Raw genomic sequence first — 57,671 nt, forward strand, 5'->3', positions numbered from 1 at the left:
GTAAGTGATCCTGGAACACCAACATTGGTAACGGCAGGCACTCAAAACTTCTGTTTGGTAAATGCTCCAACGTTTGCAAGTGTTCAGTTCAATCAAAGTAATATTGTTTGGTATACAGCTTTAACAGGAGGGACTGCAATTCCATCAACAACAGCGTTAACCACAGGACAATACTTTGCTGCAATTTCAGATCCAACAACAGGTTGTGAAAGTGCATCAAGATTAACAGTAGATGTTATTGTAACAAATCCGGCAACGCCAACTACTAATCAGGCGACACAGACTTTCTGTTCTGGAGTAAATCCTACCGTTGCTAGCATTCAAGTGAATGAAAGTAATGTAGTTTGGTACACAACACAAACTGGAGGAACGGCTTTAGCTTCTACTGCAGCTTTAACAACGACGACATATTTTGGAGTGATAAAAGATCCTGCAACAGGCTGTGAAAGCAGTGTTAGATTGCAAGTAGCAGTTACAGTTGGAAATACAACTAATCCAACAACTAATAATACAGCACAGACGTTCTGTTCTACTTCTGCTCCTACAATAGCTAACATTCAGGTGAATGAAAGTAATGTAACCTGGTATACAACGGCAACAGGTGGAACAGCAATTCCAGCGGGAACTGCACTTACTTCTGGAGTTTATTTTGGAAATATAGTAGATGCAGCAACAGGTTGTGAAAGTACAACTCGTTTGCAAGTTACTGTTACAATTGTTAATCCAAGTGCAACACCAACAACTAATAATGTGACTCAAAACTTTTGTACTATAAATAGACCGACAGTTGCCAATATTCAAGTTAATGAAGCAAATGTAGTTTGGTATACGACGGCAACAGGAGGAACGGCACTTGCAACAACAACAGCACTTACAACAGGTATTTATTATGGTGCAGTTTCAAGCGCAATTGGTTGTGAGAATCCAAATAGACTTGCGGTTACGGTAAATGTAAACGCACCAGGTGTCATTACAACGACTAATACAGCTCAGAAATTCTGTTTATCTGCGGCACCAACATTGGCTAATATTTCAGTAAATGAAGCCAATGTAGTTTGGTACGCAGCTGCAACAGGCGGAACGCCATTACCAGCCAATACACCGCTTACAGCGACAACTTATTATGCAGGAGCTTTAGCAAATACAACAAATGGTTGTGATAGTGCGTCAAGATTAGCAATAACAGTTTCATTTGAAAATGATGCAGCTTATCAAATTGCCACTACAGATGATACTCCTTGTGTATTCAAAGGTGTGACATACTCTATTGCAAATGGAAAATCTGATTACGTATGGACAATTAATGGAGGAACAATTATTACCGGTGGAGGTGCAGCAGACGGATCTGTTACAGTTTCCTGGTCAGATGTTGGTCCTGGAACAGTGTCGGTAACTTATACGAACACTTGTAACGAGAGAACAACGAAAGTATTAAATGTTAGTGTAACAAGCTGTTCAGATTTAACGATTACACATACAGTAGATAATCCGACTCCAAATTTTGGTGATCAGGTAACGTTTACAATTACGGTGAACAATGTTGGAGAAGGAGATTTTATAAACACTATTGTTAGTGATTTACTCCCAAGTGGTTTAGAATTAGTAAGCTCATCTGCAACTTCCGGAACATATGATCCGAATACCCAACTTTGGACAATACCAAGATTAAATGCTGGTCAAAGTGTAGTGTTGACAATTGTTGCAGAAGTATTACCTAGCGGAAATTACACAGTTGTTGCAACGGTAGAAACTTCAACTCCTTTAGATGTTGATACATCAAATAATTCAGCTTCAGTAACATTAGAGCCAATTTGTTTGACAGTTTACAATGAGTTTACGCCAAATAATGATGGTAAGAATGATCTGTTCAGAATTGATTGTATTGAATCTTATCCAAACAACGAGTTGAAAGTATTTAACAGATACGGAGCATTAGTGTACAGTAAAACACACTATGAAAATGATTGGAACGGAACAGCAAATGTTTCCGGAGTTGTTAATAGAGGAGATATGTTGCCAACAGGTACTTATTTTTATGTGATAACCATTGGAGATGGAACGGTTAAAAAGGGCTGGTTGTCTATTATGAGATAAGCCAATTCTATTAATCATCTAATTAAATTAACTAAATAAGTATCGTTATGAAACTATATATAAAATCATTAGAAACGTATTTCATCTTAATATGTTCTTTTATCACGGTTTGTGCTACAGCACAACAAGATCCTCAGTATACACAGTACATGTATAATACTATGGCGGTAAATCCAGCTTATGCTGGATCTACCGGAACCATAGAAGCAGCACTTTTATATCGTTCACAATGGATTGGAATTGACGGGGCTCCTGAAACGCAGTCCTTCTCAATTCATTCTCCTCTTCGAAATGAAAAAATAGGTTTAGGGTTGAGCATTGTAAATGATAAAATCGGCCCTTCTAATGAACTATATTTTGATGGAAACTTCTCCTATTCATTGCCTTTAGGTTACGAAAAAAGACTGGCCTTTGGTTTAAAAGCAGGAGCAAGAATGTTAAATATTGACTGGTCAAAAGGAAGGTATTATGATAAAGATGATGTTTTGTTAAATCAAAATATCAATAATCAAATGAAATTAGCAGTTGGAGCCGGAATTTATTACTATACTGATAAATGGTATGTAGGGCTATCAGTTCCAAGTTTTATTAGAAATGATTACTATGACGATGTTCAGGAATCTATAGATTATGATCGTCTGCATTACTTTTTAATGGGAGGTTATGTTTTTGATTTGAATCCAAATTTGAAATTTAAACCCGCATTTTTAGTAAAAGCAGTAAGCGGTGCGCCACTTACAGCAGATATATCAGCAAATTTTATGATTCAGGAAAAATTTGTGATAGGAGGAGCGTATCGAACAGATGATTCTGTGAGTATACTGGCAGGTTTTCAGATTGCACCAAGTTTTTATCTTGGATATGCATTTGATTACACTGTGAGTCAATTGAATAAATACAATGATGGTTCTCATGAGATCATCTTGCGTTATCAATTTGTGAAAAATCAAAGCAAAATCAAATCTCCTCGATTCTTCTAAAAATAAAACCTATGAGAAACCTATATATCCTGAGTTTAATTTTGAGCGTTACGTTTAGTTTCGCTCAAAAAACTAATTTGAAGCAGGCTGATGCCTTGTTTAAAAATTTTGCCTACCTGGACGCTTCAAAAGCTTATGAGGAATGTTTGCAAAACATAAAAAATCCATCAGCTCAGACTTTGAAAAATGCGGCAGATTCCTATTATTTCATTTCCGATTCCAGAAATGCATTAAAATGGTATCGAAAACTTTATGAAGTACAAGGAAATAACTTAACTGATATTTACTATCTGCGTTACATTCAATCCATGAAAGCAGTTATGGATTATGATGAAGCAGATAGAGTTACTAAAGAATATCTGGATAAAAAAGGAGATAAAAAAGAGATCAACCGCTATGTTGCCCAAAAGCAATATATGGACAGTGTAGCGAAAGCGAAACCTCTTTATACTTCTAAAAATCTGGATATTAACACTAGTAAATCAGATTTTGGAGCTACTTTTTTCAAAGATCAGGTCGTATTTTCTTCGGCTCGTGATACTACCAAGTTTAGCGAAAAATTGTATAGTTGGAACAATCAGCCTTTTTTGAGCTTGTATATAGCTGAAAGAAACCCTGCAGATGGAAGTCTATTTAACGAAACTGTTTTTATGCCAAATGTAATGACTAAATATCATGAAGCAACTGCTAGTTTCGATAGCCAGGGGAAAACCATTTATTATTCAACAAACATTGTAAAGAAAAATAAACTGGTTGTAGACGATGCCAAAGTCAATAATTTTCAGATCATCAAAGGATCAATCGTCGACAATAAACTAGAGAATCCACAGAAAGTCTTTTTTGACAGTGATGATTATTCCGTTGGGCATCCTTCATTAAGTGAAGACGGACAATGGCTTTTCTTTGCCTCAGATATGCCTGGAGGATTTGGAGAAACAGACTTGTATGTGGTTAAAATTGCTGGTGATGGTACGATGAGTTCTCCGTTAAATTTAGGCCCAACGATTAATACAATTGGTAACGAAGTTTTTCCATTTTATCAGAATGGAGTTTTATATTTCTCTTCTGACGGACATTATGGAATGGGGGATTTAGATGTATACGAAAGTAAATTTTTGGCAGACGGAACTTTTACAACACCAAAGAACCTTGGAGCACCAGTTAACAGTAACAAAGATGATTTTTCTTTTATAATTAACAAAGCAGAAACTTATGGTTATTTTTCTTCCAATCGTGCAGGAGGAAAGGGAGATGACGATATTTATTCTTTTGTAAAAGGAAAACCGGTGTGTAATCAAAGTATTTCCGGGATAGCAGTAGATCGAAAAACTAAAAAACCGCTAACAGATGTTACAATCTTAGCTTATAATTCTTTCAGCGAAGTTTTGGGGGAAACCAAAACAAACTTTGACGGAAAATATGCTATAGAAGTTCCTTGTAATAAAGTGGTTAAGATGATCGCTGCAAAACCAAATTACAGTAGTGATGATAAAACCGTCGAAACAACTGGTGAAAATGGCGGAGAAATCAAAGATGTAAACTTTGAATTAAGTAATTATGATGATTTAGTTGTCAAAAAACAAGGTGTAGAAAAAGTAGATGTGAATCCAATTTATTTTGATTACGATAAATATGATATTACACCAAAAGCAATTGAAGAATTGACTAAAGTAGTTTTTATCATGCAGAAGTTTCCAAACATTAGAATCAAAATTGAATCGCACACAGATTCTCGCGGAAAAGATTCTTATAACTTGAAATTATCAGACAACAGAGCAAAATCGACTAGAGATTACATTTTGTCACAAGGTATTGATCCTTCCAGAATTGAAAGTGCAATTGGTTATGGCGAAAGTCGATTAATTAATAAATGTAAAAATGGCGTAAAATGTACAGAGGAAGAGCATTTGTTAAATAGACGTTCCGATTTTATCATTATTCAAAAATAGTTTTATATTTACGCTGTAATTATTTGATTATCAGTAAAAAGTATAAACGTCGAAACCATTTGGAAGTTGGTTTTTTTAATTCTTTTTTAAGAATAATGGACAAGGAGAAAATCAGGCTGCATGAATTTGCAGTCTGATTTTTGATTTTTTAAAACTTTCACTTTTTATGCTTTTGAACAAAAAATGTTCTAATTTTGATAATCAATATATCACCATTATAATTAGCAGAATTTTATGAGCATTCAGGAAACCATTCAAACATTACGAAATGAACTTAACCAGCACAATTACAACTATTATGTGCTAGATAATGCGACAATTTCTGATTATGATTTTGATATAAAACTGAAAGAACTTCAGGATCTGGAAAACAAACATCCAGAGTTTTTTGATGAAAATTCTCCAACGCAAAGAGTAGGTGGAGCCATTACCAAGAATTTTAAAACAATTGCGCATCAATTCAGAATGTATTCTTTAGACAACTCTTATTCTAAAGACGATCTTTTGGATTGGGAAAACCGTATTCAAAGAGTTCTTGGAAATGTCAATTTACAATATACCTGTGAATTAAAATACGATGGTGCCTCAATAAGCATTACTTATGAAAACGGAAAATTAGTTCAGGCATTAACGCGTGGCGACGGTTTTCAGGGAGATGAGGTTACTAATAATATTAAAACCATAAAATCAATTCCGCTTCATTTAAAAGGAAATTATCCTGATAAATTTGATATTCGAGGAGAAATTATTCTGCCTTTTAAAGGTTTCGAAAAAATGAATCAGGAATTAATCGAAATTGGCGAAACTCCTTATTCAAATCCAAGAAATACAGCTTCAGGAAGCTTAAAATTACAAGACAGTGCTGAGGTTGCAAAACGTCCATTAGAATGTTTGTTGTATTTTGTTACAGGAAATAATCTTCCGTTTAAATCTCAGTTCGAGGGTTTGGAATCAGCTAGAAGCTGGGGATTCAAAGTTCCGAATGAAGCGAAATTAGTCAATAATATGAATGAAGTTTTTGACTTTATTGACTACTGGGATGTTCATCGTCATAATCTTCCTTATGAAACAGATGGTGTTGTTATAAAAGTAAACAGTATTCAGCATCAGGAAGAATTAGGATATACAGCAAAATCGCCACGTTGGGCAATTGCTTATAAATTCAAATCAGAGCAGGTTTCAACTAAATTAAAATCAATTTCATACCAGGTTGGAAGAACTGGGGCGATTACGCCGGTTGCCAATTTGGAGCCTGTACAACTTGCAGGAACTATTGTAAAAAGAGCTTCTCTTCACAATGCAGATCAGATCGAAAAATTGGATATCCGAATCAATGACACTGTTTTTGTAGAAAAAGGAGGGGAAATTATTCCAAAAATCATTGCAGTAGATTTAGAAAAACGTCCTGAAAATTCAGAACCAACGCATTATATCTCTTATTGTCCGGAATGTCATACCGAATTGGTTAGAAATGTTGGAGAAGCGAATCATTATTGTCCGAATTTCTATGGATGTCCTCCGCAGATTATCGGAAGAATTCAGCATTATATTTCCAGAAAAGCCATGGATATTGAAGGGCTTGGCGGAGAAACCGTTGCCTTATTATTCAAGAATGGTTTAGTTCATAATTATGCAGATTTGTACCAATTGAAAGTAGAAGATATTCTGCATTTAGAAAGAATGGCTCAGAAATCAGCTGAAAATCTGGTGAATGGCGTTCAGAAATCAAAAGAAATTCCTTTTGAAAGTGTATTGTTTGCATTAGGAATTCGATTTGTTGGAGAAACAGTGGCTAAAAAATTAGCCAAACATTATAAAAATATAGATTCTCTAAGTCAGGCTTCTCTAATGGATTTAATTTTGGTTGATGAAATTGGAGAAAGAATTGCCAAAAGTGTCATCGAATTCTTTGAAAACGAAGAAAATAAAGTCATCATAGAACGCTTAAAAAAATACGGAATACAATTTGAAATTGTAGAAAAAGTCAACCCAAATGCTACCGAGAAATTTATTGGTAAAACTTTTGTAGTTTCAGGAGTTTTTAGCCAATTTTCAAGAGATGAATTAAAGAAAGCGATCGAAGATAACGGAGGTAAAGTAGGAAGTTCTATTTCTGCAAAAACCGACTTCGTCGTGGCGGGAGATAATATGGGGCCGGCTAAATTAGAAAAAGCAACCAAATTAAATATTACCATATTGTCGGAAGAAGATTTTATAACCAAATTAAATGAAGCCGAATAAACCGTCGCTAATTTTATTTTTTTTCGCCTTGTTGTGTACCATCATTTTTGATTGGACACAACAGGATTTTCTTGCGACTTATGCTAAAGCCATTGTACTTCCTGCTATTTTTATCTACTTTTTAATAAGTAGTGAATTCCAAATTGGAAAAACAGAAGGCGTAATTTTCTTCTTTTGTTTTGTGGGACAAGTATATGATTTAATGGATATCGAAAGTTCTGAATTAGGAGGTGTCATTAGTTTTTTGATTGTTTATCTTCTAATTGTAACAATATTTATTCGGGAACATGAAAGAATAAAATTGACAAAACGAGACATTTTGCCAATTTCTATAGTGGTCGTTTTTATTGTTTATCTGTTAATTTCTGTTCTGAGTTTACAACTTGACAATATGAAGAAATTTATTTTACTTTATACTTTCTATGGTATCGTTTTGAGTATAATGAGTTATTTCTGTTTTGTAAGTTATATTACAAAAGGTACACATATTACTTTACTGATGTCTTTAATGGCTGTAAGCTATATTTTCTCAGATATTTTCTATATTTTCAATGAATATTTCTCGTATTCAATTGTTTTGGTTCTAATACGGGATGTAACTCAAATTCTGGCTTATTACTTTATGGTAGAATACTTTTTAGAAAAAGCCAGAATTCAAAAGAAACCTATACAACAATAGTTGTTCCTTGATTTGTATGGGCTTTATCTTTGTCAAAATAAAAGTCAATTCGGCCTAAATTGATTCCGTAACATCCCACCTGATTTACCAGAACATCTTTACCTGCTTTATTTTTTACAACAGTTGGCTTGTCTAAGAAAGTATGAGTATGTCCGCCAATAATTAAATCAATATCCTGAGTTTGTTCAGCAAACTTCAAATCACTGATTTTTTCAGGATCATCTTTGTATTTATAACCTAAATGAGAAAGACAAATTACCAAATCACATTTTTGTTCCTGTTTTAAAAGTCTGGTCATATCCTGAGCGATTTCAACAGGATTATTGTAAACTGTTTCTAAGTACAATTTTTTATCAACCAAACCTTGTAATTCAATTCCAACACCGAAAACACCTACTTTAATTCCGTTTTTATTGAAAATTTTATAAGGCTTTACATGTCCGTCCATAACGGTGTTTTTGAAATCATAGTTTGAATTGATGAAATCAAAAGTAGCGTGCGGAAGCTGTGCATACAATCCGTCAAGGCCATTATCGAAATCGTGATTTCCAATAGTCGAAGCATCGTATTTCATCATACTCATCAATTTGAATTCCAGTTCGCCTCCATAATAATTAAAATAAGGAGTTCCCTGAAAAATATCACCAGCGTCTAATAAAAGAACATTCGGATTTTCTTTTCGGATAGATTCAATCAATGTAGCACGACGAGAAACCCCTCCTTTATTAGGATTACGCGGATCATCAGCGGGGAAAGGATCAATATGGCTGTGCACATCGTTAGTGTGCAGAATAGTTAAATGTTTAATATCGTTAGTTCCAAAACTGCTCAAAGACAATCCTAAACTTAGTAGGGCAGTACTTGCAGCTGTTTTTTCGATAAACTCTCTTCTTTTCATTTTTTATATTTTTTGCAGTAATGCTAATATTCTTTTTTTTGATTTATTCTTCTGTAATTCTGATGTTTTTTGGAGCTACAACGGTGTCAACTTCCTTAAAATAATCAATCAGAACATTTCTAAGTTTATAGTTTAAATCGAATTTCTCAGTGCCTTTTGCGAAAAAAGTCATGCTGTCGCCACCATTTGCCAAATAATCATTTGTAGCAACATAATACGTTTTACTAAGATCAAGAGGTTTTCCTTGTACCATAATATTCTTTGCAGTATTGTCTTTTGTAATTGTAAAAGTCATTCCAGACAATGGCTGCGGTTTTTTCTCCTTTATAATATAAGCTGCGATGTCTAAAATTTGCTCACCTTTTAAGGCAATAACAACCAAATTGTTTTCAAAAGGCATAATTTCAAAAGCCGTTCTTGTGGTTACATTTCCTTTTGGAAGAATAGCACGAATACCACCGTGATTTAAAAGACATAAATCAATTTCTTTTTTCTCACGAGCTTTAAAAACAAGATTACCTCTTTGCAGGCATACATCGGCCAATAAACTTCCAATGCTTGTCTGCCATTTCCCTGTACTCTTATCAAGCGTTTCAGGACAGTAAGCTAAAACATTGTCTAAGTCTTGGTTGATATGATCACGATAAGGCTTTATAAAGGCTTCAATTGTTTGAGTTTCACCAGCGTTTTCAGTAACCGGCAGCTGTTTCCCCTCTATTTTGTTTAGGTTGTAGCTTTTCGGACTACAGGAAGATATTAAAAAAAGTGTTAAGAATATAACAAAAAGTTTCAAAAATCCGTTATACTTTTTTAGTTTTACCATTTTAAATGCAACTTAAATAATTAATTTTGTAATCTGGTAAAAGTACTATGTTTTTGAATTATATAAAGGGATTTTTTGTAAAAAAATCATTAAAAAATAACTTAGGTAATCAAAAAAACATTGACTTTTCAAAGAACGTTCAAACAATTGGTTTATTGGTAGATGAAAGTAGTTTTAATCATTCTGAAACGCTGATAAAAGAATTAACGCTTCAGGGAATTGCTTTAGAAAACATAAAAATTGTTGCGTACAGCAGTAAATTCAGAAAAAAAGAAATGTATTTACGACCTACTTTTGGCAAAAGCCATATTAGTTGGAATGGAGAAATTACAGAAGACTTTTTGTACGAATTTGTAAATTCAAAATTTGATCTTTTGTTGAGTTATTATAATGAAGAAAATATATTCTTGATGATGCTCACTGATCGATCAAAAGCTAAATTTAAAGTTGGTTTTGCCTCTGTTGACAATAATTTGAATCGTTTGATGATTAATACGGAATTAGAAAATTATAAACTATTCGTTTCAGAATTGTTTAGGTATTTAAAAAATATAAAATAAATTATTATTATAATATGCAATCATTAATAGGAACTGGAGTTGCACTGGTAACGCCATTTAAAAAAGATTTTTCAGTTGATATCGAGGCTTTACACCGAATCGTAAACTTCTCTATAGATGGAGGAGTTGAGTATCTTGTGGTTATGGGGACAACAGCAGAAAATGCTACCCTTACAGCAGAAGAGAAAGAATTGGTTATAAAGACAGTAATCGATGTAAATAAAGGAAGATTACCTCTGGTTTTAGGAGTTGGAGGAAATAATACTATGCAGATTGTTGAAGAATTAAAAACAAGAGATTTTTCTGCTTTTGAAGCGATATTATCTGTTTCACCATATTACAATAAACCTACTCAGGAAGGGATTTACCAGCATTTTAAAGCAATTGCCGAGGCTTCTCCGGTTCCTGTGATCTTATATAATGTTCCGGGAAGAACGTCAAGCAATATGCTTCCGTCAACTGTGGTACGTTTGGCAAATGATTTTGAAAATGTAGTAGCGATTAAAGAAGCTGCCGGAGATATGGCTCAAGCGATGCAGATTATTAAAAATGCACCAAAAGATTTTTTGGTGATTTCCGGAGATGATATGCTGGCATTACCAATTGTTTTAGCAGGTGGAGCAGGCGTAATTTCGGTTATTGGTCAAGGTTTTCCGAAAGAATTTTCAGAAATGATCCGTTTAGGATTGAATAAAAAAGCAGCTGATGCTTTCAAAACACATTACTTTTTATCAGACAGTATCGATATGATTTTTGAGCAGGGAAATCCGGCAGGAATCAAACAAATCTTCCAAGCCCTTGGAATTGCTGAGAATACTGTTCGTCTTCCATTGGTTTCCGTTGATGATTCTTTAGCAGAGAGACTCAATGAGTTTGTAAAAAACAGCATTAAATAATTGTTAAAGTGTTAGTATTTTAAGATACTAAAAAATTATTTTGCAGTCGCTAAATTAATAACTAAATTTGCCACCGAAACTTCGGTGTGATTTTGTTTTGGCAAAAATTGTCTGAGAGATCATAATAAAAGTAAATAAATGAAAAAAATAGTATCACTATTAATTGTTGTTGCCCTTTTTGCTTCTTGTGGAGAATATCAAAAAGCTTTAAAAAATGAAGATGTTGCAGCTAAATTTGAGGTAGCGACAAAAATGTATGATGCTGGTAAATACAATAAGGCTATTCGTCTTTTTGAACAGTTAGCACCTTCTTACAGGGGAAAACCTCAGGCAGAGAAGTTATTTTACATGTTTTCTCAATCGTATTACAAAACAAAACAGTATTATTTAGCTGGTTACCAGTTTGAAAGTTTTGTTTCAGGATATCCACGAAGTGAAAAAGTACAGGAAGCAGCCTTTTTAGGAGCTTACAGTTATTCAAAATTAGCACCTGTTTACAGTTTGGATCAGGCAGATACAGTAAAAGCATTAGAGAAATTACAGGCCTTTATCGACAATTATCCAAACTCAGAATACCTTGCGCAGGCTAATGAGACTGTGCAATTACTGAATGGTAAATTGGAGAAAAAAGCATACGAAAATGCAAAAGGATACAATACAATTTCAGATTATAAATCAGCTTTAGTTGCTTTTGATAATTTTATTGCTGATTTCCCTGGAACTCCTTTTAAAGAAGATGCGTTGTTTTATAAATACGATTCAGCATACCAATTGGCAATTAACAGTGTGCCTTCTAAAATGGAAGAGCGTCTTAATGTTGCCAAAGTAGCTTACAGTAACTTAATTAAGTTTAAAAGCGATACTAAATACAAAGTTAAAGCGGACGAAATGAACGCCAGAGTTGAAACAGATTTACAAAAATTTACTAAATAAATAAAAGTCATGGATTTAAAAAAGACGAATGCTCCTGTTAATACAATAACTTACAATAAAACAGTTATTGAAGAGCCAACAGGAAATGTGTATGAGGCAATTACCATTATGGCTAAAAGAGCAAATCAAATTAATTCAGAGATTAAAAAAGAATTGACTGAAAAATTAGAAGAATTTGCTACTTACAATGATAGTCTGGAGGAAGTTTTTGAAAATAAAGAGCAAATTGAAGTTTCTAAATTTTACGAGAAATTACCAAAACCGCACGCTTTAGCTGTTCAGGAATGGTTAGACGGTAAAACTTACCACAGAAGTTCAAACAAATAATAGTACAATGTCAGTTTTAAACGGTAAAAAGGTTTTACTGGGAGTTTCCGGTGGAATCGCAGCGTATAAAACGGCTTCATTAGTACGACTTTTTATAAAAGCAGGTGCACATGTCCAAGTGATCATGACACCTGCTTCTAAGGATTTTGTAACCCCGCTTACATTATCTACCTTATCAAAAAATCCGGTACATTCAAGTTTCTTTAATCAGGATGATGAAGAAGCAGTTTGGAACAATCACGTAGAATTGGCTCTTTGGGCTGATATTATGCTGATTGCGCCAGCGACTGCCAATACGTTATCTAAAATGACAACAGGAAACTGCGATAATCTTTTAATCGCGGCCTATTTATCTGCTAAATGTCCAGTCTATTTTGCTCCGGCAATGGATTTGGATATGTACAAACATCCTTCAACTTTATCTAGTTTTAGTTCTTTAAAACAGTTCGGAAATATTATGATTCCTGCTGAAACCGGAGAATTGGCGAGTGGTTTGTCCGGGGAAGGCCGAATGGCTGAACCTGAAAATATCATTGCTTTTCTTGAGGCTGATTTGGAAAGTAAATTACCTTTAAAAGGGAAAAAAATACTAGTTACTGCGGGACCAACATACGAAGCGATAGATCCTGTACGTTTTATTGGAAATCATTCTTCAGGCAAAATGGGATTTGATATTGCTAATGAAGCGGCAAATTTAGGTGCAGAAGTATTTTTAATTGCTGGTCCTACACACTATAAAGCTAAAAATGCTTTGATAAAAGTGGTCGATGTAGTCTCAGCTCAGGAAATGTATGATGCCTGTCATTTATATTTTAACGAAGTGGATGCGGCTATTGCAGCGGCTGCTGTTGCAGATTACCGCCCAAAAGTTGTTGCAGATCAAAAAATTAAGAAAACAGATGCAGAATTTTCGATAGAACTTGAAAAGACAAAAGATATCTTGTCTTCATTAGGAGCTATCAAAAAAAATCAGTTTTTAATTGGATTTGCATTAGAAACTGAAAATGAAATTGAAAATGCTAAGTTGAAAATTCAGAAAAAAAACTTAGATTTGATTGTTTTAAATTCCTTACAAGATAAAGGAGCAGGTTTTAAAAAAGAAACGAATAAAGTAACTTTTATCGATAAAAATTTTGAAATCGAACCAATGGAATTAAAATCAAAAGAATCTGTAGCGGCTGATATTTTGGATAAAGTAATTCTGCATTTCTCAAAAGACTAAATTTAGAATATACGCCGAAAATACAAACTGGAAACAATTTGTGTTTATATAATTAAATATTTTAGAAGAGTATGAATAAGATAGTTACACTATTAGTATTTTTAAGCTTTGGTTTTGTACAAGGGCAACAGCTAAATTGTACAGTAACTATCAACACAGAACGACTTACAAATCCTAATAATCAGGTTTTTAAAACGCTTCAGACTTCTTTGTCTGAGTTTGTTAACAAAACAGATTGGACGGGAGCTCCTTTAAAACAAAACGAAAGAATTAACTGTTCGATGTATATTACCTTATCATCAAATAGTTCAGATCAATTCACAGGAACTATTCAGGTTCAGTCATCGAGATTGATTTTTAATTCAACTTATTCCTCTCCGATTTTAAATTACAACGATAAAGATTTTAATTTCAGATATACAGAATACGAACCGTTATTGTTCAATCCAACGACTTATGATTCGAATTTAGTTTCTGTAATTTCTTTTTATTGCTATGTAATTTTAGGTATGGATGCAGATAGTTTTCAAATGGGAGCGGGCAATCAATACCTTCAAACAGCACAAAATATTGCTAATGTTGCACAGCAAGGCGGATTTAAAGGTTGGAATCAGTCCGATGGGCTTCAGAATCGTTATTATTTAATAAATGACATGATTGCGCCAACTTATAGCGATTTACGTCAGACAATGTATGCTTATCATACAGGTTTGGATGGTATGAGTCTGGATTTAAAAGCATCTAAAGAAAAAATAAAATCTGCATTAATGCTTATTGGAAAATTAAACTCAGTTAAACCAAATGCGTTTATAACCCGGGTTTTCTTTGATGCAAAATCAGATGAAATTGTATCTATTTTTTCTGGTGGTCCAAGTATTACAATTACTGATTTAACGGATGTTTTAAATAAAGTTTCTCCGTTAAACTCCACTAAATGGTCACAGATAAAATATTAATCTGTATTTCATAAAAAAAAATCTTCTTTAACTTTTATTTTTACAAAATTGCCCTATGATTACGTCACTGTCAATTAAAAATTATGCGCTTATCGAAAAACTGACTATAGATTTTTCTAAAGGTTTTTCTATAATAACAGGTGAGACAGGAGCTGGAAAATCAATTATTTTGGGAGCAATTGGTCTTGTTCTTGGAAAAAGAGCTGATCTTACTTCATTAAAAAATAAAGAAGAAAAATGTGTAATTGAAGCACAGTTTGAAATTTCAAAATACAATCTTAAAGATTTTTTTGAAGCCAATGATCTGGACTATGAAGAGGAAACAATCATTAGACGCGAAATACTTCCGTCCGGAAAATCTCGTGCCTTTGTAAATGATAGTCCGGTAAATCTTCAGGAATTACAGGATTTAAGTTTGTATTTAATTGATATTCATTCGCAACAGCAAACTCAGGAATTGTCTGATGAAAGTGTTCAGTTTAAGATTATTGATGCTATTGCTAATAATTCAGATATCATTTCGGATTATCAAAAGCTTTTAAAATCATATAAATCAGATAAGTCAAAATGGAATGCTTTACTGAAGAAGCAAAGCGATTCTGGAAAAGAACAGGAATACAATACATTTTTATTGAATGAATTGGTTGCTGCGCAATTGAAATCTGGTGAACAGGAAGAATTAGAAGTAGATTATGAGAAACTGAATAATGTTGAAATAATCAAAGAATCGCTTGATAAATCACTTGCAATTGCAAACGAAGAACAATTTGGTGTTTTTCATAATTTGAATGAAATAAAAAATGCACTGCAAAAAGTAGCGCTATTTTCACCGGAATATCAGAATTTGTTTGAAAGGATAAGCAGTTTAGCAATTGAGTTTGATGATGTTTCTAAAGAATTAGAGAGTTGCTCTGAGAAATTATTAAATGATCCGGTACAATTAGAATTAGTAAATCAGAAATTACAATTGATTTATAATCTTCAGAAAAAACATCAGGTAGATTCAGTTGCTGATTTATTGCAAATTCAGACAGATTTAGGAAATACTTTACTGGAGTTGGATAATATGGATGAAGAAATAGCTTCTTTGTCTAAAATTATAGAGCAAAAAGCATTAGAATTGGATAATTACGCTGATAAGATTCATAAAAACAGAATAAGTGCGATTCCAAAACTTTCAGAGCAGTTAATTTCTATTTTAGAAACTTTAGGAATGCCGAATGTTCGTTTTAAAATGGAATTAATACCTTCAGAGACTTATTTTCAAAATGGAAAAGATGAATTGCAGTTTTTATTTTCTGCTAATAAAGGAACCGATTTTGGTTTGCTGAAAAAAGTAGCTTCCGGTGGGGAAATGTCTCGAATTATGCTGGCAGTTAAAGCAATTCTGGCGAAATATTCCAAACTTCCGACTTTGATTTTTGACGAAATTGACACAGGAGTTTCAGGAGAAATTGCAATCAGAATGGGAGAAATCATGAAAGAAATGAGTAACACGATGCAGATTTTTGCAATTACGCATTTACCACAAATTGCTGCTAAAGGAGATTCTCATTTCAAAGTTTCTAAATCGACAGTTGGGGATGATACATTGTCTGAATTGAAACTTTTATCACAAGAAGATCGAATTATAGAAATTGCCCAAATGTTGTCGGGAGCTAATATATCCGATTCAGCATTGAATCATGCAAAACAATTATTGAATTAAAATACCACAATGGAAAGTTTAAGTTTTTACGAAAATCAGTTTATAAAAGCAGATTCATTAATTTCTGAAGGAAATTCAGCTGATGCTAAGGAACTTTTGGAAGAAATTTTATCACAGTATCCTGATTTCGGAAAAGCACATAATCATTTGGGGTGGATTTATTACAATAAAATGAGTGATTATGAAAAAGGTATATATCATTATAAACTAGCGATAAAATTTGATCCTAAATACGCTGCTCCTTATTTAAATTATACTTATTTATTAATAGATATTGGCAGATATACAGAAGCAAAAGAGCATATTAAATTTACCTTGTCTAATTTGGAAAATGCTGATAACTCTTCTTATAACAGTGAATTAGGTAGAATGGCGGAATATGAAGGACAATTTACTGAGGCATATAATTATTATAAAGACGCTAATAAAAATGCCTTAAACCCAAATTTTATTGACAATATGAAGGCTAATATGAAAAGGGTTAAGGATAAAATGTCTATTTTTGAAAAATTAAAACTGAAATTGAAATAATACAAAAAAAATAATTGCAAGATGATTATAGAACCTAGAATGAGAGGATTTATTTGTTTGACTGCCCATCCAACGGGAGCTGAACAAAATGTAAAAAATCAAATCGAATACGTAAAATCAAAAGGAGAAATTGCCGGGCCTAAAAAAGTTTTGGTAATTGGTGCTTCTACAGGTTTTGGGTTGGCTTCAAGAATTACTAGTGCTTTTGGTTCTGATGCTGCTACAATTGGAGTGTTTTTTGAAAAACCACCAGTTGAGGGAAAAACAGCTTCTCCGGGATGGTACAATTCTGCAGCATTTGAAAAAGAAGCTCACAAAGCGGGTTTATATGCAAAAAGTATTAACGGAGATGCGTTTTCAAACGAAATAAAAAGAGAGACTCTTGATTTAATCAAAGCGGATTTAGGACAAGTGGATCTTGTAATTTATAGTTTAGCTTCACCAGTTCGTACAAATCCTAATACAGGAGTTACGCATCGTTCAGTTTTAAAACCAATTGGACAAACTTTTACAAACAAGACAGTTGATTTTCATACAGGAAAGGTTTCTGAAGTTTCTATTGCTCCGGCTAATGAAGAGGATATCGAGAACACTGTAGCTGTTATGGGAGGTGAAGACTGGGCAATGTGGATTGATGCCTTAAAAAATGAGAATTTATTGGCAGAAGGTGCTACAACAGTTGCTTATTCTTATATCGGGCCATCTTTAACAGAGGCGGTTTACCGTAAAGGAACTATCGGTCGTGCAAAAGATCATTTAGAAGCTACTGCATTTACTATTGCAGATTCTTTAAAATCCATTGGAGGAAAAGCTTATGTTTCTGTAAACAAGGCTTTGGTTACTCAGGCAAGTTCTGCAATTCCGGTAATTCCATTGTATATTTCTCTTTTATACAAAATTATGAAAGAAGAAGGAATTCATGAAGGTTGTATTGAGCAAATTCAGCGTTTGTTCCAGGACAGATTATACAATGGTTCTGAAGTACCTGTAGATGAAAAAGGAAGAATCAGAATTGATGACTGGGAAATGCGTGAAGATGTTCAGGATAAAGTGGCTAAACTTTGGTTAGAGGCTACTACTGAAACTCTGCCAGAAATTGGAGATTTAGCAGGATACAGAAGTGATTTCTTAAACTTATTCGGTTTCGAATTTGCTGGTGTTGACTACAATGCAGAAGCAAACGAAGTTGTTGAAATCGAAAGTATCAAATAACATATTTTACTTACCGTAAAACCGAAAACCATCAACCAAAAGTTGATGGTTTTTTTGTTAATATACCCTATCTTTGTTAAAATTTTAAACAATAAAAAATTACCCTTTAATAACCGCACATTCTGCTATGATTTTTTCTTTAATTATACCCGTGTATAATCGTCCCGATGAAGTTGATGAGCTTTTGGAAAGTCTCTCAAAATCTGATTATAATGAAGCTTTTGAAATTGTTCTTGTCGAAGATGGATCTTCCATTCCATGTAGAGATGTTGTGATGAATTATCAAGGAAAATTAAATATATCGTATTATTTTAAAGAAAACTCCGGTCCGGGAGATTCCAGAAATTATGGAATGCAAAGGGCAAGAGGAGATTATTTTATCATTTTTGATTCAGATTGTATTATTCCTTCCAATTACTTGACGGAAGTTCGTAAAGAATTGGATAGAGAATATGTAGATTGTTTTGGAGGGCCTGATAAAGCCTTAGATAGCTTTTCTAACATTCAGAAGGCAATCAATTTTGCCATGACTTCTTTTCTTACTACGGGGGGAATTAGAGGTGGATCTGAGAAAATAACTAAATTCCAGCCGCGAAGCTTTAATATGGGGATTTCTAAAAAAGCTTTTGAAGCTTCAAAAGGTTTTGGGAACATTCATCCAGGAGAAGATCCGGACTTATCGATCCGTTTATGGAACTTAGGTTTTGAAACCAGACTGTTTTCAGAGGCTTATGTATATCATAAAAGAAGAATTGATTGGGAAAAATTCTCCATTCAGGTAAAGAAATTTGGTATTGCACGACCTATTTTAAATAGTTGGTATCCAGAGCATAATAAACTGACTTTCTTCTTTCCAACAATGTTTATACTTGGTTTATTATTAGCTTTTTTATTGTTAATTTTCAATATAGATATTTTATTACAATTATATTTCGTATATTTCGTTATAGTTTTTCTTACATCAAGCGTTCAAAACAAAAGTATCAAGATTGGATATCTTTCAGTAATAGCGGTCTGGAAACAGTTCTATGGTTATGGAACTGGTTTTTTAGAATCTTATGTAAAAATAATTTTATTGAAAAAGAAACCTCAGGAAGCTTTTCCACGTATGTTTTTTAAATTGTAAGAATGACAAAAGTTATTGGCCTTACGGGAGGAATTGGCAGTGGGAAAACAACCATTGCAAACTATTTTGAAGAAATGGGGGTTCCTGTTTATATAGCAGATAATGGAGCCAAAAATGTAATGCAGTCCGAAGAGATTATTGAAGAGGTAAAAAATGCATTTGGCCAAGATATTTTTGATGGAGAAGTTTTAAATAGAGCAAAGCTAGCTCAGATAGTTTTTAATGATAAAGAACAATTAGCAAAGTTAAATTCAATAGTACATCCAGCTGTAAAAAAAGATTTCGAATCTTGGATGCAGGAATATAAGAATTTTGATTATGTTGTTTATGAGGCAGCTATTTTATTTGAAAGCGGTCGTTATAAAGAATGCGATGTTATTATAACCGTTACTGCTCCGGAAGAAGTTAGAATCGAAAGAGTTGTAAAACGCGATAAAACTACAAGAGAACAAGTTTTAAGCAGAATGAAAATGCAGTGGAATGACGAAAAACGAATTTCTAAGAGCAATTTCGTGATTAATAACAATAATCTTAAAATTGCTAAGGAAGAAGTTGTTAAAATTCTTAAAATTTTAAATATAAAACAAAATCAGTCTTAAATGTTAATATTTGGTTAATGTATTATTTAGTATATTGTTAAAATATTAATTTTGTTTCGATGAATAAATTATTTTTTAGAATACTTGTTTTATTGATGAGTTTGTCCTTAATCGGGATAATTCTGGTTCAAGTATTTTGGTTCAATTCTTCGTTCAAGAATAATGAAGAACAATTTAAATACCACGTTACTCAAGTAATTGGAAATGTTGCAGATAAACTGGAACAGCAAGAGGAGTACAGTTTCTACGACAAATACAACCGTATTAAAGACAGCACGGGTAAAATTCCAAAAAAAGAAGATTTACTAGAAGTACTTTATGTACAAAGAAACCCAAAAACGAATAAAACAATTGTTTATTCGAGTACTTTGACATCTGAAGATTACGATATAAACGGATCTCTTTTTAACAAAAAGTTCAGTAGTGAGCGTTTTAAAAATTTTAGTTCAAAAAGAGTAACCGAAGTTTATAATAATAACGGTGGAATTGATAATAACGGCTTAGGACAGAGTATCATTCCTGATCTGAAAATTGAAAAATCAGGAAGTTTAGATATTCTAAATAAAGTACAGCAACAGATTCAATATAAAGATATTGCTTCTTTAACCCCAATAGAGGGAAGGGTTACAAAAGATAAGCTTTATAAATTATTGAAAAAAGAGCTGGAAGAATATGAAGTTAAAACCAAGTTTGAATTCGCAATATACAGTAATGGAATTCCAACTAAAATTAAATCTGATGGATTTCATTCTTTAGATAAAGAAGCAACTTACAGTATTCCGGTTTTTACTGATAATGAAGGGAATAGTAAATATGAATTATCAGTTACTTTTCCGCACAAAAAGAAGTTCTTATTATCTGAATTATTAAGTATAACTATTCTATCGATAGTTTTTACTTTGATTATAATTGTGGCTTACACGAGTGCATTAAATCAATTACTGCGTCAGAAACATATTTCTGAAATCAAAACAGATTTTATAAATAATATGACGCATGAATTTAAAACACCAATTGCGACAATAAATTTAGCACTAGATGCTATTAGAAGTCCTAAGGTAATTGAAGATAAGGAAAAGGTTTATCGTTATCTTCAAATGATTAGAGATGAAAATAAAAGAATGCATGCTCAGGTAGAAAATGTACTGCGTATCTCTAAACTGGAAAAAAGAGAGCTTGATATTACAAAAGAACCTACTGTAGTTACTGATATAATTGATGATGCAATAGAACATGTAAATCTAATATTAGAAGACAGGCAAGGTACAGTAGAAAGACATTATGATGCTGCTAGAACAACAGTTTTGATAAACGAGGTTCATTTTACCAATGTATTGGTTAATATTTTAGAAAATGCGATAAAATATTCTCCGGATGTTCCTAAGATCGAAGTCTTTACAGAGAATGTAAAAGACATGATTTTGATAAAAGTTAGAGATCACGGATTAGGAATGAGTAAGATAGCTCAAAAGCGAGTTTTCGAAAAGTTCTACAGAGAACACACTGGAGATTTGCACAACGTAAAAGGCCACGGTTTAGGTTTGGCCTATGTAAAAAGAATTGTAGAAGACCATAATGGTCAAGTATATGTAGAAAGCGAAAAAGGAAAAGGTAGCACCTTTATAATAAAAATACCATTAATAAATTAAAATATGGAAAATACTAACAAAAGAATACTTTTAGTAGAAGATGACCTAAATTTTGGGGCGGTTCTTAAAGATTATCTAATGTTAAATGACTTTGAAGTTACTTTAGCTAAAAACGGTATGGAAGGTTTCGAGAAATTCAAGAAAGATGTATACGATCTGTGTATTCTTGATGTAATGATGCCTTATAAAGATGGTTACACTTTGGCCAAAGAAATTAGAGAAAAGAACAGTGAAGTGCCAATTATCTTTTTAACAGCAAAATCTATGAAAGAAGATGTGTTAAAAGGTTACAAAGCTGGTGCTGATGATTATTTAAATAAACCTTTTGATTCGGAAGTTCTTTTAATGAAGATTAAAGCAATCATTCAAAGAAAATCTGCTGATACAAAAGCGGAACAAGTACAATTCGAATTTAATATTGGTAAATTCCATTTAAATTCAAAACTTAGATTCTTGACTTACCAAGATGAAGAGCCAATTAAATTGTCTCCAAAAGAAAATGAATTGCTTAAAATGCTTATTCTTCATGAAAATGACTTAATGCCAAGAGAATTAGCTTTAACAAAAATCTGGAGAGATGACAACTACTTTACTTCAAGAAGTATGGATGTTTACATCGCTAAGTTGAGAAAATACCTAAAATCTGATGAAGATGTTGAAATCCTGAACATTCACGGGGAAGGTTTCAGATTAGTGGTAAAAAGCAAAGTTGCTGAATAATAAATTCACAAAAAATAATATAAAAGCTCTGAGAAATCAGGGCTTTTTTTGTAGGTAATCTTGTCATTTCTCCTTCGTCGAAATGAAAGATCAAGTGAAAAAGATTAATATTTGAAATTTTTTTATTGAAAAATCTTGAATAGGAACACGAAAAAAGTATACCGCTTCTATATGTTCTAAGGCTTTAGTTTTCAAATAGATATTCTTTTTTTTGAAATTTTAAAAACATTCTAATTTATTTTTTTGAAGAATTTTCTTTAAAATAAATTTGGAAAATCAAAAAACAATTCACAATATTTGCACACAAAAAAAATAATAACCCTTTAAAAACGAAGAAAAAATGTTTGTACTTACATTGACATCACAAAGCTTCACACCAAACGGATTTGGTGCAGCACTTCTTCGTGGCTTATTTCAATCTTAGAAATTCTTTTTAGATATATAAAAAAGCCCGAAGACATTTAGTTTCGGGCTTTTTTTATTCTAGACACTTCAAATTTTCCCGAAAACCGATTTTATTTATTTATCCGTCAAGGATAAAATGTTTAAGCCTGTGTGGCTGTTAACTTAATGCATTATAATTTTTTAATGGAAAATTATACGGTAGACGAGTATGCTTTATGTACTCGTTTTAAAAGCAATAGAAGAAAAAAAAGATTAGTTAAAAAGGATTTTGATAAACAATTAATTCAATTAAGAAACCTTGAAGTTGAGCTTTGGAACAAACGAAGAAATTTACCATTAGTTCCTTTAGAAGTTCCTTATCAAAAAGGCTGGCAGCGTAATTTCAAGTTAAGAGATGATGTTGCACGATCTGCGGAAGCTGAATTTTACAAAGAATTACTGATAAAAATTAATACATGGCAGTTTTCTCCTGAAAAATCTTTTAAAAGAAAGAAAAAAAGAAAAAGCAGACATGTTTATGTTGAAAAGATTCAGACTGTAAAAGAATTTTCAGAATGGGAGTGGAAAAGTCCAAAATTAGAATTGACTGAAAAAGAAAAAGTACATTTTTATAAACGCGAACGTTGGTGTAGCAACTTTAAAAGATATAAAGTGCACTATGTATTTAACGAGCCTTGGCGATATGTACTTCGCGTTAGTCCTTATATGATAACACATACAAGGATGGTCGATTCAGATTTAGAAAGTGAAATTCAAGTTGTTGAAAATTATATTGTTAATCAGAATCTAAGAAATAAAATAAACAAATTAGTAGACGGTTTCTCTCGAAGCTGGAGTTATTATGATTATGAAAATCCAAAAGAGAAAAACCCCATTAAAAATATGAGTCTGCATGCTTTGTATCAGCAATATGCAGACGAAATGATAGAAAATCATGGGAAATAAATTATCTGGAAAAGACCTGATTAAATTGGGTTTTCCAAAGAACAATTCAATAAATATAGCCTTAGGGCAGATAAACAGATATAGAAAAAGAGAAAAAAAAGAATCTATTCTAACAGAAGCAAAAGACGTTCTATTACATCCTGAAAAATATGAAGGAAACGGAACTTGGGGAAAGGTAGCTGAAGGTTTGATTAAACCTGTACAGGTAAGAATGCATCAGCTTAAAAATACTAGAGCACCTTTTAAAATTTTCGGAGAAAATGAAATCGATGATCAGGCAAAATTTCAATTGTATGATTCATTAAAACTGCCAATTTCAGTTGCTGGAGCTTTAATGCCAGATGCACATTCAGGTTACGGATTGCCGATTGGCGGCGTTTTGGCAACAGATAATGCTGTAATTCCGTATGGAGTTGGAGTGGATATTGGATGCCGAATGAGCCTTTCGATTTTTGATTTGCCAGCTTCTCATTTTAAAGGAAAAGAGCATCAGCTGGAAGCAATTTTGAAAGACAATACAAAATTTGGAATGTATGAAACGCACACTTCTCGTGTAGATCATGAGGTGTTTTACAATAGCGGATTTCAGGATATTCCGCTATTGAAAAATCTTCTTCCAAAAGCTTATAAACAATTAGGAACATCTGGCGGAGGAAACCATTTTGTAGAATTTGGAATTGCTAAAATTGATAATCCTGAGAACGAATGGAGATTGGAAAAAGGTGAATATTTTGCTGTTCTTTCACATAGTGGTTCACGTGGATTGGGCGCAAACATTGCGAAGCATTACACGTATTTGGCAACAAAGCAGTGTCCGTTACCAAAAAATGTACAGCATTTAGCCTGGTTGGATTTGAATACGCACGATGGTCAGGAATATTGGCTGGCGATGAATTTAGCAGGAGAATATGCTAAAGCTTGTCACGACGATATTCACAGAAGAATTGCCAAAGCAATTGGAAAAAGGGTAGTGGTAACAATTGAAAACCATCACAATTTTGCCTGGAAAGAAATGGTAAACGGTCAGGAATGTATTGTGCACAGAAAAGGCGCAACGCCAGCAGGAAAAGGGCAATTAGGAATTATTCCGGGTTCGATGACTGCTCCAGGTTTTATTGTAAAAGGTAAAGGAAATGCTGAAAGTTTGAATTCTGCTTCGCACGGCGCGGGACGTTTGTTTTCGAGAGCGAAATGCAAAAGTACTTTCACACAAAGCGAAATCAAGAAAGTTTTGAAAGCCAACGACGTAACCTTGATAGGAGGAAATATTGACGAAGCGCCAATGGCCTACAAAGACATTACAAAAGTGATGGCAAACCAGACAGATTTAGTGGAGGTTTTAGGAACGTTTACGCCTAAAATTGTTAGAATGGATCGCTAAAAAGTAAAAAATTATGGAAAGGTTTCAAGATGAAAATAAATGGCTGGGACATTTTTATAACGAGATTTTCGTGAAATGTCCCAAATGTGAATCTAAAGGAGTTTTGAAAGAAGTTCCTAAAAATTGTGAATGTGGAAAATGCATAACAATGACTTTTGAATGTAAATCCTGTTTTTATAAAGTTGATGAACCAGTTTATCAATACAAAGCACTTGGAAAGCATTACTGTGGTAATTGTTATGAAAAATTTGAGTATGAGTCTCCTATTTTCAAAGAAAGACCAGAAATGTATCAGGTTAAATGTCCGCATTGCAGTTTTAGCGGGGAAATAAAACCTACGATTTTAAGAACTAGAAAAGAACCGCAAAAAGATGGTTTGGTAAGAGAACCTTGGTACAATTTACAGCTTTGGTTTCAAAAAGAAGTCAGAGGAAATGTTTTTTGGGTTTATAATCAGGAACATTTAGTGTACTTGGAAAAATACATTAAAGCTGATTTAAGAGAGAGAAATAATAATGGAAGCGGTAATAGAACAATGGTTTCACGACTTCCAAAATTTATTAAAGAAGCAAAAAACAGAGAAAAGCTTCTTAAAATATTAGAAAAATGGAAAGAATAATTCAGATAACAGCGGGTCGCGGGCCTGCAGAATGCACTTGGGTTGTCGCCCAAGTGCTTAAAAAAGTTTTGGAAGAGGCCCAAGATCAGAATTTAGATGTGGTTTTGTTGCAAAGAGAAAAAGGAGAAGAGAACGGAACCATAGAAACCGCATCGATTGCTGTAAAAGGAAAAAATGCTGATCAGTTTGTGAAGTCTTGGGTTGGAACGATTCAATGGATTGGACAGAGTCAGTTTAGGAAAATGCACAAACGTAAAAACTGGTTTATTGGAATTTTTGAAATAGAATCGCAGAAAAACGTTTCAGTTTCAGAAAATGATATTCAGTATCAAGCCATGAGAAGTTCAGGAGCAGGTGGCCAGCATGTGAATAAAGTCAGTTCGGCAATTCGGGCGACACATATTCCAACAGGAATTGCAGTTGTAGCAATGGATAGCCGTTCGCAGCATCAAAACAAAAAACTGGCAACAGAAAGATTATTAAAAAAATTAGAAGACGAAAAACTAGTTCAGCTTAAAAATCATGTAGGAAGACAGTGGGAAAATCAGCTCAATGTAGAGCGCGGAAATCCAGTGAGAGTTTTTACGGGAAGTGATTTTAAAAAGAACAAAGTAGAGAAAAGTTATAAAGGAACTCGTCAGAAATTAAAAAACGATTTACGCAATGAAAACAACTGATAAATACCTTTTTCAAGCCTTGGATAATTATCCGTTTTGGTTGGAAGGAACAATAGAATCTTTAGATTATGCTTTTTCTTATGATGATAAAAATACAATGGTTTTGTGTTTGTACGGAAGAATTCAGGCAGAGCAATTGATGAACTATGAAGAAGCGAAATCTTATTTTCAGCAGGCTTTATCGATTAATATTCATGCTCTTGAAGTGTATCCGTATTATTTAAAAACTTTGATTTTAAATGAAGATTATGAAGAAGCTCGAAAGCTCATTGATTTTGCCTTAACGGTAAAAGGAATCAATAAATCTGAAATTTATGTCAAGAAAGCCATTCTTTTAGAAGCGCAAAATGAGTTTAAAAAAGCATTAAAAGAAATTAAAAATGCGAAAATTCATTTGTTGCAATTCAATTATGAATCGGATATTGCAGATGTTGAGAAGAGAATTGAAAGTAAAATTGATTTACTGAAAAAGAAGAAAAAGAAATCTAAGAAAGGTTCTAAAAAGAAATCGAAATGATTTTGATAAAAAAACGATGCAATTTGCATCGTTTTTTTATTGATTCCACTTTCCTGCAAGGTTTCCAAAACCTTGTAGGTTTGTTATTTAAATTCTAACATTTATACCTACAAGGTTTTGGAAACCTTGCAGGAAAGAAATTGCTATTTACTTCCAATGCAATTCCAAAGCAAAACAAGTTTTTTCGTCTTTTGTAATGCTGAATGTTGCTGTTGTGTGATTATCATCTTCGCTTTCGTGAATTACCACATTATCTTGTAGTGAAAGTTCTTTCATGAAATTCATTTCGAAACTTTTAACTTCTTGTTTCATGATTCTTTTTGGATCAACATGATCCAAGCACCATTCCAGATATTTGACATTATTTACGTGATTTACAATGTCTAAATCTGATAAATAAACTGTTTTTTCAAAAACCGCTTCTTTTTCGTGGTTGATATTGATTTTTGAAAACCCTTCTTCTGTTGCTCTTTTTTCAGGGAATAATTCGAAGTGTTCAAAAGGCAATGCTAAAGCTTCCGGACGACGCGCTTTGGTGTTAAAAACGGCCCAATAGGTTTCGCTTCCAACAATCTTTTTTCCGTTTACATACATTTCCAACGCACGAACAGAACGTGAATTCTCTAAACTATTAATCCATGTTTTTACGGTTACAACATCTTGCCATTTTGGTAATGCTGAAATTTCAACACGCATTCGGCTTAAAACCCAAGCTTGATCAAATTCCTGCATATCCGTAAAGCTGATGCCGCCAACTTCAGAATGTGCGGCGGCGGTTAACTGTAAAAGGTTACACAAATCAGTATATTTTAAGAAACCTGTTGGCGTGCATTGTGTGAAATTGATTTCCCAGTCTTTGCTTAAAACTGATGTGAAATTGGGAGATATTGGCATTTTATAATTTTAGATTTATTTTTTTTAGAAAATAGAAAATAGAAAATAGAAAATAGATTTTCTTTATTTTATAAGACCTTCTATGTGATTTATGATTTGTTTTCTATCTGTTGCGTAATCAAACCATTTGGTGTTTTCGTTTCGTTTGAACCATGTTAATTGTCTTTTGGAAAATCTTCTTGTGTTTTTTTTGATTTCTTCAATGGCAAATGGCAACGTGAATTCTCCATCAAAATAACTAAATAATTCTCTATAACCGACGGTTTGGAGCGCATTTAACGCTTTGTTGGGATAAAGTGCTTCGGCTTCTTTTAATAATCCTTCGTTCATCATAATATCTACACGTTGGTTGATTCTGCTGTATATGATTTCTCTGTCAGCATCTAAGCCAATTAGAATAGGAGTGAAGTCTCTATTATTTTTCTTTTGATTTAAAAACGAAGAATACGGTTTTTGAGCTCCAATGCAAACTTCTACAAAACGCATCATTCGCTGTGGATTTTGCAAAGTCTGTGGATTTTCTATAGTTATTTTTTGATAATATTCGGGATCTAAACTTTTCAATTGTTCTTGAAGATATTCAATTCCGATTTTTTCGTAATTTGAATTTACTTCAGAACGAATGCTTGGATCTATTTCTGGAAATTCATCGAATCCTTTTAAAATGGCATCGACATATAATCCTGAACCGCCGATAAGAATGACAAAATCATTGGTTTGAAATAATTCTTCTATTTTGGCCAAAGCTTCTTTTTCGTAATCGCCAACGGTATAATTTTCAAAAATGGATTTGTTTTGAATGAAATGATGTTTGGCCGAGTTTAATTCTTCCTGATTTGGAACTGCGGTTCCGATGGCCATTTCTTTGAAAAACTGACGGCTGTCGCAAGAAACGATTTCGCATTTAAAATGCTGTGCCAAAGCAATACTCAAGGCTGTTTTGCCTATAGCTGTTGGGCCTACAATGGTTATTAGGTATTTCATAGTTTTTAGCCCAGATGGAAATGGAAACCCCGGACTTATATTTGTTGAATTTTTTTGGTGTAAAAGAGCGACCAACGGAAGCTCCTTTTATGCCTTAAAAAATTACAAATATAAGGAGGAGTTGGAATGTACAGCTGGATTAGCTTCTAAAATTAATTATTAGGCAGTTCAGTTCCACATTCGTAACAATATTTAGCATTATCAAAATGAACTTGAGACTGGCATTTTCTACATGTTTTTTTGCCACTTACAGTGCTGTTTTTCAGACTGCTTTTTGCAAACTCGGCAGTAACAATTCCTGTTGGAACGGCGATGATTCCGTAACCTAAAATCATGACAAATGCTGCAATAAATTGGCCAAGCGGTGTTTGTGGCGAAATATCTCCATAACCTACTGTTGTTAAAGTTACTATTGTCCAGTAAATTCCCATTGGAATGCTTGTAAATCCTGATTCTCGGCCTTCCACCAGATACATTATGGTACCGATGATAACGGTGCTGATTAGGACAAAATAAATGAAAACCAGAATTTTTTCTTTGCTGGCTTCTATAGCTTCTTTTAATTGTAACGATTGATGATTGATTTGCGGAATATGCAAAATTTTGAATAATCGAAGAAAACGTAATGCCCTTACGATTGATAAAATACTTGCGCCGGGCAAAAATATAGACAAATACATGGGCAAAACAGCAAGTAAATCGATGATTCCGTAAAAGCTAAAGATGTATTTAACAGGTTTTTGAATGGAGATAATTCGGAGAATATATTCGATGGTAAAAAAGACTGTTATTACCCATTCGCAAATAAGAAGCTGGTAATGATATTTGGAACTGATTCCTTGTACAGTGTCGAGCATTATTAATAAAACGCTCAATAAAATCAAACCTAATAATACCAAATCGAACATTCGTCCTAATATGGTATTGGTGCCATACAGAATGATTTTTACTTTTTCCCTGAAGATTTCGTATTGTGATTTTTTGTTTTTCATATCCTTAAAGATAATGAAAGTTTGGTTTTGTTAAAAATGAAGTATTTTTAATGACTTACTTTTACGAATGTAGCTTTGAATGATATTCTTTACATCACGATTGTGCTGCATTGGGATTAAGATATTTTTTAGGATATCAATATTGGTAATCTGGTAATTAAGATCGTAATAAGCGTAGCCTTTGTAAGTTCCGTCTTCAATTAAAATAGCGCTTCTTTCGTTTATATTTCTACCTCTGTCGATTAGGATCATGTTTTTGTTTTCGAAACTGTTTTCAGAAATAAACTGTTGGACTCTCAAATTGTAAGTTTCGGGAGTAATTTCGCCAATGCAGGCACCGTCGCACTCTTTAATTGTATATTGGAAACACTCTTTTTTTGTTTGGTATAAACCAGTTAATTTTTGGCACAAATGATATTTTGCAGTATATCTAAAAAGGGCATTTTTGCCTTCTTGTAAGGAAGCGAAAGAAGTTATTTCTTTTTTACGTCCATCGGCTTTTTCTAGTTTTAAGGTAATATAGCCATTTGAATCTTTCTCGGCGTATAAAGCAAAAGGAAAAACTGATTTTTTCTGAGATCGATTGTATCTTGGACGATTTACTTTTACTTCCTGACTTTCTTTTAAAAGTGCTATTAACTCGCTTCCGGTTTCATCATACGTAATCGTAAAAACTTCGGCCTGAATTCTTTTACTTTTGGTTGTAATTCCAGTAAAGTGCTGATTGACTCTTTTTTTAATATTTTGGCTTTTGCCAATGTAAATTAAAGTTCCACCTTCGTTATAGATATAATAAACACCTGTTTTAGCTGGCATTTGATTAATTAGATCCAGAAATTTTGGAGAAATTCCTTTTTCAACTTCTAGTTTTATAAAATCTTTTACGATTGTTTTTTCAACGTCTTTTTCCAAAAGCATTTTAAAAAGCTTTGTGGTTGCCATAGCGTCTCCGCTTGCGCGATGTCTGTCTGCCATTGGAATTCCAAGTGCACGAACGAGTTTTCCTAAGCTGTATGAAGGTTGTTCCGGAATTAATTTTTTTGCTAATTCTACTGTACAAAGTGTTTTAGCTTCGAAATCGTAGCCAAGACGTCTGAATTCTGTACGAAGGATTCTATAGTCAAAAGATGCATTATGAGCCACAATAACACAGTCAGAAGTAATTTCTATGATACGCTTAGCAACTTCGTAAAACTTTGGCGCTGATTGTAGCATAGCATTATTAATTCCAGTCAGTTTTACTACGAAGGGCTGAATCGGAATTTCAGGATTGACAAGGCTTATGAATTGATCAACTACTTCATGCCCATCAAATTTATAGATAGCGATTTCGGTAATTCCCTCTTCATTAAATTGCCCCCCAGTGGTTTCTATGTCAAGTATTGCGTACAAATTAAGTGTTCAGTCTCAGTTTTTAGTATTCAGTTTTTTGTAATGACGTACTTCAATGCGTCTTTACGGCAGGTATTAACGACCGCCAAAAATGCTGCTTCCAATTCTTACCATTGTGCTTCCGCATTCTATCGCTAATTGATAATCTCCTGACATTCCCATCGATATAGTGTTCAGACTGCAGTTTTCAGTTTTCAGCTCTTTTATCGAATCAAAAATCGATTTTAAATGGGTAAATTCTTTTTTAATTTGGTTTTGGTCTTCTGTGAAGGTTGCCATTCCCATTAAACCTAAGATACGAATATTTTTCAACTCTTTGAACTGCGAAGAAGTTAAAAGTTCATTTAATTCATTTTCGTCCAAACCAAATTTAGATTCTTCTTCGGCAATATAAATTTGAAGAAGACAATCTATGGTTCTGTTATTTTTTAAAGCTTGTTTGTTTATTTCCTGTAATAATTTCAAACTGTCAACGCCATGAATTAAATTCACGTAAGGCGCCATAAATTTGACTTTATTGGACTGAACATGACCAATCATATGCCATTGAATGTCTTTTGGCATTTGTTCCCATTTCTCCGTCATTTCCTGAATTTTGTTTTCTCCAAAAATGCGCTGTCCTGTTTCGTAGGCTTGCATCAAGTCTGAGACAGGTTTTGTTTTTGAAACGGCAACTAGGTTTACGTGTTCAGGTAAAGTTGCTTTTATTGTATTTAAATTCGATTGAATCGACATGATATTTATTTTTTAAACAAACTGCTTCGAAATTTTCTCAGCCTTTTTACTTTCGCTATAATCGTAAAATCCTTCTCCAGATTTCACTCCCAATTTTCCGGCTCTTACCATATTTACTAAAAGCGGGCAAGGAGCATATTTTGGATTTTTGAATCCGTCGTACATTACATTTAAAATGGCAAGACAAACGTCAAGTCCAATAAAATCCGCTAATTGTAGTGGACCCATTGGGTGTCCCATTCCTAATTTCATTACCGTATCAATTTCATATACTCCGGCAACTTTATTGTATAACGTTTCGATTGCTTCGTTCAGCATTGGCATTAAAATTCTGTTTGCTACGAAACCAGGATAATCGTTTACTTCAACAGGAACTTTACCTAATTTTTCAGATAAATCCATGATGATTTTAGTTACTTCATCACTTGTGTTATAGCCGCGGATGATTTCGACCAATTTCATAATCGGCACCGGATTCATGAAATGCATTCCAATAACACGCTCTGGATGCGCTACAACGGCTCCGATTTGTGTAATTGAAATAGAAGAAGTATTAGTTGCTAAAATAGTATTGTGTGAACAATATTCGTTTAATTGCTTGAAAATGTTCAGTTTTAATTCAATATTTTCAGTTGCGGCTTCTACAACTAAATCAGCGCCAACAACACCGTCTTTAATATCTGTGTAAGTTATGATGTTTGTAATTGTTTTGGCAACATCTTCTTGTGTAATGGTTCCTTTAGCCAGCATGCGATCTAAATTTGCTGCAATGGTTGCCATTCCTTTATCTAATGATTTTTCTGAAACATCAATTAGTTTTACTATAAATCCACTTTGTGCAAAGGTATGAGCAATTCCATTGCCCATTGTTCCTGCACCAATTACAGCTATTGTTTTCATTTTTTGCTAGATATTTTTTTATGATTTAGCCACGAATTCACCAAATAATTCGTGAATTCGTGGCTAACTTATTTTTTATACAACTTTATTTTTTTTCGAAGCAATCAATAATTTGATACGCTACGCGCAAAGCATCTGTAGCCTGTTCCAATGTTACAACTGGAGTTGTATCTGTATTAATAGCATTTGCAAAAGATTCTAATTCGTCGAGAATTGCGTTGTTTTGCTCTACATCTGGATTGGTAAAATAGATTTGTTTTTTTACACCTTCGGCATTTTGCAGAATCATATCAAAATCTCCTGGAACTTCTGGCGCATCTTTCATTCGAACTACTTCACATTTTTTTTCTAAGAAGTCAACAGAAATGTAAGCGTCTTTTTGAAAGAAACGTGATTTACGCATGTTTTTCAACGAAATTCTACTTGCAGTTAAGTTGGCAACACAACCATTTTCAAATTCGATTCTGGCATTGGCAATATCCGGAGTATCACTAATTACCGATACGCCGCTGGCATGAATATCTTTTACTTTTGAATTAACAACACTTAAAATAGCATCAATATCATGAATCATTAAATCTAAAACTACAGGAACGTCTGTGCCGCGCGGATTAAATTCAGCCAGACGATGTGTTTCTATAAACATGGGATTTTCGATCATGTTTTTTGTAGCAATAAAAGCTGGGTTAAAACGCTCTACATGTCCTACTTGTCCTTTTACGTTATATTCTTTTGCTAAAGCAATAATTTCTTCAGCTTCTTCAACCGTATTGGCGATTGGTTTTTCAATAAATATATGTTTTCCTGATTTGATGGCAACTTTTGCACATTTATAGTGTGAAAGCGTTGGAGTAACAATGTCGATCACGTCGACAGCGTGAATGAGTTTTGCAATTGTACTGAAATTTTTATAGCCAAATTCTTTTGAGATTCTTTCGGCATTTTCCTGATTTTCGTCGTAAAATCCAACTAATTCGTATTTGTCAGATTGTTGTAATAAGCGTAAATGTATTTTACCAAGATGACCAGCACCTAAAACTCCTACTTTTAACATGAGAATGTATTTTAAACAAAAATATAATTTATTTGTTTACCGTGAAAATGAATTTAACTAATTGTGAAATGTGAGTTGTGAATTGTAACTTGTTAATTATTGGTTGTTGGTCGTTATTTGTTGGTCATTGGTCGTAATTTGCATCCTCACTTACACACTTGTCACTCTCATCAAGGATGAAGGACATAAAGTACATGAATGGCTTCGACTTCGTTTATCCTGAAAAGAGTGACTTTCGACTGTATTAATTTATTATTTAAAAATCAATATTTGAAATCCTGTTTTGTTTCTTATTTTTGCGAAAATAAAACCTACCCATTTTGAAAGACACTGCCAAACATCAAGGACTTCGTAATCAATTAGTAACCACTTTAGAGCAAAAAGGAATTACTGATAAAGCGGTTCTGGATGCGATAAAAAAAATCCCGAGACACCTTTTTTTGAATTCCAGTTTTGAAGATTATGCTTATCAGGATAAGGCTTTTCCTATTGGTGCGGGACAAACTATCTCGCAACCTTATACTGTAGCTTTTCAGTCACAGTTGTTAGAAGTACAAAAAGAACATAAAGTTTTGGAAATTGGAACAGGTTCCGGATACCAGACAGCCGTTTTGTTTAATCTTGGAGCAAAAGTTTATACGGTTGAAAGACAAAAAGAATTATTTAAACAGACATCTGTTTTATTTCCAAAGTTAAATATTCGTCCCAAACATGTTTCTTTTGGAGATGGTTATAAAGGGCTTCCAAATTTTGCTCCCTTTGACAGTATTATAGTTACAGCTGGTGCACCTTTTATTCCGCAACCCTTAATGGCTCAGTTGAAAATAGGAGGAAGACTTGTGATTCCGTTGGGAGAAGATGTTCAGATTATGACTTTATTGATCAGAAAGAATGAAACGCAATTTGAGAAACATGAATTTGGAGAGTTTCGATTTGTTCCGTTGTTAGAAGATAAAAATTAATGAGAAAGCCCGGTTTTAAAGCTGGGCTTTTTATTGAGTTAAAATTGAGATATATCTTTCCAAACTTTCTTTTTCTTTTTGAGCTATAAACAGGAAAAAATCTTCTTTATCTTTTGTTGTTTGCGCTATTTCTAAAGATTGATAATATTGCATTCGGGTTTCGTAATCTCCTTTAATATTGGCTATTGGATAACCTTTTTGCATCAAAATTAAATTCATTATCAATCTGGAAGTTCTTCCGTTTCCATCAATGAAAGGATGAATTGTAACTAATCGTTCGTGCATTTCGGCAGCCAAAATAATAGGATGCAATTTGTTTTTATTGATCTCATACCAAATAAAATATTCTTCCATTTCTTGAGGAATTAATAAAGGTTGTGGTGGCATATGTGTACTTCCTTGTATCATAACCTGAACTTTTCTGTAACGTCCAGCATCTTCTGGAATTATCCCTCGAAGAATTAAATTATGAATAGATAATAGATCGCGTTCGTTCAATGAGTTATTTTTATTCATTAATTCTTTTACAAAGCCAATTGCTTCCTGATGATTTATGGCTTCAAGATGTTCTCGCATACTTTTTCCTGAAATCGTCAAACCTTCATTTATGACCATATCTGTTTCACGCAAAGTCATTGTGTTTCCTTCAATTCTATTACTTTCAAAAGTGTATTCCAGTTCTAAGGCTTGTTTTATTTTAATGCTATCGTTTTGTCGATAAGAATCCAGTTTTTCTTTTAAAGAATCAATTTCTTTTAAAATCTTTTCTAATGAAGTAGATAATTTAAGATTAGAAACTGTTTTATTGTATTTAATTTCATCCTCTGCAAGTTTAATAGCTTTTAGAGCAAATTCCTCATCACCAATTTCATAAAGAATTTTTTCTTTAAGCCAGGCAATCATCAAAGTTTCATAATCAATTTCTAAAAGTTGAGACAGTTTAATGATTTGATCTTTAGTCGGTTTTCGTGTTCCCGATTCAAATTTACTGATTAAGGCTTGGTCTATTCCTGCAAGTTGTGCCAATTCACGGGTTTTTAAGCCTTTTTGTTCTCTGGCGTTTTTTAATAAAGATTTCATTTTAATGAAAGTTTTGGTCTTGACAAATTTAGTCAATTTTTTAAACAAAATAAAAGCAGTATTTTAAGTACTGCTTTTTGATATTTTATTTTGGAGGAAGAGAGCCGTCTTTTCTCATTTCTTTCACTACAGCCTGCATAATGGCATCAACTGTTTGACCTAAATCTGTTACATATTGTGATTCAGTTGTACCGGTCCATATCAATTTGTTCTCTTTTAATGAAAAAATATTGGTTTCTACCATATAAGATGTAGTTTCCTGGTAATAACCCGGATCATAAAAGTTAGGAGAATACATACCATACCAATTACCAAATCCATAACCGTACATTCCGGTGTACATTCCGTCAAAACCTCCGTAATACATTCCGGTGTAAGTTCCGGGAACATAAGATGTTTCTTTTTCCTTGCTTACCAATCTCATAGTAATTACTCCGTCAAAATTTTCATCTTGTAGAATTTTCAACTTTTGTTCTTTAGTAAAGTCTTTGGTGGTTTCGTTTAAATATTGATAAGAAGTTCTAAAAATGGGATTACCAGCGGCAATTCTGTTTTCTGTAACTCTTCTGGATGCTTCATCTTTGACTAAAGCAACAACTAAAACCTTTTTGAAATTTTCCTGAGCAACGGTAATTTTTGGATCTCTCCAGCTGTTTACTATAGAAGTGTTACTGCCACAACTAGAAAATATAACTACAATAAAAAATAAGAGTAAAGACTTTTTCATATTTTACAGTTAAATTGGTTATAAGTAAAAATAACGATAAAATATTAATAATTAGGAATTTATGTAAAATTAAAAAAGCTTTTAATTAAAAGCTTTTTTAATACGATCTAAATCTCGTTTGGTATCTTGTTCTTTTAAAGATTCTCGTTTGTCATAGTTTTTCTTTCCTCTGCAAAGACCAATCTGTAATTTGGCTAAACCTTTTTCATTTGTAAACAATTTTAGCGGAACAATAGTAAGTCCTTTTGCCTGCACATTTTTATGAAGCGTTTTTAATTCTTTTTTATTCAAAAGCAATTTTCTTTCGCTTCTGGATTTATGGTTGAACTGGTTTCCAAAAGAATACTCTTCGATATAAGTATTGATCGCAAAAAGTTCCATGCCACTGAATTCGCAAAAACTTTCTGTAATATTAGCTTTTCCTAAACGAATTGATTTGATTTCGGTACCTGCTAAAACAATTCCGGCAGTATAGGTATCGATTATTTCATAATCAAATCGGGCTCTTTTATTTAATATATTGACTGATTTTAACATGAGTGCAAATGTAAGACAAAATTGAAAAAATTATGCCGGCTAAGATAATTAAAGTTTTTTTTAAATCTATGATTTTAATCAGCCATGACAAAAATGCTTCCTTTTAAGTTTGCTTCATAATTTCAAAAACAAATTTAATAATGAAAAAAATTGTAACGCTAGTCGGTGTTGTGATTATGGGTTTAACCGCTAAAGCCCAAGATTCAGCTCAAGGACTAAAAGGAACTTGGTTTGTAACATCTCAATTTGGTTATCAACAAACAAAAACGGCAGATGCTAAAAATACCACTTTATCTGTATTGCCAATTGTTGGTACGTTTGTAACACCTTCTGTTGCGGTAGGTGCAGCTGTGGGGTATATTAATGTAAAAGCAGATTCTGATGCAGGAACAGCAGCAAAAACAGATTTAATTGTTGCGCAGCCTTTAGTTAGAAAGTATTGGAATGTTGCTGGTTCTCTTTATTTCTTTGGTCAATTAGCAGTACCGATTATTTCCGGGAAAGAAAAAGAAAGTGAACTAAAAGTAAATCAAATCGGTGTGTCTATGTCAGGAGGATTCGATTACTTTGTGACTAAAAATTTCTCTGTTGAGTTTTCTTATGACTTAGCCAACTTTACATCAACTACGCTTGACCCAAAAACGGGAGAAAAAACTACAGTTACTAATTTCGGACTGGCTCACGCTGCAAATGTAGATCCGTTTTACAATACAGCTTTAGGAGGAAGTAACCCTAATTTAACTTCTCCAATTTCTGTTGGATTTAAATTCTTATTCTAATTTATTCTTTATTTGATTATCGTAAAATTCAATTTAGTAATTTTACAAAAAAGAAAGACCGTACTTTTTTAAGTACGGTCTTTTTGATATCATTTAAAAAGTCCAAAATGCAAAATCAGTCCAAAGATCCTTTACACGGAATTACACTTCAAAAAATTGTAGAAACTTTAGTAGATTATTATGGTTTTGATACCTTAGGAGAATTAATTCCGATAAAATGTTTTATGTCAAATCCAACGATAAAGTCAAGTCTTACCTTTTTAAGAAAAACAGATTGGGCTCGTAAAAAAGTAGAAGAGCTTTATATAAAAACCGCTCCTAAGTTAGGTTGAATTTATAGTTTATAAGAAATCATAACTCCTCCGCGATAAGGAAGCCATTCGCCACTTTTATTCCAGTTGACCGTTTTTTCATATCTTCCCGGAGTTCCATCATTGTAATAACCGTGGTAAAATCCCTGATGCCATCCACCTCCAACAAAAAAGTCAAGTACGAATTTATCGTTTAGTTTTAAATTGTAACCTACTGTTGCTCCAAGTCTGTAGCCAAAACCATCTTCATAATGATTGCTACCCCAGTAATTCCATTTTTGAATTTCGTATTTATCGGCGCCAATGTGGCCTCCAACATAAAAACCATTATACTTTTCTTTAAAATGGTAGCGAACTTCTGGAGTTACAGTAATAAATTTCATCGGATTATGTCCGTTGAAAGATTCCCAGAAAGAAGCCATTATATCTGCACTGAAAGTTGTTTTTTCTCCAATACTGGTTTCGATACCAATATTGGGTACGGCAAGTAAAGCAGTGGCACCATTAAATTTTATAAAAGTCTGGCTTTGTAATTGGACTGATAAAAGAAGAACAGTAATGGCAAGTATTTTTTTCATGGTGTTTTTTAATCGCTGGAAATGATTTTTTCGGCACAAATATAACGTAAGTTAAGCGTTGCTATTGTTGATTAACCTACTTTTAACAAGATTATTTTTTGTCAGAATTTAGGAATGAAGCTAATTGTTTAAAAGAGAGTATATTACTTTGTCCAGAAATTTTCCTTCGTAAAATTCGGATTCTTTTAAATGTGCTTCTTTTATAAAACCACATTTTTGTAAAACCTTTTCAGAGGCGTAGTTTTCAGGATCAATTACAGCTTCAATAGAGTGAAGTTTTATTTCTTCAAAACCATATTTAGCAAGTCTTTTTACTGCTTCTGGAACAAATCCTTTTCCATGAAATTGTGGCAAAATCATATAGCCAATTTCAGCTCGATAATTTTCCGGCTGTAATCTGTAAAATCCTATGAAACCAAATAATTTAGGGGAATTTTTAAGTCTTATTGCCCAATTAATTCCTTTATTTGTGTCTATTGCTTCATTAATTATCCTAATATGTTCCAATGCATCATCCGTATTTTTTGCCAATGGTCTTGGAATATATTTCATTATGTCGGGATTAGAACGTAATTCGAAAATTTCGTTTACATCTTCCTTTGTAATTCTATTCAATACCAAACGTTCTGTTTCAATAACAGGAAAAGGAGAAAAGTTAAATTCTAACATCTTAGTAATTGCGTTATAGTATAGTAATGCTAAATTTTGCAGTGAAATTTTTGTTTTCGCCCAAAATTAAAATCCCTTCTTTTTTGTATAAATCTCCTGTATTTTGATCAGTGTCAGAATAACCTAGCCAAGGTTCAATACAAATAAAGGGCGCATTTTCTTTTGTCCAGATTCCTAAACTTAGAAAATCCTTATAATCGACTTTTACGTATGGTTTTGCGTTTTTTAGAATAGTTAATGATTTTGAATTTAATGTTTTAAAAATCAAAGCATCGTTTTTGAATAGCTCATAATTTAAAGGAATTACATTATTATTTGTTTCTAATATTTTAGTTTTAGAAGAAATCAAATCATTTTCTAGCAGATAGTATTTTAGCTCTTCTTTTTTTTCAAATTGAAGTGCATAATCTTCAAAATTATCCGGCAATGCAATTGCAGGATGTGCACCTATTGAAAAAGGCATTTTTTCGTTTCCGTTATTTATTACCTTGTATTCTAAATCCAATGAATTTTCGTTAAGCGTATAAATAAGCTGTAATTCAAATTTGAAAGGATATTTTTTTAAGGTTTCTTCCGAAGATTTTAAAGAGAAAACGGCTTTATTTTCAGTCTTTTCAATTAACTCAAATTCCATATCACGGGCAAAACCATGTCGTGGTAATTGATATTCTTTTTCCTTAATAGTATAAGTGTTATTTTTTAATGTCCCAACAATAGGAAAAAGAACAGGAGAGTGTTTACCCCAAAAATCCGGATTTCCTTCCCAGATAAATTCTTTGTTTTCATTGTCTTTTATGGAAAATAACTCAGCTCCTGCATGTTTAATAGAAGCATTTAGTTTTGAATTTGAGATTGTTGTAGTCAAAATATAGAGTGTAAAATGATTGTTTTTTTTAAGAGATGTAAATATATTTTATAAAATTTAGTTTTTTATAAAATGAGATGAATTATTTTATTGATAAAATTTTGCTAAAATTGAATATATGTTTGGAAATTTCTCTGTCAATAGCTTTTTTTTTCATTAATTTGCTACATAAACAGCTAAAAAATATGAAAAAGCAATGTGCAAAAGCCATTTTAACCGCGGCTTTATTTTTTGGGATTTCAGCGGTCTGGGCGCAGCAAACTCCTTCAGCGACAGCAGTAAATCCGGTAAATAATTACAATTATCATGATGCCTTTGGTCCGCATTTTTATACCAAAAACGGAACATCAACGCGAACAGCTAGCGGTCAGCCTGGAGTAGAGTACTGGCAGAACAGGGCTGATTACCAAATTACGGCAAAATTAAACGGAACTACAAATGAGATTGTAGGGACAGATGAAATTACATATACTAATAATAGTCCGGATAAATTAGGTTTTTTGTGGCTGAATTTAGATCAGAATTTATTTAAAGAAGATTCCAGAGGAAATGCCGTTGTGCCATTAACAGGAAGCCGTAATGGAGCTCAGGGGCAGGTTTTTGATGGAGGGAACAAAATTAAATCAGTAAAAGTGATTTCTGTTGGAAAAAAGAAAACAGAAGTTGAAGCAAAATACGTTGTTACAGATACCAGAATGCAAATTTTCCTTCCGGAAGAATTGGCTGCAAAAGGAGGAACTGTAAAAGTTAAAATAGAGTTCTCTTTCATAGCTCCTTTCGAAGGATCTGACAGAATGGGGGTTTTAGAAACTAAAAACGGAAAAATCTTTACTATTGCACAATGGTATCCACGTATGTGTGTGTATGATGATGTACGAGGATGGAACACAGCTCCTTATTTAGGTGCTTCTGAGTTTTACTTAGAATATGGAGATTTTGATGTAAAATTAACTGTTCCTGGAAATCAGTATGTTGTGGCATCAGGAGAATTGATTAACGGTCAGGAAGTGTTTTCTGCAGATCAGTTGAAAAAATATAAAGAGGCATCTAATAGCGATCAAACGGTAACAATTCGTTCTGCTGAAGAGGTAGCTGCTACAGCAAATGCAAACGCAGGAACAGAGAAAACATGGCATTATAAAATCAAAAATGCTCGTGATTTTTCCTGGGCATCATCATCAGCTTTCATCTTAGACGGAGCAAAAATTAATCTTCCAAGCGGCAAAAAATCTTTAGCATTATCTGCTTATCCAGTTGAAAGCGCGGGAAGAGACGGTTACGGACGTTCTACAGAATATGTAAAAGCATCTATCGAACATTATTCAAAACAATGGTTTGAATATCCTTATCCAGCGGCTACAAACGTTGCAGGAAATGAAGGTGGAATGGAATATCCGGGAATTGTGTTCTGCGGATGGAAATCTAAAGGAGCAGATTTATGGGGTGTTACAGATCACGAGTTTGGTCACATTTGGTTTCCAATGATTGTAGGTTCAAATGAAAGATTGTTCGGATGGATGGATGAAGGTTTTAATACTTTTATTAATTCACTAAGTACAGCCGCATTTAACAATGGTGAATACAAAGAACCAGCTGCTGACTTACATCAAGAAGCAGAATCTTTTACTCGTCCTGACTTAGAAACAATTATGAGTTCTCCGGATAATATGAAAGAGGGTAATATTGGAATGTTGTGCTATTTTAAGCCAAGTGCGGGATTGATAATTTTAAGAGAGCAAATTTTAGGAAAAGAGCGTTTTGACAATGCTTTCAGAACTTATATTGATCGTTGGGCTTACAAACACCCACAACCGGATGATTTCTTTAGAACTATAGAAAATGTTGCCGGTGAAGATTTAAGCTGGTTCTGGAGAAGCTGGTACGTAAACAACTGGAGATTTGATCAGGGAATCAATTCGGTTATGTATGTGAAAAATGATCCTGCAAAAGGAGCTGTAATAACTGTAGAGAATTTTGATAAAATGCCAATGCCAATTGTTTTAGATGTTAAAACAAAAAGCGGAAAAGTTACAAGAGTTAATCTTCCTGTAGAAATCTGGCAGCGCAACAATAGCTGGTCTTTTAAACATGATTCTACTGAAGAAATTGAAAGTATTACTTTAGACCCAGACCACGTTTTTCCAGATAATAATGAATCTAATAATGTTTGGACAAAAGCAAAAGGTAAATTAGAAAAAGATATTATTTTAGATGCATACTTAGGTAATTATGTTACTTCAAAATCTCCTTTAACTATTGAAATGACAGAGAAAAATAGTGTTTTGAGTGCAGAACTTCCAAATTATCCTAAATTCTCTTTGTCTCCTGTTGCGGGTGAAAAAGATACATTTGAATCACAAAGAGCAGGATTGAAATTTAAATTCAACGAAGCAAAAACAGGTTTTGATATGATTCTTTTAGGAAATAATCAGGTAATTCCTTTTACGAAGAAGTAATATTTTAAAATATAAATTGTTTAAACCCCGATAATTAATCATAATTATCGGGGTTTCTTTTTTATGGAGATTAACAAAACACAAAAAAAATGTTAGAATTTTAATTTTTTGTTTTGTAAATAAAAAAAAGATGTACTTTTGCACCGATGAATAAAATAAGTTTACATATAACTTCTTTGTCACGGACAAACTCACCGATTACTTCTCCCGAAGTACGGACACTAGCTCTATAGTGTTCACTGAGTTTTATAGCCGTATATTTATTCATATCCATTTTTCATTTTGAAATCACATAATTTGTCCATTGGACAAACATATCCTAAAAGTATTTATTATTTTGTAAATTTTCTTGATCAAGTTTTTGATTTTGAGAGTGTTACTTCTATTTTGCTTAATTTTATTGGATTCAATTCTGGATTTCAAACGAAACAATATGCTTTTATTTTTAACACTAAACTTCAATTATTGAAATGAAGATCTCTATTGTTGTTACCCAGGAAGAACACTTCAAATTCGCACAAGAAATTTGCGATACGATAGAATCATCTGCCTTGTTAAGAGGTACGGGGATTGCTAAAAGAACTCCTGAGTATATTCAGAAAAAAATGTCGAATGGTGATGCGATGATTGCTTTGGCTGACGGGAAATTTGCAGGTTTTTGTTATATCGAAAGCTGGGAACACGGAAAATTCGTGGCTCATTCGGGATTAATTGTACATCCTGACTATAGAAGTTTAGGATTGGCAAAAAAGATAAAATCGAAAGTTTTTGATTATTCTTTGAAGAGATATCCAGATGCTAAAATATTTGGAATTACAACCGGTTTGGCGGTTATGAAAATTAACTCTGAACTAGGTTATAAACCAGTTCCATTCTCAGAATTGACAACCGATCCAAGCTTTTGGGCTGGCTGTAAAACTTGTACAAACTTTGAAATTTTACAAAGTAAACAAAACAAAATGTGTCTTTGTACCGGAATGTTGTACGACCCTAAAGAAAAACAAAAAACACCGCCGAGACATCCTTTTAATGAGGCTGTTTTAAGCAGACTTAAAAAAATTAAACAGGCTTTATTCTTAAACAAATTATTGTCGTTTGTTTTTTTATTCAAAATTTAACCAAAAAGAAATCTCAAACTGCTACATACGAAAGTATTAGCCTAAATTATAAAAAATGAAAAAAGTAGTATTAGCTTATAGCGGAGGATTAGATACCTCGTATTGTTTGAAATATTTAAAAAATGAAAAAGGATACGAAGTTCACACTGTTCTTGTAGATACAGGAGGATTTTCTGCTGAAGAATTAACAGCTATTGAAAAAAGAGCTTATGAGTTAGGAAGCGCACAACACGCCAACTTAACAATTTTAGATAAATATTACGATAAAGCTATCAAATACTTGATTTTCGGAAACGTATTAAAAAACAATACTTATCCGTTATCAGTAAGTGCTGAACGTGTTTTTCAGGCAATTGAAGCGATAAAATATGCAAAAAAAGTAGGAGCAACTGCAATCGCTCACGGAAGTACTGGTGCAGGAAATGATCAAATTCGTTTCGACTTGATTTTCCAGACTATTGCTCCAGAAATCGAAATTATTACTCCAATTAGAGATTTAAAATTATCAAGACAAGAAGAAGTTGATTATCTAGCTCAAAATGGAGTTCACTATTCTTGGGAAAAAGCACAATATTCTATCAATAAAGGACTTTGGGGAACAAGTGTTGGAGGAAAAGAAACATTGACTTCAAGTCAGCCATTGCCAAGTGAAGCTTATCCTTCGCAATTACAAAAAGAGGGAGAAGAAAAAGTAACGCTTCATTTTGAACAAGGAGAATTAGTGGGTTTAAATGGAAAAACAGATAAACCATCAAACAATATTGTTGCTCTTGAAAAATTGGCAAGTGCTTATGCAATAGGTAGAGATATTCACGTTGGAGATACGATTATCGGAATTAAAGGAAGAGTTGGTTTTGAAGCTGCTGCACCATTAATTATCATCAAAGCACACCATTTATTAGAGAAACATACTCTTGGGAAATGGCAACAATACTGGAAAGAGCAATTAGGAAACTGGTACGGAATGTTATTCCACGAAGGTCAGTTCTTAGATCCAGTAATGAGAAACATCGAAACTTTCTTGCAAGACACACAAAAAACAGTAAATGGAACCGTAACCGTTTCGTTAAAACCATATCATTTCTCACTTGACGGAATCGAATCTGAAAACGATTTAATGAACACAGGTTTCGGTCAATACGGAGAAATGAACAATGCTTGGACATCTGACGATGCAAAAGGATTTATCAAGATTTTAGGAAATGCACAAAACATATTCTCATCTGTAAACAAATTAGATCATGATTAATGTCGGAATTATTGGTGGTTCGGGCTACACAGCCGGAGAACTCATCAGAATTTTAATGTATCACCCAAAAGTAAACATCGATTTTGTTTACAGTACTACAAATGCTGGAAAACCGCTTTCGATAGCGCACCAAGATTTGATGGGAGATATCGAAATGAATTTTACTGCTGAAATCAATCCGAATGTAAATGTAGTTTTCTTGTGTTTAGGTCACGGAAAATCGATTTCATTTTTGAAAGAAAATCAGTTTGCGAGTCATACTAAAATCATTGATTTAGGAAATGATTTCAGATTGAATAAAGATGCTCATTTCGAAGGAAAAGATTTTGTTTACGGATTGCCTGAAATCAATAAAGCCGAAATAAAAAAAGCAAATTATATCGCAAATCCAGGTTGTTTCGCAACTGCTATTCAGTTGGCATTATTGCCTTTAGCAGAACATAATCTGTTAAATAATGATGTTCATATTAATGCTACAACCGGAAGTACAGGAGCAGGCGTAAGTCTTTCAGAAACTTCTCATTTCAGTTGGAGAAACAACAATATGTCGCATTACAAAGCTTTTGAGCATCAACATTTGGGAGAAATCGGAGAAAGTTTGGTTCAATTACAAGAAGATTTTGATAGCGAATTGCTTTTTATTCCAAATAGAGGGGATTTTCCAAGAGGAATTTTTGCAACCTTATATACATTATGTGATGACAGTTTGGATCAATTGGTTGCTAAATACGAAGATTTCTATAAAAATGAACCTTTTGTAACCGTTACCACAACCAACATCAACATGAAACAAGTGGTGCAAACGAATAAATGTATCATCAGTTTATTGAAAAAAGGAAACCGGGTTCTCATAACATCAATTATCGATAACTTAACCAAAGGTGCTTCAGGACAAGCGATTCAAAACATGAATTTAATGTTCGGTTTAGAAGAAACCACAGGTTTACATTTGAAACCAAGCGGATTTTAATTTTTTAGTTTCAAGTTTAAAGTTTCAGGTTTCACGTTCTGTGCGTGACTCGAAATGGATACGAAGAAACATAACTAGTTTTAAGGTTTGAAATTTTAGTTTTCACGTTCAGTGAGTAACTTGAAACATGAAACCTGAAACAAAATAAACAAAACACAAATGAACTTATTCAACGTTTACCCATTATACGACATAACTCCAGTAAAAGCAGTAGATTGTACAATCATTGACGACAAAGGAGTAGAATATTTAGATTTATACAGCGGACATGGTGTGATTTCTATTGGACATACTCAACCGGATTATGTAGCAAAATTGAAGAATCAATTAGACCATTTAGGTTTTTATTCAAATGCAATTCAGAATCCTTTGCAGGTTGAATTGGCTCAGAAATTAGGAAAACTTTCTGGATTAGAAGATTACGAATTATTTTTATGCAGTTCTGGTGCTGAGGCTAACGAAAATGCTTTGAAATTAGCTTCTTTCCATAACGGAAAATCAAGAGTTGTGGCTTTTGATAATTCTTTTCACGGAAGAACTTCTGCAGCTGTTGCAGTTACGGATAACAAAAAAATTGTTGCGCCATTAAATGCACAGCAGGAAGTTACTTTTTTACCACTCAACCAAATTGAATTAGTTGAAGCTGAGTTAGCTAAAGGAGATGTTACAGCAGTAATTATCGAAGGAATTCAAGGAGTTGGAGGTTTAGATCAAGGAACAACTGATTTTTTTCAAGCTTTAGAAAAAGCATGTAAAAAATACGATGTTGTTTTAATTTTGGATGAAGTACAATCTGGATACGGAAGAAGTGGAAAATTCTTCGCGTTTCAACATCACGGAATCAATGCTGATATTATCTCCGTTGCAAAAGGAATGGGGAACGGTTTTCCGGTTGGAGCGATTTTGATTTCTCCAAAATTCGAAGCAAGTTTCGGATTACTAGGAACTACTTTCGGCGGAAGCCATTTATCTTGTGCAGCAGGAATCGCAGTTCTTGATGTAATTGAAAAACTTGATTTACAGAAGAATGTAAACGAAGTTTATGAATATTTCTTAGAGAAAATCAAAGAAGTTGAAGGCATCAAACAAGTAAAAGGAAAAGGCTTAATGCTTGGAGTAGAATTTGATTTTGATGTTGCGGCTTTAAGAAAGAAATTAATCATCGAAAAACACATTTTTACAGGAAGTGCCAACAACAAAAATCTATTAAGAATTTTACCACCATTAACTGTGAAAAAAGCGGATATCGATACGTTTGTAAAAGCTTTAAAAGAAAGTTTACAAGAGCTTCAGAATTAATGAAGCTATTCAGAAGTATTTTTGGAGGTATATTGGTAATAAGCGTTTTATTGCCAATGTTCCTTTTTCTGAATCCATTTTTATGGGGAATGAGAAGGGCTCCTGAATATATTCCTCCTGCAAAACTTGAAAAAGTTTTGCAAAGGATGAAAAATGAGATCAATAAATATGAAAATGTAGAAATTGATACTTATAAGAATGAAGCAAGTGTTTGGTATTTTAGAGATTGTGAAAATACAATGCTAGACTCTTTAAACAATTTTGAGATTGAGATTTCTGAAGTCAAAAGTGATTCTTTTGTTAGGGAAAAAATTGAAAAATACGCTCCTTTAATTGAGAAAGAGATAGATTGTAAATGTTATGATTCTTTAATCTTTACTTATAAAATAAAAGGGAGTGAATTTGCTTCTGGATTTAAAATTAAATAAAATGAAGAAAAGCTCTTTAATTTTGGATTCATTTCTTAAGTTTCAGTCAATAGTCTATTTGTTTATTATAATTTGGGCTGTTTTAATTGCCAATTTACAAAACCAATTTAAGGTTTGGAAATACATAGAACAGATAAATAAAGTTCTTTTTTTTATGTATTTTTTGATTGGTTTATTTTCAGTTATAGTTTTGATAGTACAGATTTTTAAAATTTATTTTTCGTCAGATAGTAATATGAAACGAAGAGTTTGGATTGTAGCAAATATTTTACTCTACTATGGAGTTTTATTAGCTGTTTTTTATTTATCGGCACAATTTAGATTCTAAATATACAACCAAAAAACAACCAACTAGAAATTATGAATCCATTATCAATTGAAAAACGCAATCTCGTTCTGCGGACCATGGCAAAGCTGGTCGAGCAGGAGCGCAATGAGATAATCCTAACCAATCAGGAAGATCTTGCCGATTACGACGGCTCAGATTTAGCGATGGAAGAACGCTTAAAAGTAGATGATAAAAAAGTCGACGAAATGATTTTATCATTAAATCAATTAGCTTCTCAGGAAGATCCCGTTGGCATTGAGCGTTTTCATTTTACGCATGATAATGGAATAAAAGTGGTTAATAAAACAGCCGCTTTTGGAACGATTTTAATTATTTACGAATCTCGTCCTGATGTTACAATCGAAGCAGGCGGAATCGCTTTTAAATCCGGAAATAAGATTTTATTGAAAGGCGGAAAAGAGTCTTTAAAATCAAATTTGAAAATCGTAAGTATTTGGCATAAAGCTCTAGAAGAAAACGGAGTTTCAAAAGACTGGGTAGAATATCTGAATTATAACAGAACGGAAACTCAGGCATTTTTAGAAAAACCAACTCAAAAACTAGATTTAATAGTTCCAAGAGGCGGAGAAAAGCTAATTGAATTTGTAAAAGCACACGCAACCTGTCCCGTAATCGTAAGTGGACGAGGGAATAATTTTGTCTACGTTCATGAAAAAGCAGATACAGATTTGGCTTTAAAAGTAATTTTAAATGCTAAAACAGCCAAAATTTCAGCTTGTAATGCTTTAGATAAAGTTTTAATTGATTCGAAACTTCCAAATTTTGAAGGTTTCACAGCTATGCTGATCGAGGCCTTAATAGAAGCAAAAGTGGAAGTTATCGTTGATAAGTCTTTAGAGAATTTTGAAAATACGAAAACACTTCAAAATGAAGATATTTGGTACGAAGAATTTCTGGATTATAAAATCGTAATTGGAACAATCGATTCTCAGGAAAATGCCATTGATATGATTAACAAATACTGCGGAGGACATTCAGCAGCAATTATTACAAAAGATAATGATGTTGCACAGCAATTTATGGAATCTATCGATGCCGCAGCAGTTTACCAAAATGCCTCAACCCGTTTTACAGACGGCGGACAATTTGGTTTAGGCGGAGAATTAGCCATAAGTACTGATAAATTGCATCAACGCGGTCCAATCGGCCTTCAACATCTTGTAACGAACAAATGGTACGTTTACGGAGAAGGACAAATTAGGTAATTGAGATAATTAGATAATGTGTCAATTAGATAATTAAACAATTGCAGCTTAATAGATTTAAAAAAAAACTTAGTGCCTTAGCGCCTTCGTGGCAAAAACAAAAGACATGGCAAAAAAACGGATTTTATTAAAAATAGGAAGTAATACTTTAACCAAAGAAACCAATCATATTTCGCGGGGAAAGATTGAAGACCTCGGAATACAGATTGCGGCTTTAAACGACGAGTATGAATTTATCATAGTGAGTTCAGGAGCAATTGCGGCGGCAAAGCAATTTGTAAAGTTGGATAATCAAGACAAAGATGTTTTTGTAAAACAAGCTTTGGCTTCAATCGGACAGCCTCATTTAATGCGGATTTACAATGAAAATTTTAAGGATTTAGGATTAAATACTTCGCAGTGTTTGCTTTCTTATTCTGATTTCGAAAAAGAGCAGACCAAAAAGAACATTGTAAATACCATTAATGTATTGGTTAAAAACAATTACATTCCGATTATCAATGAAAATGATACCGTTGCCACAGATGAGATTCGGTTTGGAGATAATGATAAATTAGCGGCTTTAACGGCGGTTCTTTTAAATGTTGATATTCTGATTATTGCCACCAATACAAATGGAATTTATACGAAAGAATCCATTCACGATGAAGTTCCGGAAACAATCAAATTGGTAAATGATTTAAAATCACTCGAAAAAGAAATCGGCGAATCAAAATCATCACACGGAACAGGAGGAATGCAATCTAAAATAGAAGCTGCCGGAATCGCAAAAACGGCAAACATTGAAACCTGGATTGTAAATGGTTTAAATGATAATTTTATTCTTAAAGCATTAAAAAACGAAATTCCGTTTACGAAAATAATCTAATGAGTCCATTAGAAAATTAGTTAATCAGATAAAGCACAATTATCCAATTTTCTAATTATCACATTATCTAAATTAAAAAGAAAACAAATGAACTATATTTCAATAAAAGAGATCAACTCATTATCAAAATGGGTAAAACAAGCGATTAAAATCAAAAAGAATCCGCTTAAAAATCAGAGTTTAGGAAAGAATAAAACTCTCGGAATGTTATTTTTCAATCCAAGTTTAAGAACGCGTTTGAGTACTCAAAAAGCGGCTTTGAATTTAGGAATGAACGTTATGGTAATGAATTTTACCAACGAAGGATGGACTTTAGAATTTGAAGACGGAGCAGTGATGAATTCGGGCGCTTCAGAACATATTAAAGAGGCTGCAGAAGTCGTTTCACAATACTGTGATATTATCGCAATCCGTGCTTTTGCAGGTTTAGTTGATAAAGAAAAAGATTATCAGGAAACCGTAATTTCAGGATTTTTGAAATATGCTACTGTGCCAATCGTAAATATGGAAAGTGCAATACGTCACCCGTTACAATCTTTGGCAGATGCGATTACAATGGAAGAATTCAAACCTAGACATAAAAACAAACAAAAAGTAGTGCTTTCTTGGGCGCCACATCCAAAAGCTTTACCACAGGCAGTTGCCAATTCATTCGTAGAAATGATGCAAATGCAAAAAGACATGGATTTTGTAATCACACATCCAGAAGGATATGAATTAAGCCCAGAAATCACAAAAGACTGTAAAATAGAATACGATCAAGACAAAGCTTTCGAAAATGCCGATTTCGTTTACGTAAAAAACTGGAGTAATTTCAACGATTACGGAAAAGTAACCAACAGCGATTCAAATTGGACAGTAACTGCTGAAAAAATGGCGTTGACCAACAACGGAAAATTTATGCACTGTCTTCCAGTTCGTCGTAATGTAATTGTAAGCGATGAAGTTTTAGACGGAGAAAATTCAATCGTAATCGAACAAGCAAATAACAGAACGTATTCAGCACAATTAGTTTTACAAAAGATTCTTAAGAAGATATAATTTTTTAAAGTTGCTAAGATTCGAAGCTACTAAGATGCTAAGAAACTTTGCGCACAAAAAACTTAGTATCTTAGAATCTCAGAACCTTAGAATCTTATGAATGTATCAGTAATAAAAATAGGTGGAAACATCATCGATAATCCAGCAGAATTAGAGCAATTCTTAACCGATTTTTCTAAAATTGAAGGCCATAAAGTTTTAGTTCACGGCGGTGGAAAATCGGCTACAAAAATGGCGCAGAGTATTGGTTTGGTTCCGCAAATGATTGACGGACGCCGAATTACAGATGCACCAATGCTTGACGTTGTGGTCATGATTTACGCCGGACAAATCAACAAACATATTGTAGCGCAATTGCAGGCAAAAAACAATAACGCAATTGGTTTTTCAGGAGCTGACGGAAATTTAATTCAGTCCACAAAAAGAAATCACCCAACAATTGATTATGGTTTTGTAGGCGATGTAAAACAAGTCAACACCAAATTACTGGCAACTTTGTTAGAAGCTGGAGTTGTTCCTGTCTTCTGTGCAATTACACACGATAAAAACGGACAATTACTAAACACAAATGCTGATACCATTGCAAGTGAATTATCAATTGCATTATCAGAAGTTTTTGATGTAACGCTAACCTATTGTTTTGAAAAACAAGGCGTTTTACAAGATTCAGAAGACGAATCATCTGTAATAACCCAAATTAATGAAACATTATACAATAAACTAAAAGAAGAAAAAGTAATTCATTCCGGAATGATTCCAAAATTGGATAACTGCTTCAATAGTTTATCAAGAGGTGTGCAGAAAATCAAAATTGGGCATCATAAAATGCTCCAAAATTCAGATATTCCGCATACAACGATTACATTATAAAAAATGTTGCCACGAATTGACATTAATTTTGACTGTTAAAAGAGAAAATAATTTTAGATGAACATTAAAAAAATCATTTTGATTTTAAATCTAAAACAAAAAAATAATTTGCAAAAATTCGTGTAATTAGGGGCAAAAAAACAGAGTTGCGCAGTACTTTTAAAATTTAATTTTGGAAATTTGCGCAAATTAAAAATGTCACAGATTTAAATTAAACTTTGTGACTTTGAGCCTTCGTGGCCAAGAAATCAAACCTATGAAAAGTATAGATACGCTTACCAAGGAAGCAATTAGCTTATTAAAAAGCCTAATCGAAACCCCTTCATTTTCAAGTGAAGAAGATCAAACGGCTCTTTTAATCGAAAATTGGTTCAATCAGAATGAAATTCCATTCAAGAGAGAAAACAACAATGTGTGGGCTTTCAACAAATATTTCGACGAAAATAAACCAACACTTTTACTAAACTCACATCACGATACTGTAAGACCGAATCAGGCGTACACCAATGATCCGTTTAAAGCAATTGAAAAAGATGGAAAACTATTTGGTTTAGGAAGTAACGATGCTGGAGGATGTTTAGTTTCATTACTGGCAACCTTTGTACATTTCTACGAAAATCAAAACCTTTCTCACAATATAGTAATCGTAGCTTCAGCAGAAGAAGAAAGTAGTGGGAAAAATGGATTAAACAGCGTTTTAAAAAGCTTACCAGAATTAGATTGTGCTATTGTTGGAGAACCAACTTTAATGCAATTAGCAGTTGCAGAAAAAGGTTTATTAGTTTTGGACGTAAAAGTAAAAGGAACCGCAAGCCACGCCGCACATCAAAATGATGATAATGCATTATACAAATCAATTCCGGTAATGGAATGGTTTAAAAACTATAAATTCGACAAAATATCAGATGTTTTGGGACCTGTGAAAATGACTGTAACGCAGATAAATGCAGGAAAACAGCACAATGTTGTGCCGTCAGAATGCGATTTGGTTGTTGATATTCGTGTAACAGACCGCTATACAAATGCTGAAATTTTGGAAGTTGTAAAAGCAAATGTAAACGCCGAAGTAACGCCAAGATCCATGCATTTAAACGCATCTTCTATTCCAGTTGCACACGGTTTGGTTCAGGCGGGAATTGCATTAGGAAGAACAACTTATGGTTCTCCAACACTTTCAGATCAATCCGTTTTAAGCTGTCAGTCTTTGAAATTAGGACCTGGAGAAACCTTGCGTTCACATTCAGCAGACGAATTTATTTTTATAAATGAAATTGAAGAAGGAGTTGATTTGTACATCAAAATACTAACCGATTTCTTTAAATTATAAGAAAAGAAAAACCGCCACGAATTCACGAATTGTTTTTTTACTATCTAAACAAAATATTAATTCGAATTAATTCGAAAAAAATAATCGCAAAGATTATCAAAAATAATTCGTGAATTCGTGGCGAAAAAAAACATGACCTATGAAACTTTGGGAAAAAGGAATACCAACAGATAAACAAATCGAACAATTCACCGTTGGAAACGATCGTGAACTGGATTTAGTTTTAGCAAAATACGATGCTTTAGGTTCAATCGCGCACGCCAAAATGCTTGGACAAATTGGTTTATTGACTCAGGAAGAAACAACTTCTTTAGTAGATGCATTAAACGAAATTATCGCAGATATCGTAGTGGGTAATTTCGAAATCGAAGACAGTTTCGAAGATGTACATTCTAAAATCGAATATCTTCTAACCGTAAAATTAGGCGATGCAGGAAAGAAAATCCACACCGCACGTTCTCGTAACGATCAGGTTTTAGTTGATGTTCATTTGTATTTAAAAGACGAATTAAAAGCGATAAAAGAACAAGTAAAAACTTTGTTTGACTTGTTGATGGAATCGGCAGAAAAACATCAAAATGTATTATTGCCAGGTTATACGCATTTACAAATCGCAATGCCATCGTCATTCGGAATGTGGTTTTCTGCTTATGCTGAAAGTTTGATTGATGATATTACAATGTTGAACGCAGCGTCTAAAATTGTAGATCAGAATCCGTTAGGTTCTGCTGCAGGTTACGGAAGTTCGTTTCCAATCAACAGAACATTTACCACAAAAGAATTAGGTTTCGAAACTTTAAAATACAACGCCGTTGCAGCGCAAATGAGCCGTGGAAAAGCTGAGAAAACTGTTGCTTTTGCCATGACAAGCGTTGCAGGAACATTATCAAAATTTGCGATGGACGTATGCTTGTATATGAGCCAAAACTTTGATTTTATTGGTCTTCCAGCACATCTTACAACAGGTTCGAGCATTATGCCTCATAAGAAAAACCCGGATGTTTTCGAATTAATCAGAGGAAAATGCAATAAGATTCAGGCACTTCCATACGAAATCACTTTAATCACCAATAATCTTCCAAGTGGTTATCACAGAGATTTACAGCTTTTAAAAGAAGGTTTATTCCCAGCGATTCAAACTTTAAAATCTTGTTTGGATATTGCAGTATTTTCAATAAAAGATATTACAGTTAAAGATCATATTTTAGAAGATAAAAAATACGATTACCTGTTTACAGTAGATACATTAAACGAAATGGTTGTAGAAGGAATGCCGTTTAGAGATGCTTACAAAGCTGTTGCTGAACAATTGGAAGCAGGAACGTATAAATCTCCAAAAGAAACAAAGCATACACACGAAGGAAGTATTAATAATCTTTGCCTGGATGCCATAAAAGATAAAATGAAAGCATCTTTTTAAGCTTTTTCTAAAATAAAAAAACCGATTTGTCTTAAACAAATCGGTTTTTTTTTATGTGCTAATTTTTAATTAGCTTTTATTGCTGCAGTTGGTAGAAACTGAACCAGTACTACTTACCTGTAATGTTGCTCCCGCACCGCAGGATTTATTAGCAACAAATTCCTCCACTTTTCCTAAGGGAATTGTAGTATAACTATAAGATGGTTTAGTTACTTTAGTACCAAAATCCGTTGGCCCTTTGTGGCAATGATCAAATACAATTCCAACTTCGCCGCCATCAGTACTTGTGTATTCTTTAAAAACCTTATCGACTTTAGTAAAATCTGTACTTTCAACATAACAAGTTGAATTTTTTATTCCTCCTCCTAAACCAATTGCTAAAGAACCAGATTCAGATGTATTATAAAGACAGTTAAGGATATGGATCTCAGCATTTCTAACACGTGGCATTCTTTGTTTGCATCCTTGAGCCCAATAACAATTTTTAAATGTGATGCTGTAATGGCCATCTGCAGGTGCATCGGTTTTAGAAGATCCAACTAAATTTGAAAACCTGTGATCGTCAGCTCCTCCGGTTCCTCCGGCTTTAGGTGTTTTTAAATAAGTAAATTTGCACCAGGAAATAGTAACATTATCTGCAGCTCCTTTATTGTCAAAATTACCATCCATTCCGTCCTGAAACTCACAATGATCTACCCAAATATTTGTCGCTTCAGAAGTTAAATTATCATGCCCGTCAACATCATAAGAACCTGGTCCTTCAAAAATCAAATTTCGAATGATGATGTTATTTGAGCCGGGTTTTAGATTTAAAATTCCTGAATTAGCTGCAGTCTGATCCAGATTAACCAATCGAGAACCCGGAAGTCCAATTATTGTTTTGTCATTAATAGCCAGACTAGTGTAGGTGCAGTTTATAGTTCCGGAAACTAAAATTACCTGTGGAGTTTTAAGTTTAAGCTTTGCTGTTAAATCTGTAAGAGTAGAAACTGTTACAGGAATAGAATTACCTCCGCCGGTAGCAGAAGCTCCAAATCCTTCGGCAGAGCTCATAAAATAATTTTGAGCAAAAAGAAAAGAACATGGAACAAGTAGTGCCAATAAAATAAGCTTTGTTTTCATTTGTGGTTTTGTGTGGCTTAATAGTTAATGTAATCGATTGCACAAATGTAGAAGTTTCAGATTAATTTCAAATTAATTTAGCAGTTTTTTATGTTTTAAAGTTTTGATTACAAGAGTTGTAAGTGTTGTTTTTACACTATTAAAACGATTTTTACTCAAGAATAAGAGAAATAAAAAAGTGTAATAACTGAATCCGAACAATTAAAAAAGAAAATTCATACTAAATACATTATATTTGAATGTTAGTTTAAATTAATCAAATGAAAAAATTTAATGAACAATCGACTTTAAATCTTTTTGAAAAAGGTTTAATTACAGAAAATCAATTTGAAGAAATAAAAGTATACCGAAGTTTAAATATCTTTTCGGTAAACGCAGAATTAAAACTTTTTCTTTATTTATCAGTATTATTATTTACATCTGGAATAGGAATTTTAATCTATGAGAATATAGATTCAATCGGACATATTGCTATTCTATCGCTTCTTTTAATTGTAATTGTAGTATGTCTTTTCTATTGTTTTAAAAATTCGAAAGGTTTTCAGAAAACAGAAACGGTATTCGAGCATCCTGTTTTAGAATACTTAGTTTTACTGGCTAATATTTTAACCTGTATTTTTATTGGATATCTTCAATTTCAGTATAAACCTTTTGGAGAACATTACGGACTCGCAACTTTAGTTCCAACAATAGTAAGTTTCTTTTGTGCTTATTATTTCGATAACAGAAGTGTTTTGACTATTGCTGTTACTGGTTTAGCAGCTTATGTCGGATTGTCTGTTACACCTCAGGACTTATTCAAAAACAATGATTTTTATGCTAGTGAAAGTTTGAGCTATTCAGCAGTTATGCTTGGAGTTTTATTGATTTTATGGACGATTTACAGTAATCGTATTTCGCTAAAAACTCATTTTAGTTTAATCTTTTTGACTTTTGCTTTGCATATTATTAGTATTGCAGCTATTAGCAATTTATTAAATTACAATAGTTTAATCTGGTTGATTTTTACTTTGGTTTTAGCTGGCTCAACTTTTTATTTCTATAAAGTCAGTTACGAATATAAAGCCATGTCATTATATGTTTTTATGATTGTCTATGGTTATATCGGAGCAAATATAATTTTGGTTAGACTTTTTGAAAATGTTGATTTCTCTGATATTTGGGAATTGTTTGTTTTTCTCTTACCCGCTTATTTTGTAGGCTCAATTGTAATGTTTGTTAAATTAATTAAAAACTTTCATAAAGAAATTGCAGAATGATAGTGTACGATAAAAAAATACTGGATAATCAAATTTTAGTTGATGAGGCTGATACTTTATATAAAGGAGGTTTTATAAGTAAAGAACAAAAGAAATTTGTAAAAAAGGAACTACCGGTTTTTAAAAGTCAGGAAAATATTCTGGTTAGAATCGGATTCTTTTTGTTGGGCAGTATGCTGTACAGTTCAATTTGCGGTGCAATTTCTATTGTTGGAATGAATGCGGAAAATGCTTATTTTCAAATTTGCTGTTATATTTTTGCCGCTGCTGGTTTTGTAGGTTCAGAACTATTAGCAAAACAAAATTATCATAATCACGGATTAGATGATGCTTTTATTCTGGGGGCTGTTTTAAATATTGGATTTGCTATTGGAATTACTACAGATGGATATGAATCTGTAATAGCTTTATTTATGGCTGTAGCATCTGTTTTTATGTTTATCAGATACCTTCACTTACTTTCAATGCTTGTTTTTTGTTTAGCTATTACTGCTTTTTTATTTTTTCAGATGTTTGAATTTGGTGATATTGGAAGAGCAATTTTGCCATTTGTAGCCATGATATTTGCAGCAGTTTTCTATTTT

At 33.1% G+C, this 57,671-nt stretch carries 57 protein-coding genes (1 of these 57 only partly in view); 40 read left to right on the top strand and 17 right to left on the bottom strand.

The genetic code is table 11. The annotated features are described in order from the left end of the window. From ACFS3A_RS04370 to ACFS3A_RS04390, 5 genes are all read left to right on the top strand, one after another. On the top strand, nt 1-2,094 hold a 2,094-nt coding region (locus tag ACFS3A_RS04370; protein ID WP_379824125.1), incomplete at its 5' end, for an Ig-like domain-containing protein. 47 nt (nt 2,095-2,141) lie between these two features. Further along, nucleotides 2,142-3,074 (top strand): PorP/SprF family type IX secretion system membrane protein, encoded by a 933-nt coding sequence (locus ACFS3A_RS04375; RefSeq protein WP_379824127.1) that lies wholly within the window; start codon nt 2,142-2,144, stop codon nt 3,072-3,074. 11 nt (nt 3,075-3,085) lie between these two features. Then, nucleotides 3,086-5,023 (top strand): OmpA family protein, encoded by a 1,938-nt coding sequence (locus ACFS3A_RS04380; protein WP_379824128.1) that lies wholly within the window; start codon nt 3,086-3,088, stop codon nt 5,021-5,023. A gap of 234 nt (nt 5,024-5,257) precedes the next feature. Next, nucleotides 5,258-7,264, top strand: a complete 2,007-nt coding sequence (gene ligA / locus ACFS3A_RS04385; RefSeq protein WP_379824129.1) for an NAD-dependent DNA ligase LigA — start codon at nt 5,258-5,260, stop codon at nt 7,262-7,264. Beyond that, on the top strand, nt 7,251-7,943 hold the full coding sequence (locus ACFS3A_RS04390; RefSeq protein WP_379824130.1) for a lysoplasmalogenase family protein: 693 nt from the start codon (nt 7,251-7,253) through the stop codon (nt 7,941-7,943). Before ligA ends, ACFS3A_RS04390 begins: the two co-directional genes overlap by 14 nt. Here ACFS3A_RS04390 and ACFS3A_RS04395 read toward each other — a convergent pair. Next, nucleotides 7,930-8,841 carry a bifunctional metallophosphatase/5'-nucleotidase gene (locus ACFS3A_RS04395; protein WP_379824131.1) on the bottom strand — a complete coding sequence of 304 codons (912 nt, stop codon included), beginning with the start codon at nt 8,839-8,841 and terminating at the stop codon, nt 7,930-7,932. The two genes, ACFS3A_RS04390 and ACFS3A_RS04395, sit on opposite strands and share 14 nt — an antisense overlap. Nucleotides 8,842-8,884: 43 nt before the next feature. Further along, the gene (locus ACFS3A_RS04400) at nt 8,885-9,664 is read right to left on the bottom strand and encodes a 5'-nucleotidase C-terminal domain-containing protein (protein ID WP_379824132.1); all 780 of its coding nucleotides are present in this window, start codon (nt 9,662-9,664) and stop codon (nt 8,885-8,887) included. Between the two features lie 47 nt (nt 9,665-9,711). Here ACFS3A_RS04400 and ACFS3A_RS04405 point away from each other — a divergent pair, with 47 nt between their 5' ends. The 18 genes from ACFS3A_RS04405 (at nt 9,712) to ACFS3A_RS04490 (ending at nt 26,647) form a co-directional block, all read left to right on the top strand. Next, nucleotides 9,712-10,224, top strand: a complete 513-nt coding sequence (locus ACFS3A_RS04405; RefSeq protein WP_379824133.1) for a DUF6913 domain-containing protein — start codon at nt 9,712-9,714, stop codon at nt 10,222-10,224. 14 nt (nt 10,225-10,238) lie between these two features. Further along, entirely contained in the window at nt 10,239-11,120 is an 882-nt protein-coding gene (dapA, locus tag ACFS3A_RS04410; protein ID WP_379824135.1) for a 4-hydroxy-tetrahydrodipicolinate synthase, read from the top strand. Between the two features lie 138 nt (nt 11,121-11,258). Beyond that, nucleotides 11,259-12,053, top strand: coding sequence for an outer membrane protein assembly factor BamD (locus tag ACFS3A_RS04415; RefSeq protein WP_379824137.1), 795 nt, complete (start codon nt 11,259-11,261; stop codon nt 12,051-12,053). 9 nt (nt 12,054-12,062) lie between these two features. Next, on the top strand, nt 12,063-12,380 hold the full coding sequence (locus ACFS3A_RS04420) for a DNA-directed RNA polymerase subunit omega (protein WP_008463064.1): 318 nt from the start codon (nt 12,063-12,065) through the stop codon (nt 12,378-12,380). 7 nt (nt 12,381-12,387) lie between these two features. Then, nucleotides 12,388-13,602: a bifunctional phosphopantothenoylcysteine decarboxylase/phosphopantothenate--cysteine ligase CoaBC gene (gene coaBC, locus ACFS3A_RS04425; protein WP_379824139.1), complete on the top strand. Its 1,215-nt coding sequence runs from the start codon at nt 12,388-12,390 to the stop codon at nt 13,600-13,602. Between the two features lie 71 nt (nt 13,603-13,673). Beyond that, complete coding sequence (porD, locus tag ACFS3A_RS04430) at nt 13,674-14,558, top strand: type IX secretion system protein PorD (RefSeq protein WP_379824140.1); 885 nt, start codon at nt 13,674-13,676, stop codon at nt 14,556-14,558. Nucleotides 14,559-14,613: 55 nt separating this feature from the next. Beyond that, nucleotides 14,614-16,266 (top strand): DNA repair protein RecN, encoded by a 1,653-nt coding sequence (gene recN, locus ACFS3A_RS04435; protein WP_379824142.1) that lies wholly within the window; start codon nt 14,614-14,616, stop codon nt 16,264-16,266. Between the two features lie 9 nt (nt 16,267-16,275). Next, nucleotides 16,276-16,797: a tetratricopeptide repeat protein gene (locus tag ACFS3A_RS04440; protein WP_379824144.1), complete on the top strand. Its 522-nt coding sequence runs from the start codon at nt 16,276-16,278 to the stop codon at nt 16,795-16,797. A gap of 21 nt (nt 16,798-16,818) precedes the next feature. Next, nucleotides 16,819-18,009 carry an enoyl-ACP reductase FabV gene (fabV, locus tag ACFS3A_RS04445; RefSeq protein WP_379824146.1) on the top strand — a complete coding sequence of 397 codons (1,191 nt, stop codon included), beginning with the start codon at nt 16,819-16,821 and terminating at the stop codon, nt 18,007-18,009. A 127-nt stretch (nt 18,010-18,136) separates the two neighbouring features. Next, complete coding sequence (locus ACFS3A_RS04450; protein WP_379824148.1) at nt 18,137-19,135, top strand: glycosyltransferase; 999 nt, start codon at nt 18,137-18,139, stop codon at nt 19,133-19,135. A 2-nt stretch (nt 19,136-19,137) separates the two neighbouring features. Beyond that, on the top strand, nt 19,138-19,734 hold the full coding sequence (coaE, locus tag ACFS3A_RS04455) for a dephospho-CoA kinase (protein WP_379824151.1): 597 nt from the start codon (nt 19,138-19,140) through the stop codon (nt 19,732-19,734). Between the two features lie 59 nt (nt 19,735-19,793). Continuing rightward, nucleotides 19,794-21,383, top strand: coding sequence for a sensor histidine kinase (locus ACFS3A_RS04460; protein ID WP_289658524.1), 1,590 nt, complete (start codon nt 19,794-19,796; stop codon nt 21,381-21,383). Nucleotides 21,384-21,386: 3 nt separating this feature from the next. Beyond that, nucleotides 21,387-22,103 carry a response regulator transcription factor gene (locus ACFS3A_RS04465; RefSeq protein ID WP_379824152.1) on the top strand — a complete coding sequence of 239 codons (717 nt, stop codon included), beginning with the start codon at nt 21,387-21,389 and terminating at the stop codon, nt 22,101-22,103. A 588-nt stretch (nt 22,104-22,691) separates the two neighbouring features. Beyond that, nucleotides 22,692-23,453 (top strand): hypothetical protein, encoded by a 762-nt coding sequence (locus ACFS3A_RS04470; RefSeq protein WP_379824153.1) that lies wholly within the window; start codon nt 22,692-22,694, stop codon nt 23,451-23,453. Then, the gene (locus tag ACFS3A_RS04475) at nt 23,443-24,834 is read left to right on the top strand and encodes an RtcB family protein (protein WP_379824154.1); all 1,392 of its coding nucleotides are present in this window, start codon (nt 23,443-23,445) and stop codon (nt 24,832-24,834) included. Before ACFS3A_RS04470 ends, ACFS3A_RS04475 begins: the two co-directional genes overlap by 11 nt. A 13-nt stretch (nt 24,835-24,847) precedes the next feature. Further along, nucleotides 24,848-25,453, top strand: coding sequence for a hypothetical protein (locus ACFS3A_RS04480; protein WP_379824156.1), 606 nt, complete (start codon nt 24,848-24,850; stop codon nt 25,451-25,453). Beyond that, on the top strand, nt 25,441-26,130 hold the full coding sequence (prfH, locus tag ACFS3A_RS04485; protein WP_379824157.1) for a peptide chain release factor H: 690 nt from the start codon (nt 25,441-25,443) through the stop codon (nt 26,128-26,130). The genes ACFS3A_RS04480 and prfH overlap by 13 nt, the downstream gene beginning before the upstream one ends. Continuing rightward, on the top strand, nt 26,117-26,647 hold the full coding sequence (locus ACFS3A_RS04490; protein WP_379824159.1) for a hypothetical protein: 531 nt from the start codon (nt 26,117-26,119) through the stop codon (nt 26,645-26,647). Before prfH ends, ACFS3A_RS04490 begins: the two co-directional genes overlap by 14 nt. A gap of 147 nt (nt 26,648-26,794) precedes the next feature. On the opposite strand, the gene ACFS3A_RS04495 is transcribed toward ACFS3A_RS04490, so the two are convergent. The 7 genes from ACFS3A_RS04495 to ACFS3A_RS04525 form a co-directional block, all read right to left on the bottom strand. After that, nucleotides 26,795-27,541: an acyl-[acyl-carrier-protein] thioesterase gene (locus ACFS3A_RS04495; protein WP_379824161.1), complete on the bottom strand. Its 747-nt coding sequence runs from the start codon at nt 27,539-27,541 to the stop codon at nt 26,795-26,797. Between the two features lie 63 nt (nt 27,542-27,604). Further along, on the bottom strand, nt 27,605-28,525 hold the full coding sequence (gene miaA, locus ACFS3A_RS04500; RefSeq protein ID WP_379824163.1) for a tRNA (adenosine(37)-N6)-dimethylallyltransferase MiaA: 921 nt from the start codon (nt 28,523-28,525) through the stop codon (nt 27,605-27,607). Nucleotides 28,526-28,677: 152 nt separating this feature from the next. Next, nucleotides 28,678-29,517, bottom strand: coding sequence for an ion transporter (locus tag ACFS3A_RS04505; protein WP_179003373.1), 840 nt, complete (start codon nt 29,515-29,517; stop codon nt 28,678-28,680). 30 nt (nt 29,518-29,547) lie between these two features. Further along, nucleotides 29,548-30,909: an exonuclease domain-containing protein gene (locus ACFS3A_RS04510; protein WP_379824165.1), complete on the bottom strand. Its 1,362-nt coding sequence runs from the start codon at nt 30,907-30,909 to the stop codon at nt 29,548-29,550. A gap of 75 nt (nt 30,910-30,984) precedes the next feature. Then, nucleotides 30,985-31,644 (bottom strand): YggS family pyridoxal phosphate-dependent enzyme, encoded by a 660-nt coding sequence (locus tag ACFS3A_RS04515; RefSeq protein ID WP_379824167.1) that lies wholly within the window; start codon nt 31,642-31,644, stop codon nt 30,985-30,987. 12 nt (nt 31,645-31,656) lie between these two features. Then, nucleotides 31,657-32,544: a 3-hydroxyacyl-CoA dehydrogenase family protein gene (locus ACFS3A_RS04520; RefSeq protein ID WP_379824169.1), complete on the bottom strand. Its 888-nt coding sequence runs from the start codon at nt 32,542-32,544 to the stop codon at nt 31,657-31,659. An 85-nt stretch (nt 32,545-32,629) separates the two neighbouring features. Beyond that, entirely contained in the window at nt 32,630-33,598 is a 969-nt protein-coding gene (locus ACFS3A_RS04525) for a Gfo/Idh/MocA family protein (protein ID WP_379824170.1), read from the bottom strand. A 320-nt stretch (nt 33,599-33,918) separates the two neighbouring features. On the opposite strand from ACFS3A_RS04525, the gene ACFS3A_RS04530 reads away from it, so the two are divergent. Next, nucleotides 33,919-34,560 (top strand): protein-L-isoaspartate(D-aspartate) O-methyltransferase, encoded by a 642-nt coding sequence (locus ACFS3A_RS04530; protein ID WP_379824171.1) that lies wholly within the window; start codon nt 33,919-33,921, stop codon nt 34,558-34,560. A gap of 30 nt (nt 34,561-34,590) precedes the next feature. Here the strand turns inward: ACFS3A_RS04530 and ACFS3A_RS04535 are convergent, their stop codons facing one another. From ACFS3A_RS04535 to smpB, 3 genes are all read right to left on the bottom strand, one after another. Further along, on the bottom strand, nt 34,591-35,640 hold the full coding sequence (locus ACFS3A_RS04535) for a Fic family protein (RefSeq protein WP_379824172.1): 1,050 nt from the start codon (nt 35,638-35,640) through the stop codon (nt 34,591-34,593). A gap of 85 nt (nt 35,641-35,725) precedes the next feature. Beyond that, nucleotides 35,726-36,367 (bottom strand): hypothetical protein, encoded by a 642-nt coding sequence (locus ACFS3A_RS04540; protein WP_379824174.1) that lies wholly within the window; start codon nt 36,365-36,367, stop codon nt 35,726-35,728. Between the two features lie 81 nt (nt 36,368-36,448). Next, the gene (smpB, locus tag ACFS3A_RS04545) at nt 36,449-36,904 is read right to left on the bottom strand and encodes an SsrA-binding protein SmpB (RefSeq protein WP_091496954.1); all 456 of its coding nucleotides are present in this window, start codon (nt 36,902-36,904) and stop codon (nt 36,449-36,451) included. A 140-nt stretch (nt 36,905-37,044) separates the two neighbouring features. Here smpB and ACFS3A_RS04550 point away from each other — a divergent pair, with 140 nt between their 5' ends. Together ACFS3A_RS04550 and ACFS3A_RS04555 are read left to right on the top strand one after the other, a co-directional pair. Continuing rightward, entirely contained in the window at nt 37,045-37,683 is a 639-nt protein-coding gene (locus ACFS3A_RS04550; RefSeq protein WP_379824175.1) for a hypothetical protein, read from the top strand. A gap of 107 nt (nt 37,684-37,790) precedes the next feature. Then, nucleotides 37,791-38,015 (top strand): VF530 family protein, encoded by a 225-nt coding sequence (locus tag ACFS3A_RS04555; RefSeq protein ID WP_379824177.1) that lies wholly within the window; start codon nt 37,791-37,793, stop codon nt 38,013-38,015. Nucleotides 38,016-38,017: 2 nt separating this feature from the next. On the opposite strand, the gene ACFS3A_RS04560 is transcribed toward ACFS3A_RS04555, so the two are convergent. From ACFS3A_RS04560 to ACFS3A_RS04570, 3 genes are all read right to left on the bottom strand, one after another. Next, the gene (locus ACFS3A_RS04560) at nt 38,018-38,572 is read right to left on the bottom strand and encodes a DUF3575 domain-containing protein (RefSeq protein WP_379824179.1); all 555 of its coding nucleotides are present in this window, start codon (nt 38,570-38,572) and stop codon (nt 38,018-38,020) included. 120 nt (nt 38,573-38,692) lie between these two features. Then, entirely contained in the window at nt 38,693-39,241 is a 549-nt protein-coding gene (locus tag ACFS3A_RS04565) for a GNAT family N-acetyltransferase (protein ID WP_379824181.1), read from the bottom strand. Nucleotides 39,242-39,254: 13 nt separating this feature from the next. Beyond that, a complete protein-coding gene (locus tag ACFS3A_RS04570; RefSeq protein ID WP_379824182.1) occupies nt 39,255-40,106 on the bottom strand; it encodes an aldose 1-epimerase family protein in 852 nt (283 codons plus the stop codon). 185 nt (nt 40,107-40,291) lie between these two features. Here ACFS3A_RS04570 and ACFS3A_RS04575 point away from each other — a divergent pair, with 185 nt between their 5' ends. After that, complete coding sequence (locus tag ACFS3A_RS04575; protein WP_379824184.1) at nt 40,292-42,562, top strand: M1 family metallopeptidase; 2,271 nt, start codon at nt 40,292-40,294, stop codon at nt 42,560-42,562. 100 nt (nt 42,563-42,662) lie between these two features. Here ACFS3A_RS04575 and ACFS3A_RS04580 read toward each other — a convergent pair whose 3' ends face one another. Continuing rightward, complete coding sequence (locus ACFS3A_RS04580) at nt 42,663-42,830, bottom strand: hypothetical protein (RefSeq protein ID WP_167398317.1); 168 nt, start codon at nt 42,828-42,830, stop codon at nt 42,663-42,665. 202 nt (nt 42,831-43,032) lie between these two features. Here ACFS3A_RS04580 and ACFS3A_RS04585 point away from each other — a divergent pair, with 202 nt between their 5' ends. The 11 genes from ACFS3A_RS04585 to argH all read left to right on the top strand — a co-directional run bounded on the left by ACFS3A_RS04585 (nt 43,033) and on the right by argH (nt 54,706). Then, nucleotides 43,033-43,680 (top strand): GNAT family N-acetyltransferase, encoded by a 648-nt coding sequence (locus ACFS3A_RS04585; RefSeq protein WP_379824186.1) that lies wholly within the window; start codon nt 43,033-43,035, stop codon nt 43,678-43,680. A 55-nt stretch (nt 43,681-43,735) separates the two neighbouring features. Then, the gene (locus tag ACFS3A_RS04590; protein WP_073409232.1) at nt 43,736-44,929 is read left to right on the top strand and encodes an argininosuccinate synthase; all 1,194 of its coding nucleotides are present in this window, start codon (nt 43,736-43,738) and stop codon (nt 44,927-44,929) included. Next, complete coding sequence (gene argC, locus ACFS3A_RS04595) at nt 44,922-45,899, top strand: N-acetyl-gamma-glutamyl-phosphate reductase (protein WP_379824188.1); 978 nt, start codon at nt 44,922-44,924, stop codon at nt 45,897-45,899. The genes ACFS3A_RS04590 and argC overlap by 8 nt, the downstream gene beginning before the upstream one ends. A 159-nt stretch (nt 45,900-46,058) precedes the next feature. Further along, entirely contained in the window at nt 46,059-47,198 is a 1,140-nt protein-coding gene (locus tag ACFS3A_RS04600) for an aspartate aminotransferase family protein (protein ID WP_379824190.1), read from the top strand. Beyond that, the gene (locus ACFS3A_RS04605) at nt 47,198-47,626 is read left to right on the top strand and encodes a hypothetical protein (protein WP_379824192.1); all 429 of its coding nucleotides are present in this window, start codon (nt 47,198-47,200) and stop codon (nt 47,624-47,626) included. Before ACFS3A_RS04600 ends, ACFS3A_RS04605 begins: the two co-directional genes overlap by 1 nt. Nucleotides 47,627-47,986: 360 nt before the next feature. Further along, nucleotides 47,987-49,180, top strand: a complete 1,194-nt coding sequence (locus ACFS3A_RS04610; RefSeq protein ID WP_379824193.1) for a glutamate-5-semialdehyde dehydrogenase — start codon at nt 47,987-47,989, stop codon at nt 49,178-49,180. A gap of 106 nt (nt 49,181-49,286) precedes the next feature. After that, the gene (gene proB / locus ACFS3A_RS04615) at nt 49,287-50,048 is read left to right on the top strand and encodes a glutamate 5-kinase (protein ID WP_379824195.1); all 762 of its coding nucleotides are present in this window, start codon (nt 49,287-49,289) and stop codon (nt 50,046-50,048) included. A gap of 87 nt (nt 50,049-50,135) precedes the next feature. After that, nucleotides 50,136-51,089 (top strand): N-acetylornithine carbamoyltransferase, encoded by a 954-nt coding sequence (locus tag ACFS3A_RS04620; protein ID WP_379824197.1) that lies wholly within the window; start codon nt 50,136-50,138, stop codon nt 51,087-51,089. Between the two features lie 96 nt (nt 51,090-51,185). After that, nucleotides 51,186-51,959: an acetylglutamate kinase gene (gene argB, locus ACFS3A_RS04625; RefSeq protein WP_379824198.1), complete on the top strand. Its 774-nt coding sequence runs from the start codon at nt 51,186-51,188 to the stop codon at nt 51,957-51,959. Between the two features lie 256 nt (nt 51,960-52,215). Beyond that, a complete protein-coding gene (locus ACFS3A_RS04630) occupies nt 52,216-53,286 on the top strand; it encodes a M20 family metallo-hydrolase (protein WP_379824199.1) in 1,071 nt (356 codons plus the stop codon). A gap of 139 nt (nt 53,287-53,425) precedes the next feature. Beyond that, nucleotides 53,426-54,706: an argininosuccinate lyase gene (gene argH, locus ACFS3A_RS04635; RefSeq protein ID WP_379824200.1), complete on the top strand. Its 1,281-nt coding sequence runs from the start codon at nt 53,426-53,428 to the stop codon at nt 54,704-54,706. Between the two features lie 69 nt (nt 54,707-54,775). Here the strand turns inward: argH and ACFS3A_RS04640 are convergent, their stop codons facing one another. Continuing rightward, nucleotides 54,776-55,828: a pectate lyase family protein gene (locus ACFS3A_RS04640; RefSeq protein ID WP_379824202.1), complete on the bottom strand. Its 1,053-nt coding sequence runs from the start codon at nt 55,826-55,828 to the stop codon at nt 54,776-54,778. A 260-nt stretch (nt 55,829-56,088) separates the two neighbouring features. Between ACFS3A_RS04640 and ACFS3A_RS04645 the strand changes: the two genes are divergently transcribed. After that, the gene (locus tag ACFS3A_RS04645) at nt 56,089-57,087 is read left to right on the top strand and encodes a DUF2157 domain-containing protein (RefSeq protein ID WP_379824204.1); all 999 of its coding nucleotides are present in this window, start codon (nt 56,089-56,091) and stop codon (nt 57,085-57,087) included. Continuing rightward, a protein-coding gene (locus tag ACFS3A_RS04650) for a hypothetical protein (RefSeq protein ID WP_379824205.1) crosses the window boundary here: on the top strand, nt 57,084-57,671 show its 5' portion. Its footprint extends 579 nt past the window's final position; 588 of the gene's 1,167 nt are visible here — the first part of the coding sequence; its start codon is at nt 57,084-57,086; its stop codon lies beyond the right edge, outside the window. The genes ACFS3A_RS04645 and ACFS3A_RS04650 overlap by 4 nt, the downstream gene beginning before the upstream one ends.

Origin of the sequence: Flavobacterium notoginsengisoli, from assembly GCF_042686225.1 — a bacterium.
Taxonomy (GTDB): Bacteria; Bacteroidota; Bacteroidia; order Flavobacteriales; family Flavobacteriaceae; genus Flavobacterium; species Flavobacterium notoginsengisoli.

Excerpts from the sequence above, each read along its gene's own strand:
- ACFS3A_RS04375 (WP_379824127.1), top strand. The coding sequence starts at position 2,142 with ATGAAACTATATATAAAATCATTAGAAACGTATTTCATCTTAATATGT.
- ACFS3A_RS04380 (WP_379824128.1), top strand. The coding sequence starts at position 3,086 with ATGAGAAACCTATATATCCTGAGTTTAATTTTGAGCGTTACGTTTAGT.
- ligA (WP_379824129.1), top strand. The coding sequence starts at position 5,258 with ATGAGCATTCAGGAAACCATTCAAACATTACGAAATGAACTTAACCAG.
- ACFS3A_RS04390 (WP_379824130.1), top strand. The coding sequence starts at position 7,251 with ATGAAGCCGAATAAACCGTCGCTAATTTTATTTTTTTTCGCCTTGTTG.
- ACFS3A_RS04395 (WP_379824131.1), bottom strand. The coding sequence starts at position 8,841 with ATGAAAAGAAGAGAGTTTATCGAAAAAACAGCTGCAAGTACTGCCCTA.
- ACFS3A_RS04400 (WP_379824132.1), bottom strand. The coding sequence starts at position 9,664 with ATGGTAAAACTAAAAAAGTATAACGGATTTTTGAAACTTTTTGTTATA.
- ACFS3A_RS04405 (WP_379824133.1), top strand. The coding sequence starts at position 9,712 with ATGTTTTTGAATTATATAAAGGGATTTTTTGTAAAAAAATCATTAAAA.
- dapA (WP_379824135.1), top strand. The coding sequence starts at position 10,239 with ATGCAATCATTAATAGGAACTGGAGTTGCACTGGTAACGCCATTTAAA.
- ACFS3A_RS04415 (WP_379824137.1), top strand. The coding sequence starts at position 11,259 with ATGAAAAAAATAGTATCACTATTAATTGTTGTTGCCCTTTTTGCTTCT.
- ACFS3A_RS04420 (WP_008463064.1), top strand. The coding sequence starts at position 12,063 with ATGGATTTAAAAAAGACGAATGCTCCTGTTAATACAATAACTTACAAT.
- coaBC (WP_379824139.1), top strand. The coding sequence starts at position 12,388 with ATGTCAGTTTTAAACGGTAAAAAGGTTTTACTGGGAGTTTCCGGTGGA.
- porD (WP_379824140.1), top strand. The coding sequence starts at position 13,674 with ATGAATAAGATAGTTACACTATTAGTATTTTTAAGCTTTGGTTTTGTA.
- recN (WP_379824142.1), top strand. The coding sequence starts at position 14,614 with ATGATTACGTCACTGTCAATTAAAAATTATGCGCTTATCGAAAAACTG.
- ACFS3A_RS04440 (WP_379824144.1), top strand. The coding sequence starts at position 16,276 with ATGGAAAGTTTAAGTTTTTACGAAAATCAGTTTATAAAAGCAGATTCA.
- fabV (WP_379824146.1), top strand. The coding sequence starts at position 16,819 with ATGATTATAGAACCTAGAATGAGAGGATTTATTTGTTTGACTGCCCAT.
- ACFS3A_RS04450 (WP_379824148.1), top strand. The coding sequence starts at position 18,137 with ATGATTTTTTCTTTAATTATACCCGTGTATAATCGTCCCGATGAAGTT.
- coaE (WP_379824151.1), top strand. The coding sequence starts at position 19,138 with ATGACAAAAGTTATTGGCCTTACGGGAGGAATTGGCAGTGGGAAAACA.
- ACFS3A_RS04460 (WP_289658524.1), top strand. The coding sequence starts at position 19,794 with ATGAATAAATTATTTTTTAGAATACTTGTTTTATTGATGAGTTTGTCC.
- ACFS3A_RS04465 (WP_379824152.1), top strand. The coding sequence starts at position 21,387 with ATGGAAAATACTAACAAAAGAATACTTTTAGTAGAAGATGACCTAAAT.
- ACFS3A_RS04470 (WP_379824153.1), top strand. The coding sequence starts at position 22,692 with ATGGAAAATTATACGGTAGACGAGTATGCTTTATGTACTCGTTTTAAA.
- ACFS3A_RS04475 (WP_379824154.1), top strand. The coding sequence starts at position 23,443 with ATGGGAAATAAATTATCTGGAAAAGACCTGATTAAATTGGGTTTTCCA.
- ACFS3A_RS04480 (WP_379824156.1), top strand. The coding sequence starts at position 24,848 with ATGGAAAGGTTTCAAGATGAAAATAAATGGCTGGGACATTTTTATAAC.
- prfH (WP_379824157.1), top strand. The coding sequence starts at position 25,441 with ATGGAAAGAATAATTCAGATAACAGCGGGTCGCGGGCCTGCAGAATGC.
- ACFS3A_RS04490 (WP_379824159.1), top strand. The coding sequence starts at position 26,117 with ATGAAAACAACTGATAAATACCTTTTTCAAGCCTTGGATAATTATCCG.
- ACFS3A_RS04495 (WP_379824161.1), bottom strand. The coding sequence starts at position 27,541 with ATGCCAATATCTCCCAATTTCACATCAGTTTTAAGCAAAGACTGGGAA.
- miaA (WP_379824163.1), bottom strand. The coding sequence starts at position 28,525 with ATGAAATACCTAATAACCATTGTAGGCCCAACAGCTATAGGCAAAACA.
- ACFS3A_RS04505 (WP_179003373.1), bottom strand. The coding sequence starts at position 29,517 with ATGAAAAACAAAAAATCACAATACGAAATCTTCAGGGAAAAAGTAAAA.
- ACFS3A_RS04515 (WP_379824167.1), bottom strand. The coding sequence starts at position 31,644 with ATGTCGATTCAATCGAATTTAAATACAATAAAAGCAACTTTACCTGAA.
- ACFS3A_RS04520 (WP_379824169.1), bottom strand. The coding sequence starts at position 32,544 with ATGAAAACAATAGCTGTAATTGGTGCAGGAACAATGGGCAATGGAATT.
- ACFS3A_RS04525 (WP_379824170.1), bottom strand. The coding sequence starts at position 33,598 with ATGTTAAAAGTAGGAGTTTTAGGTGCTGGTCATCTTGGTAAAATACAT.
- ACFS3A_RS04535 (WP_379824172.1), bottom strand. The coding sequence starts at position 35,640 with ATGAAATCTTTATTAAAAAACGCCAGAGAACAAAAAGGCTTAAAAACC.
- ACFS3A_RS04540 (WP_379824174.1), bottom strand. The coding sequence starts at position 36,367 with ATGAAAAAGTCTTTACTCTTATTTTTTATTGTAGTTATATTTTCTAGT.
- smpB (WP_091496954.1), bottom strand. The coding sequence starts at position 36,904 with ATGTTAAAATCAGTCAATATATTAAATAAAAGAGCCCGATTTGATTAT.
- ACFS3A_RS04550 (WP_379824175.1), top strand. The coding sequence starts at position 37,045 with ATGAAAAAAATTGTAACGCTAGTCGGTGTTGTGATTATGGGTTTAACC.
- ACFS3A_RS04555 (WP_379824177.1), top strand. The coding sequence starts at position 37,791 with ATGCAAAATCAGTCCAAAGATCCTTTACACGGAATTACACTTCAAAAA.
- ACFS3A_RS04560 (WP_379824179.1), bottom strand. The coding sequence starts at position 38,572 with ATGAAAAAAATACTTGCCATTACTGTTCTTCTTTTATCAGTCCAATTA.
- ACFS3A_RS04565 (WP_379824181.1), bottom strand. The coding sequence starts at position 39,241 with ATGTTAGAATTTAACTTTTCTCCTTTTCCTGTTATTGAAACAGAACGT.
- ACFS3A_RS04575 (WP_379824184.1), top strand. The coding sequence starts at position 40,292 with ATGAAAAAGCAATGTGCAAAAGCCATTTTAACCGCGGCTTTATTTTTT.
- ACFS3A_RS04580 (WP_167398317.1), bottom strand. The coding sequence starts at position 42,830 with ATGAATAAATATACGGCTATAAAACTCAGTGAACACTATAGAGCTAGT.
- ACFS3A_RS04585 (WP_379824186.1), top strand. The coding sequence starts at position 43,033 with ATGAAGATCTCTATTGTTGTTACCCAGGAAGAACACTTCAAATTCGCA.
- ACFS3A_RS04590 (WP_073409232.1), top strand. The coding sequence starts at position 43,736 with ATGAAAAAAGTAGTATTAGCTTATAGCGGAGGATTAGATACCTCGTAT.
- argC (WP_379824188.1), top strand. The coding sequence starts at position 44,922 with ATGATTAATGTCGGAATTATTGGTGGTTCGGGCTACACAGCCGGAGAA.
- ACFS3A_RS04600 (WP_379824190.1), top strand. The coding sequence starts at position 46,059 with ATGAACTTATTCAACGTTTACCCATTATACGACATAACTCCAGTAAAA.
- ACFS3A_RS04605 (WP_379824192.1), top strand. The coding sequence starts at position 47,198 with ATGAAGCTATTCAGAAGTATTTTTGGAGGTATATTGGTAATAAGCGTT.
- ACFS3A_RS04610 (WP_379824193.1), top strand. The coding sequence starts at position 47,987 with ATGAATCCATTATCAATTGAAAAACGCAATCTCGTTCTGCGGACCATG.
- proB (WP_379824195.1), top strand. The coding sequence starts at position 49,287 with ATGGCAAAAAAACGGATTTTATTAAAAATAGGAAGTAATACTTTAACC.
- ACFS3A_RS04620 (WP_379824197.1), top strand. The coding sequence starts at position 50,136 with ATGAACTATATTTCAATAAAAGAGATCAACTCATTATCAAAATGGGTA.
- argB (WP_379824198.1), top strand. The coding sequence starts at position 51,186 with ATGAATGTATCAGTAATAAAAATAGGTGGAAACATCATCGATAATCCA.
- ACFS3A_RS04630 (WP_379824199.1), top strand. The coding sequence starts at position 52,216 with ATGAAAAGTATAGATACGCTTACCAAGGAAGCAATTAGCTTATTAAAA.
- argH (WP_379824200.1), top strand. The coding sequence starts at position 53,426 with ATGAAACTTTGGGAAAAAGGAATACCAACAGATAAACAAATCGAACAA.
- ACFS3A_RS04640 (WP_379824202.1), bottom strand. The coding sequence starts at position 55,828 with ATGAAAACAAAGCTTATTTTATTGGCACTACTTGTTCCATGTTCTTTT.
- ACFS3A_RS04645 (WP_379824204.1), top strand. The coding sequence starts at position 56,089 with ATGAAAAAATTTAATGAACAATCGACTTTAAATCTTTTTGAAAAAGGT.